This is a genomic window from Croceitalea sp. MTPC5, from assembly GCF_036985505.1.
In the GTDB taxonomy this organism is placed as follows: Bacteria; Bacteroidota; Bacteroidia; order Flavobacteriales; family Flavobacteriaceae; genus Croceitalea.
Genome location: NZ_BTGQ01000003.1, coordinates 575,356 through 628,601, shown reverse-complemented (window position 1 = coordinate 628,601; position 53,246 = coordinate 575,356). Strand labels below are relative to the sequence as shown.

Sequence of the window (53,246 nt, the reverse complement as noted above, 5' to 3'; positions counted from 1 at the left end):
AGAACCCCCTACGGGCCCTCGTTCCCCTCTTTTATCCTTCGCTTATCTCCCAAAGCGGGTGCAAATATAAAACTCTTTTTTACATTCGCACAAGACTAAAACACTAATTTTTCTGTTATTTTTTTTATAAAAAAATAGCCCCTTGATTATCAGTGACTAACACGATAAAAAAATGAAAAAATTATGAAAAAAGATTCCAAACCAAACCAAATCGAATCACAAAGTCACGATAGGGATAATCTGGAGCGGCGTAATAATTGTATTCTTGGGTCCAAATGGTATTCAGATGTTCGGCCTTCAAATAGATTCTTGTCTGCCGTACTTTTGCATTGATAAAAAAATCAATCAAAGGGAACGCACCAAACGCTTCATTGTTTTGGGTATAGAACTCCCCCAATAGCGGATGGTACCCGTTCATATTATAGCTTGTAAAGTATTTAAAGGTCACCCCAGTTTGTAAATACATCGCTTTTTTAAATACATCACTAGAAAAATACAAGGTATTGCGTGTTACGAAATCGGGCACGTTCAGCACTTGATCTTCTTGGGTTACATTCTGATACATTATCGTGTTGTTCAACGCCCACTTCTTGTACCGAAATTCCTTATTGCATTTAACTTTTAAATGGTTAATGGTCGTGTTATCTTGAAAAGGTCTTACAAAGGCATTTTCAAGGCCCGTTTCAATAGCCTCTTCGGTTATGGAACCATCAATACCAAAATAGGTATAGTTGTCAATTGCCGAATACTTTGCTTCCAAATTGCCAAAAAACTTTGAATCTAATCCAAAAGTGACGGTTTGAACCTGCTGTTTTTCAAACAAGCCCGTATTTTGCCAATTAAAATTTTCATATTCACTCTGATAAAGCAAAAAGTTAAAGTTTGGCGCCCGTGACGAACCATGTATTGCCGCCCATGCACTATTGTTCTCATTGATGCGGTATGTTGCCGATCCATCAAACAGGGTACCGGTCAAATCACCTGATAAATTGTAGCGCAGACTACCATCTAAAACCAGTTTGCCAAAAGTATTTTTATAATCGGCACCTAAGGCAATCTCATTACCAGCCAATCTGTTTTGAATGGTTTGGTCTGCGGTGATTACTTGGCTATTAAAAAAGTATTGGTAATTGTAAAAATTTAAATTACCTGATAAGCTCCCTAATAGTTTGTTCGAAAAATTTGCAGAGACCTGATGGTACGTAGTCTTAAGTGTTGCCCTATCTAATATAGGGGTTACAAAAGCCTCACCAAAAGTATCGTTGGCACTGCTCTGGTTAAACTGGTAGAATTTGGACTCATAGCTAAATTTATGGCCTATTGCCAATAAGGTAGATCTTGTTTGCAAAGAATCTTTACGGGGCCGCACCACATTATACTGATGGTCAAGAAAGTACCTTTTGCCCAGAATACGATTATCGGCATTGGTATAGATTACGTCTATTCTTGAGCGATCTAAAAACTCATCAACCCCTGATTCAAATTGCAACTCCCTTTCTAAAAGCCCACCATTCTCTTCGGTTTCAATATCTTGAGAGACATAGTGCCCCCGCACCCAATACCTATTATTACGGGTACGATAATTAAAACTGGTGCGAAAACTACCTGATTCCGCTTGATCGAACTGGTATTTCCCCAAAGATCGGAATCCTTTATAGGCCAGTGCGATATTCAATCTTGGTGTCATATTAAAAGTGAGTAAGGCATCTAACAACTGCCCTTGTTCCAGTGTGGTTTTAAAAAACAACTCCGTCATAGGGGTCGGCACATTATAATAAAAAACATCTTCCTCCTCGAAATACCCAAAATGCCTACCCACGGCGCCAAGTCTGGGATAAAGCGACGTATTTTCAAAATTGACCCCCAATGAATTATAAGGCTGACCGATATTGGAAAAGGGCATTAATTCAAAATCATCACGTCGTAAAAAATTGTAGCGGTATTCTTTTTTGATGGTCAACGTGGTATCGACGAAGGTAGTGTCCCTAGCTGAGTTAATAATTCTGTAATCGGCAATAGTTACGGTTCTTTCTTCTTTACCGTTCTTTTTTTTACCGCTAGGGAGACCACCAACGGAATCAATTTTTTTTTGAAGTGAAGCGTTTGTTCTAGATGGTATGGAATCGTTTTGGGCGCGGACCGTACAAAAGGTCAATAGCAAAAAGACAATAAAGATGTATCGCATTAATAGGTACTTAACCAAGCAAAGGTATTTATTTTTGTTCGTAACAAAATGTGAAAGTTTTTTACCTCAGTATTGAATATTTTTCATTTGCACCCAATTCTTAAACCTTGGCATATTGGATATACCATGATTTTTTTGTTTCTACTGAAAATTGAATTCAACCGATACATCGAGCATTCAACGTTAAAACAAAAATTCTCTTAAAAAAATGTAAAAAAAATGCATATTTTAACGCCCTGATAGCAAAAAAGATTCAAATGAAAAGAAGATTACTATTGCTTTGTTTTTTGACGGCAACTTTTTCCTTTGCACAATTTAACGAGGCTGCACCTTGGATGAAAGAGCTGCGCAAAACCAAAGCAACGACAAGCACTTCAAGAGTAGAAAATGCTAAAGAAGTGTACACATTCAATGAAATTAGAACCGCTTTTTACCAGTATTGGGAGGGCAAAGAGGAAGAACGCAATAAAAAAGGAAGTGGATACAAACCTTTTTTACGTTGGGAAAACTATTGGTCACATTTCGTGAAACCGGATGGCACCTTGCCCACGGGAGCTGAACTCTGGCAAAGTTGGGAGAACGTGCAACAAAGTGCGGGACCTGTCAATCCTAATAGCGACTGGACGACCCTAGGGCCTGTTATCAACGGGGAACTAAACACTGCCTTGCCTGGAATTGGAAGAATCAATGCTGTCGCCGTTGACCCAAACAACGTAGATGTTTGGTATGTGGGTGCACCCGCCGGGGGACTTTGGCGGTCTGCCGATGCTGGGGCTACCTGGACGAATCTTTTTGATGAATTCCCTCAAATTGGGGTGTCGGGTATTGCCATAAACCCTGATGACAGCAATACCATCTTGATCGCGACTGGTGATGATGATGCTTCTGATTCGTTTAGCGCTGGAGTGTTTCGTTCGATTGACGGTGGGGCTACTTGGGCAGAAACCAGCATTAACCCAAGTAACCAAGATGAATTTGATACTTTGAACGAGATTACCTACGACCCCACAGATTCTAATGTGGTCTGGGTAGCAGGTACTGATGGCCTACAAAGATCTTTGGATGGCGGACTCACCTGGACGGTGATGCTTGCAGAGAGGATTACCGATTTTCAATTAAAACCGGGGGATTCCAATACCATCTATGCCGTAGATAGTAATACAGTGTATCGCACAATAGACGGAGGCGCAACGTTCGAAACCATCAATGACGGTGTTATTCCTGATAATGGAGGAAGAATGGTCATAGGGGTAACTCCTGCGGCACCCGAAACCGTTTATATTTGCGTTGCTGATGTTATTAGTCGAGGTTCTTCATTTTTAGGATTGTTCAAATCCACGGATAGCGGAGACACTTTTGCACAAACTGCGGAAACTGACGATATTTTTGGAAGTAGCCAAGCCTGGTTTGATTTCGCTATAGCGGTATCACCAACAAATCCCGATGAAGTTTATGTCGGCGTCCTTGATATCTGGAAATCAACTGATGGTGGTGATGATTTCACAAGACTTAATTTCTGGTTTTCACAAACCCCTTCATATACGCACGCAGATATACATACCCTCAAATTTTTCAATGGTCGTTTATTTTGCGGGAGTGATGGTGGTATCTTTTCATCATTGGATGGCGGAACGAACTTTACGGATCATACCGATGGCCTTGCCATAACCCAGTTTTACCGTATTGGTCTCGCTAAAAACAATGCCAGTAAGATCGTTGGGGGCACCCAAGACAATTCAGGATTTGTTTTCAATAATAACGAATGGAATGTATATACTGGTGGCGATGGCATGGATTATGAGATCGATCCCACCAATAGCAATATAGCCTATGGGTTTGTGCAATTTGGCAATCCGCTTTTTATTACCAATAATCTCGGGCTAACGGTTACTACTGTTTCTTCTCCGGATACTGGTTCAGGACCCTTGTCGGGCAATTGGATTACTCCTTTGGCAATTGATAGCGAAGGAACCGTTTATTCAGCCTATACCGCTGTTTTTAAATTGGTAGGCACGGAGTGGGAACAGGTATCAGACTTATTTACACAAGGCAATAATATCGATGATCTTGAAATCGATCCCAACAACCCCATGATCATGTATGCCGCCGATCAGGGTAATCTGTACCGCAGTGAAAATGGCGGGGAAGATTTTGTATTAATCAATCCTGTTGATGAGACTTTCGATACCCAAATTTCAGATATTGCCATTAACCAAAACGATAGTAATATTGTGTATTTGACCACTTCAAACCGAGTGGGTATATCCCAGGCTGGCCAACCAACAAATAGGGGAGTTTACAGAGTGACGGTCGATGGCAATAGTTTGGTAAGTCGCGAAAATATTACATTCGACCTGCCCCAAGACCAAGCCTATTTTTGTATTGCCCATCAAGATCGGGATAGTAACAATCCCATATATGTTGGAACAAATCTGGGAATATACCGTTTGGATGATACCCTTACCGAATGGGAGCAGTATTCCACTGGGTTACCTAACACATCAGTTTCGGATTTGGAAATCAGCCCTGATGATGGTGTTATTGTGGCGAGTACATATGGACGTGGGGCATGGCAATCACCATTACCTCCAGTAGCAACGCCTGACAATGATATTAAGGTCGTTGAAGTGATTACAAACGCGGGCTCCGTCACATGTGACGCAGTCATTACAACGGTAACCGTAGAGAATAGGGGTTTGAATGACATCACACAGATTGATATCATCTACAGCATTAACGGAGGGACAGAGGAGAATTTCATATTCAATACTCCGGTACTTAGCGGAGCTACTGCTACTTTTGATTTGCCAGCGTTAAATCCTACACCAGGTGAACTTTCCGTAGTAAGCGTTACCGCTTCAATTCCTGATGATGCCTTCCCCGAAAATAATACCCAAGAGGCTAGTCTTTTTGCAGCCAACATACCAGCAATGGGTGATCAACTCTTTGATATGGAGACTGAGTCTACCTCATTATTTGCGAACAATGTGGCTGGAACCATACCATTAGAGGGTGCAAGTTTGTGGGAACGTGGAGTACCAACAGGTACAGTATTGAACTCAGTAGCTTCTGGAACACAGGTATACGGTACCAATTTAGCTGGTGACCATACCAATAATACCACGGCCGTATTGTTCAGCGGTTGTTACGATTTATCTAGTATTATCGCCCCGAAATTAAGTTTTCAAATGGCCTTTGATTTAGAAGAGAATTTCGACATCGTCTATGTAATTTACTCCACTGACAATTTTGCAACTTCAAATGTTCTAGGTAGTGTTGACAGCCAACCCAATTGGTACAATAGTGACAGGACTAATGCCTCTTCGGGTGCCGATAATGATTGTCAAAACTGCCCTGGAGCACAATGGAACGGCACTAATGCAACCCTGACTAAGTACACTTATGATTTCGCAATAAATGCAGGTCTCGGCGAAACGGACTTGACAAACGAAACAAATATTCAATTTGGAATCATATTCGTTTCCGATCAAAGTGTAGTGCAAGAAGGTGTCATAGTTGATGATTTTATTATGGAAGGTTTTGAAGACGATGAAGACGATGATAACGATGGTGTTTTAGACGTCAATGACAACTGCCCCTTGGTAGCAAACGCAAATCAAGAAGATAATGATGGTGATCTTGAAGGGGATGTGTGTGACAATGATGACGATAACGATGGTATTTTAGACGCCGAAGATAATTGTCCCTTCACTGCAAATCCAGACCAAGCTGATGGTGACGGTGATGGTATCGGCGATGTTTGTGATGATGATTTGGATAATGACGGTGTACCAAACGACGTTGACCTTTGCGATGACACTCCTACAGGTTCGGTAATAGATGTTGATGGATGTGCTATTTTCTCATTGCCAGCAAATAATTTTAGTTTAAGAACCATTGGGGAGTCCTGTATTTCTACGGATAACGGCAGTGTTGAAATTTCGGCGGTGGAAACTTTAAACTATACTGCCACATTAACGGATGTAAATGCCATGGATACAGCAGCCGCATTTACGGATACCACAACGTTCACAGATCTTGTGGCCGGGCAATATACCTTGTGTATTACAGTTGAAGGTCAAGTGGGTTATCAACGTTGTTTTGACATAACCATCACAGAACCCGAACCTTTGGATGTAGATTCAAAGGTGAGTTCCCTGAATAATGAAGTTACCCTGAATTTACGTGGTGGTAAGGAATACTTGATTGAATTGAATGGAGAAGCCTTTATTACAACCGAAAACGAAATCACCTTGCCCTTAAGTAAAGTTGAAAACACGCTTTCGGTCCGTACGGATAAGGAATGTCAAGGCACTTATGAGGAGACTATTGTGCTTAGCTCGAAGATATTTATCTATCCAAATCCCGTTTCATCTGGTGAATTGAATATCTTTTTGGGATCTAGTGAATTCCAGCAGGTTGAAACAGCATTATTCACGGCACAAGGTAGACAAGTATTTTATAAAGCCTACAAACCAGACAATGGTTATGTACGTATGGACATTACCAATCTACCCCAAGGTGTATATCTTTTAAATATCAAAACAGACAACGCTTTGATGAACTATAAAATTTTAAGAAAATGAAACTAAATAACTTCTTATACCTTAGCATTTTAAGCTGTGCTTTAATTTCAACGGGTTGCAGTAGCAGCTCTAGTGATGACGACAATCCACCACCACCGACAGGGGGCGGTGACGATGATCCGGTAGTGGTTCTGGCACCAAGTGCAGCCACCCTTGTTTTTCCTGAAGACGTAACCGAATGTAATACCGGCGTTGTCGACCCAAATGATGAAACCAAAAGTACCGTTACCTTTGAATGGAATATTTCTGAAAACACGGATCGCTATACAGTAACCTTAACCAATTTGAACACCAACTCATCCACGTTTGTCAATTCAAACACCAATGAAGTTGATATTTTAATTGATAGGGGGACACCATACTCTTGGTTTGTAACCTCTAGGGCAAATGGAACTTCTGAAAGTGCCGACAGTCAAGTATTTAGATTCTTCAATGAAGGGCCTGGAGTCGAAAACTATGCCCCTTTTCCTGCAGAAGCAGTTGCCCCCTCACGTGGTGCTACTATTGCAACCACAACGATGGTAACTTTAGAATGGACAGCAAGCGATATTGACGATGATATCGTAAGTTTTGAAGTGTTTTTTGGAACCGAGGCCGACCCGGTTACTTCGATAGGCAGTGGCGAAACCACCAGTTTAGAAGCTGTTCCCGTTACCTCAGGAACCACTTATTTCTGGACAGTGGTCACTACCGACAGTACAGGAAATACCTCTACTTCTGAGATATTCCAATTTAAGGTAGGCTAATACCAATTACTTGGGTATGCTTTTCGCACAGTATAAATACCCAGATGAAGCAGGTACAGATGAAGCTGGCCGGGGCTGCTTGGCAGGCCCGGTCACTGCTGCTTGCATTATGCTTCCTGAAAAGTTCGAAAATGGTATACTGAACGATTCCAAACAACTTTCAGAACGCGATAGATACGATTTGGCCCCCTTGTTGCGAAAAGAGGCGCTTGACTATGGAGTGTGCCATATTTATGAGGAAAAAATTGATGAAATCAATATTTTGAATGCTTCCATATTAGCGATGCACGGAGCTTTAGAACAAATGGAAAAGTCTCCTTCGCTCATTCTGGTAGATGGCAATCGATTTAAGCCCTTTAAACAGATTCCACACAAATGTATCATTAAGGGTGATTCAAAATATAGCAGTATCGCGGCCGCTTCCGTTCTTGCCAAAACCTATCGAGATACCCATATGATACAATTACACCAAGAATTCCCTATGTACAATTGGGCTAAAAATAAAGGCTATCCTACAAAAGAACACCGCCACGCCATTAGAAAGTATGGGCTGACCAAATACCATAGAAAAAGCTTCAAACAATTACCCGAACAAATGCGTCTTGAATTTTAATAAAGACTGTAACTTTGTTTTTGTAGTACTTGAGTACCACATAACACTTTCTAATTTGGCCATGAAACTAAGAATACTCTTTCTTTTTATACTCTTTGGCTGTTGCAAAGAACAACAAGTTCAAACTGATGCAACCCTAACCTATCTGCCCACTAAAGCAGCTGCCATTCTTAAAATTTCCAATTTATCGAACTTCAAAAGTGAATTAAAAAACAATGCCTTTCTTGAGTTAAGCCAAAAAACCAATTTGTACCAAGCTATACATACCAAGTTGCAAGGGCTGCGTCATCTTACCACTGATGCCAATTGTACAATAGCTTTCTACGAACTCGGTAAAGACAATTTCGATTTTCTACTACTTATCGACGATAACCGCGATTCGTTTGCCCTTGGCGATGGCCAACAAGTAAATGTTGAGCATTTATCGTACGAAGGTACCTCAATAACAAAATATGAACTGGGAGATGACATACTATTTGGTATAGACCTATCTGGCAAGCTATTATTTAGTTCTTCACAGATTTTACTTGAAAATTCTATCAGGGGTGGATTTCAAAACAAGCCTTCACCGGCTTTATCAAAGCTTTTTAATACATCGGATAAGACTAAATCAGCAACACTCTTTATTGATTTAGACCATGGTGCAGCCTTACTTGAAAACAATCTAAAAGCGATTTCCACCATTGATACAGAAAAAATAGCTGATTGGGTTTCCGTTGACTTCTCTTCCAATCAGAACAGTATTTTGTTAAATGGGGTTTCCATAGCGAACGATACTTTGCGCAACGCCATCAATCTTTTCAAGGGTACCACCCCAGTTAGCAATAGTATTGCGGCCTTGAGCCCAAAAGCCACGGAAGCCCTTATCAGTTTTTCATTTAATGACTATAATCAATTCGCGAAAAATCAAAAATACTATCTGGATAAGGTCAAAGAACCGGACACTATTTTCAGTACCATTGAAGAACTGGGCATCATCTATCTTAACAATAAAAAAGCAGTAGTCTTGAATTCATTCGGGGCGGAAAGCCTATCGGAAAATATTACGGCCCTAAAAACTGAGGTATTTAATTATCAAGGAAGCGAAATTCTTCAATTGAACACTACCGATTTGGTTGAAAAGGCTTTTAAACCATTGCTCACCGATTTTAAATCAACTTATTGCACGATCATCGCCAACGCCTTTGTGTTTGCTGAAGATAGGGAAACCCTTCAAACGATTATTGCGAATATCAAGAGTGCCGCCACTTTCGACAGGACAGCGCTTTACCAAACGGCAAAAGCTTCATTGGCCAACGAGGCGTCTATTGAGATGATAGCCAACGAAAAAGGTATACAATACTTTATGGAACAAGACTTTTTAAAACAGCTATCCACCGACTTTAAAAAGATAGATTTCAGCAACTACACGTTCGCCTCACAATTGGTAGCAGATCAAAACTTTTATCATACCAGTATTTTAATTTCAAATATCAAGAAAGAAATCGCAGTCAATAGTGTAGCCCCCCTCTTCACAGTAGAGCTCGACAGCGATTTAGCTTTGAACCCACGGTTTGTCAAAAACCACAGAACCAACCAAAAAGAAATTCTGGTACAAGACAAAGACAACTACCTTTACCTTATCTCCAGTGAAGGTAAGATACGTTGGAAAAAGCAATTGGAAGGACCAATACGAGGTAAAGTACATCAAGTGGACCTCTATAAAAATGGCAAACTGCAATTGGCTTTTTGCACTAGCAACCAATTTCTCGTTCTTGACCGTAATGGTGATGAAGTAGCCCCGTTTGATAAAAAATTTGAATCAGGCAATCTTAATGGTCTGGCGGTATTTGATTATGAAAACACCAGAAATTACCGTTTTGTGGTGACCCAGGGTCGAAAAGTGTTCATGTTCGACGGTAAAGGAAAAATTGTGGAAGGTTTTACGTATACGGAAGCATCAAGCCCTATTATCAAAGCTCCGGAACATTTTCGTATTTCAAAAAAGGATTATCTCGTTTTTTTACTGGAAGACAACGCCATGACGATAAGACATAGGGCCGGGCAAGAACGCATAAAAGTGAATGCCAAAATTGATTTTTCAGACAACAACGTATTTCTATATAAGAACAAGTTTTCAATCACCGACAAAAAAGGGGTGTTGCATCAAATTGATACGAAGGGTAAACTTACTACCACCAATTTCAATTTGAACCAAGTACACGGTATGTTTGCCACGAGCAAGACCTTGGTTTTGATGAATGAAAATATTTTAAGCATAAAGGGGAAAAAGATTGAATTGGAGTTAGGGGTATACACTGCACCGAAAATCTTTTATATCTACGATAAAATCTATGTTAGTGTGACCGATATTCAAAGTCAACAAATCTACCTTTTCGATAGTCAAGCCAAGGCAATCCCAAATTTTCCCGTTTATGGTAGTTCTTTAATTGACCTTACTGACATGGACGGGGACAAAAGATTGGACTTGGTCGCCAAAGACCAAGAGAATTCAATAATCGTATACAAGATGAATTAACTGAATTTTATACGATCATTACTGCCACTTGTACAATTCTTCATTTTAATTGGCTCCTTTCTCGTACCTTTTCTTTGCATAAACAGAAACGGTATTAAAATGAAAAAATTGATTTTTCTTTCACTTGCTTGCGTCTTTACAAGCTTTATGGTATTTAGCCAATCGAATTGTAGCACTTTTTACCCGATGGAAGAAGGGGCTTCCTATTCGTATGCCCTGTACAACAAGAAAAACAAATTGGAAGGCACAACTGATTATAAGGTCTCAGAAGTCAATTCTTCTGGTGAAAATACCTACGCCACCCTGCAATTGAACTTTAGGGATGCAAAAGGCAAGAATGCTTTCGAATCAAATTACAATATCACCTGTACTGGTGAGGGCATCAAAATCGATTACAAGAGCTTGTTTCCGAGTCAGATGCAACAACAGTATACCGATATGGGTCTAGAAATGGATATTACGGGCACTGATGTCGAGCTACCGAATCAACTATCGGTAGGGCAAGACCTGAAAGATGCCAATGTCAATGTCAAAATGAAAATGAGTGGAATGAACATGAACATCGATGTCAATACGATAGATAGAAAAGTAATCGGAAAGGAATCGGTAACCACTGCTGCCGGAACTTTTGATTGTTTTGTCATTACTGCGAGGACCAAATCAAAGATGATGATGGCCAATCAAGAAATGAGCGATAAACTATGGCTGTCAGAAGGCGTAGGCATGGTCAAACAAGAAACCTATAATAAAAACGGAAAACTCTTAAGTCGTATGGAGCTTTCCCAATTTGCAAAGTAGTTTATCAGAAAAGACTAATCCTATATATGGGCACTTTGGTGCACCAATTTGGCTTCGAAGAGGTTTTCGAAATGGTATAACAATTTTTGTTTCACGGCCTGTAAATCAACTTTTGGGCTGCCCAATTCGACATTCAACGAGGTCACGGCCTTATCTTTAATACCACAAGGTATCATCATATCAAAATAGCCTAAATCCGTATTCACATTCAGCGCAAACCCATGCATAGTGACCCATCTACTGGCCCGAACGCCCATAGCACATATTTTGCGAGCGAACGGCGTACCCACATCTAACCAAACCCCGGTTTCCCCATCAGACCGTTCAGCTTTTAATCCATACTCGGCCAAGGTCAAAATGACCGCTTCTTCTAAAAATCGCAGGTATTTATGAATGTCGGTAAAAAAATTATCCAAATCTAAAATAGGGTACCCTACGATTTGACCGGGACCATGATAGGTGATATCGCCACCACGGTTTATCTTATAGAACGTAGCTCCTTTTTCGTCAAGTTCGGCCTTATTGACCAAAAGGTTATTAATGTCCCCACTTTTACCCAAAGTATAGACATGTGGGTGCTCTACAAACAAAAAGTAATTGGGAGTCTCTAAATTGCTCGCCTCCCTCCTATTCTTAATTTTGAGGTCAACGATCTTTTTGAAAAGTTGCTCTTGATAATCCCAAGTTTGCTTGTAATCGTTTAGTCCTAAATCTTGAACCCAAATTTCTTTGTTCATCTTTCAAAGATACAATGCAAGAACCAGTCTTCAAGTTCAACCTCAAGTATGATTGCCTCAGGATTCTTCATTATACCAAAAAAATTGCCTGATAAATCATCCATTTGCCATCTATAGAAAAAGTAGCGCCCTTCAACATTGATGCTTTTCAATCGCTTTGGAAAAGGATACTTAAAACCGAATGCAGCACTCGAAAGAAATATTGCATCATTTGTCAAACTATCTAAGCCTCTTTGAAAAACTTTTGATTGGTGATGGTATCATCCCTTTGAAACAAGGTTACCAAAAAAAGTATGTTTTACTTTGATACTGGGCTCTGAAGTAATTCTTAAGGTTCGTCCATTGTTCAGATGAAAATTGGGTAATATTGTCTTTCTTTTCTTCCAAAAAATCTTTAGATACCATGGTATAACCTCATAGCCATTTTGTTTACAAGCTATACATGGTACCGACCATGGCCACTACTTTAGTCTTTTCTTTTACAGGTCAATTTGTATTGTTCAAGATGACAAGTGCCGCAATCACGCCAGGCACCCAGCCACAAAAGGTTAAAAGCAGTACGATTAAGAAGGAACCACAACCTTTTCCAATTACCGAAAGGGGTGGAAAAATAATGGCCAATAAAACTCTCCAGAAACTCATTTTTTGATTTTTTGATTGATAATGCTTTTCAGCACATTGATGTATTTTATATGTAGTCTATACTTGTTTTTTGTTACAGATAATCCCGTATTTTTAATGCATGAAGCAATTCATGGTATTCCTTTTTTTTGGAAGTTGTTTTGTAGGTCATGCCCAATATCATTTTAGGGGTCAGGTACCAGTTCATCCCCATCATAAGGTAGTTTATCTTTCTATCGTCGACAACTACCGGAAATCTGAGCGTATTTATGCAGACCAAATTATTCAAAAAGCCGCAGTAGATACTTTAGGAAACTTTGTATTTGAAGGAAACCATCTCGCCACCGAGAATAACATATACAGAATACATATTGACAACTGCAACGAAAACCTAAATGGGACCAATCATTTTTTAAAACAATGCAATTCCATTCAGAGCGTCTTATTCGTCGCAAACAACAACGATTCCATAAACCTTCCTTTATTACGTAATAACCAAGCATTATGTGAAATCAATTCCACAAATAGTAAATCAGGATACCTATTGGCAGTTGAAAGCCTGAAAGAAGAGATGATTCTTGATTTTATGGACTACACTAGCAAAGCCGGTGAATCGCTCAACTACAAAAAGTGGTTTAAAACACTTCAAGATTTTGGTCGCAACTGCGAAGAACCTCTGGTCGAACTTTATGTTTACAATCTATTATCAAATCGGGCCAATGAAACGCATGATTATTATTTGACCGACTTGACCAGCAACCCTTATTACGACAATCTTGGCAAAAGACTAATAAAAGAATACCCCAACACCCCCCTTACCTTACAATATCAAAAAGAACTTAAAGGGGATAAAAGCTCATTTGCAGCCGTAAAAAACACTACATATATATTTGATTTCAAATTGGTACTGTCTATTTCAATGCTGCTTATTATTCTAGTCGGGTTGTTTCTCTTCAGAAGAAAAAGACACCTTCAAAATAACCATCCTATTCAAGATCTTACAGCACAAGAAACCACCATCATGCATAAAATCGCTGAAGGAAAATCAAACAAGGAAATCGCATCAGAACTCTATATAAGTGTCAGTACGGTCAAAACGCATATTAATAATTTGTACAAAAAACTAGGGGTATCATCCCGGGGTGATATCAAAGCCATGCGTTAAAACCAAAATCCACCCAGGTCTAGAACAAATTTCAACCCCCTAAATTTCTGCAAGCATGGGGTTTTCAATGATTTTTGAATTTAAAACTTAAAGATCATGAAAACCGTTATCACTTTATTTTTTAGTGTCATTTGCCACTTGGCCACAGCACAGCATCAAGAAATTACCACCGAAAAGGGGCAAAAATTTTTAGTGGGCCCCGTAACATTGGAAAATCTTCAAAAAGAACCTTATGAATCATGGTTTCGCACCAATTACAGCAGTTACGAGGTAGATAGCAATATCTCGAGTATACTTCAAACAAAAATGCAAGGTCATCAACTCAAATTATTTTTAGGCACTTGGTGTGGCGACAGTAAAAGGGAGGTGCCCCGAATGATCAAGCTTCTGGAAAAGGCAAAATTCCCGATGGAACAACTAGAACTGATTACTTTAGATAAACGGGGCGATAGGTACAAAAAAAGTCCCGGAGGTGAAGAAAAAGGTTGGAACATCATCAAAATACCGACACTTATTGTTCTTAAAGATGGTAAGGAAATCAATCGCATTGTAGAAAGTCCGGTTGACAGCCTTGAGGAAGACCTTCTTTCTATTTTTACCGGTCAAGACTATATTCCCCATTATTCTTCAAACTGATACGAGCACTATTAGGGGTATTAAAGCGCAAAAGTGTAATTTTGCGCTTTAATTTTTTTTGAACATGCAACTATCGGAACAAGAAATCGTACGTAGATCAAAATTGACAAAGCTTCGCGAAATGGGCATTGATCCCTATCCCGCAGCTTTATACCCAGTTGATGCCACTTCAAAAAGTATTAAACACGATTTTGAAGAAGGTAAGAAAGTAGTGATTTCAGGCCGATTAATGTCAAGAAGAATACAAGGTAAAGCCTCTTTTGCCGAGCTTCAAGATAGTGAGGGGCGAATTCAAGTATACTTCAATAGGGATGAAATCTGCCCAGGTGAAGATAAGGCACTATACAATGAGGTTTATAAAAAACTATTGGATATTGGCGATATCATTGGGGTTGAGGGAACCCTTTTTACGACACAAGTAGGTGAAAAAACGGTTATGGTCAAGGGGTTTTCGCTTTTGAGCAAGGCATTGCGCCCACTACCCTTGCCAAAGGTCGATGCCGAAGGCAATACTTATGATGAATTCAATGATCCTGAACTTCGCTATCGACAGCGCTATGTTGATTTGGTCGTAAACCCAAAAGTAAAGGACACCTTTATCAAGCGAACGAAAATCACGAATAGTATTCGTGAGTTTTACAATGAAAGAGGCTATTTAGAAGTGGAAACCCCAATTTTACAGCCGATACCCGGCGGTGCGGCCGCACGCCCATTTTTGACCCATCACAACGCCCTAAACATTCCATTATACTTGCGAATTGCAAATGAGCTGTACCTAAAAAGACTGATTGTTGGTGGTTTTGACGGTGTGTACGAGTTTTCTAAAGACTTCAGAAATGAGGGTATGGATCGCACCCATAACCCTGAGTTTACGGTAATGGAACTCTATGTGGCCTATAAAGACTACAACTGGATGATGGATACTACGGAACAATTGTTGGAAAAAGTTGCGCTCGACGCCAACGGTAGTACAAAACTTGTCGTAGGGGATAATGAAATAGAGTTTAAGGCACCTTACGCCAGGGTTCCTATTTTAGAGGCTATTGAAGCGCATACTGGTATTGACGTCACCGGAATGGACGAAGGGGAGTTACGCAATGTCGCCAAAGGCTTGAATATCGAAGTGGATGAAACCATGGGTGTCGGAAAATTGATCGATGAGATCTTTGGTGAAAAATGCGAACACCACTACATTCAGCCCACGTTCATTACGGATTACCCTAAAGAAATGAGTCCGCTGACCAAAGCACATCGAAGCAAACCCGGACTAACGGAACGTTTTGAGCTGATGGTCAACGGTAAGGAATTGGCGAACTGCTATTCGGAGCTCAACGATCCCATTGACCAAAGAGAACGTTTTGAGGAGCAATTAAAACTTTCTGAAAAGGGAGATGATGAGGCAATGTTCATCGATCAAGACTTTTTACGTGCCTTGGAGTATGGTATGCCCCCTACTGCCGGTATCGGAATTGGCATCGACCGATTGGTGATGTTATTGACCAACAATTCCTCAATTCAAGAAGTATTGTTCTTTCCGCAAATGCGTCCCGAGCGGCGAGTTGCCGCAGAGGTTTTATCTACCGAAGACGCAAAAGCTGTTTTTGAAATTTTGAAAAAGGTAGAAAAAATGTCATTATCCGATTTAAAAGAACAATCAGGTTTATCCAATAAAAAATGGGATAAATCGATAAAAGAATTGACCAAAAACAATTTAGCCAAAGTGCTCAAAACCGATGAAGGGCTTTTTGTAGAACTCGATTAGTATTTTTTACGTATGTAAAAAAAATCATGATTCCCATTTCTTTTAGGGAAACAAATCCAATGCATAATGAAAAAAATATTCTTCGCAATCATAGTCATTGCCTTATTTTGTAGCCATACCATGTTCCTAAAGTTGGACTCCTATTTTTTAGAGCCTCACACCCCGGTAACGTTGCAACTTTTCAATGGTACTTTTGAAGAAAGTGAAAACGTTATAGATCGTAATCGAATGCTAGATGTGAGCATTTTAAATAATAGTGTTAGAACAAAGGTTAGCGAATCTCAATGGACGGAAAAAGATAGTATTACCCTTTTAAACTTTAAAACCGGAGATGCCGGAACGTATGTTGCGGGAGTATCCACCAAAGCCAGATCTCTTGAAATGGAAGCTGACGCCTTCAATGACTACTTGGAACATGAAGGTATTTATGATATGTTGGAATGGCGAAAAAATAATAATGCTTTGGCTTCCAAGGCGATTGAAAAATATTCCAAACACGTTAAAACTATTTTCCAAGTTGGGGCTGTTAAAACTAAGGATTGGCAAACTGTTTTAGGTTATCCCATTGAATTTGTTCCCTTAAAAAATCCGTATAACCTGAATACCGGTGATAGTTTGGAGGTAAAGCTATTATTAAATGGAGAGCCTTTAGCCAATCAATTGGTTTACGCCGATTATAAAGCACATAGCAATAGCCACTCCCATAATGTCAATGAAGATGAAAAAGAACATGGACATTCACATGATAATTTAAAATCGCATACGCATAAAGATAAGTCCGCACCACATTCCCATAAACCAAAAGAAAGTGAAGAACCACATACGCATGCATCAGGTCAAAAACTTAGAACAAATGCAGAGGGTATAGCCAAAGCCCATCTTTCAGCTGATGGTATTTGGTATTTTCAAACCATCCATCTTGTAAATACTGAAGAAGAAGGCTTAACACACGAATCCAATTGGTCTACCCTAACTTTTGAGGTAACCCATGCCCACGGCGAGGATACGCACACGCATGAGCATGGGCACGGGCATGAGCACGGAACGAACTATACAATGTATGCCTTGCTAATAGGAAGTTTGTTTTTAATCGGAGTCTTATTTTTTTGGTTCAACAGAAAAAACAATAAAAATGAGGAGTAAAAAATATGTGCTTAGCACATTACTTCTTTTATTTCCATTGCTTCTTGCCGCACACGGAGTAAGTGCCAGTGATCAAGAACTACTGAACAACGGAGGGCTTCTATCCTATATCTACGTTGGGGCAAAACACATGATTACGGGCTATGACCATTTACTCTTCTTGGCCGGTGTTATCTTTTATTTAAAAGGATTTAAGGATATCGTTCGTTTCATAACCGTTTTTACCATAGGGCATAGTATTACACTTATAGGCGCAACATATTTGGGCATTAAAGCCAATGAACATTTAGTGGATGCCGTAATCGCCCTTAGCGTACTGTACAAAGGATTTGAAAATTTGGGAGGATTTGAAAAATATATAAAAGTCAAGTCGCCCAATCTTTTGCTGATGGTGTTGATTTTTGGATTAATTCATGGTTTCGGGCTTTCAACCCGTCTACAATCTTTTGATGTAGGTACATCGCAGTTTTTATCCAAAATAGTCTGCTTTAATATTGGGGTAGAACTTGGGCAGGTATTGGCACTTATCCCTATCGTTTTTATAATAAGTTTTTGGAAATCTAAAAGAAGTTACAAGGCTTTTTATAAAGCGGCCAATGTTTACTTGATCATCGCTGGCACGGGTCTTTTCTTATATCAGCTGTATGGTTATTTCAATGGCCATTAAAAGCTTTAGTGCATTGGCCATCTTTTCCTAAAATTACCATTTGTTCTCTTTTTATTACATAAATCCGTGTCAACATCAGGTTAATTTTGCTTTTATAATTTTAAAAAATCAAAATGAAAAGAGCATTAATTATAGGAGGTAGCAGCGGTATTGGTAAAGCAACTGCGCAGAACTTGTTGAATGAAGGTATTGAAGTACACGTAGTTGGCACCAACATTTCTAAACTGGAGAATTTTAAAAGTGATGCTAACGATAACTTAACGACCCACAAAGTAGACATTACGGACAAAGCACAAGTAAATGCTTTACAGAATACAATTGGGAATTGGGACAATTTGGATTACCTGGTCAATGCCTCAGGAATTTTTGGGCCAAAACCTTTTTTAGAACATACTTTAGCCGATTACGATTCTTATCTGGATTTGAATCGGGGCTTCTTTTTCATCACACAAGCCGCCGCCAAAAAAATGGCGGAAACGAATGGGGGCGCTATAGTCAACGTTGGGTCTATGTGGGCCAAACAAGCGGTAAAAGCAACCCCATCTTCAGCTTACTCCATGCAAAAAGCAGGGCTACACAGTCTTACCCAACATTTGGCCATGGAACTGGCCGACCATAAAATACGTGTCAACGCCGTTTCACCCGCAGTTGTCGAAACACCGGTGTACGAAAGTGTTTTCGGGGGTAAACAAGAAGCAAATGATGCCTTGCAAAACTTTCATGCTTTTCATCCGATTGGGCGAAATGGCAGCGCCCAAGATGTGGCCAATGCTATTTCTTTCTTACTTTCGGATAAAGCCTCTTGGGTAACCGGCGCTATTTGGGATACTGATGGCGGTGTAATGTCAGGCAGAAATTAGAGATAAACGAAATATAATGCATTCTAAGTACAGCATCATCGGCGCAGGACTTTCAGGTTTGATAACCGCAAACGAACTCTTGGCCAATGGTGAAGATGACTTTATTATCTTAGAGGGGCGAGACCGAACGGGTGGTAGGATCCTCACCCAAAACCATATCGATTTTGGGGCCACATGGTTTCAGTCGCATCACGAAAATGTGAATCAACTGCTCTATACCTTAAAGATTCAAAAGTTCGAGCAATATAGTAAAGGGCAGAGTGTTTTGGTATACAGCACCATGGCACCTGCCCATTATTTCGAAACGCAACAACAATCATCCGCAGCGAAACGGATAGTTGGGGGGAGCAGTGCCTTAATCCACAAACTAACAGAACCTATAAAAGATAAAATCTTTTTGAATACAAAGGTTACCTCAATCCGTGAAGCAGGTAATCGCGTTCATCTTGAGGCCGATACCGGTGATTTTACGACAGATTTTGTAGTGGTTACCGTTCCGCCAAAATTAGCCGCTACCATAACATACTCTCCTGAACTGCCTCAAAATCTTAGTGCGTTGATGAAGCGAACACATACCTGGATGAGCAATGCCATAAAAGTCGGCCTTGGTTTTAAGACTCCCTTTTGGCGTGAAAAGAACCTATCTGGTACGGTTATAGGTCAAATAGGGCCGGTCATAGAATTGTACGATCATTGCGATAATGAAAATGCTGTTTTCACATTGATGGGTTTTGTCAATGAAGGACTTCGTGATGTTGATCCCAAAACGAGAAAAGAACGTATTTTATCCTATTTAGAAACACATTTAGGTAATGAAGTTAGGGAGTATACCTTTTATAAAGAAAAAGATTGGTCTGCAGACCAGTTTACCATAGCTGATGACTTAAGATCGGTTTATTTGAGTCCGCAATACGGCGACAAACTATATGGAAACTTTCAAATGAACGGTAAGCTATTCTTTTCAGGAACGGAAACCTCACCAATCCATGGTGGCTATCTTGACGGTGCAATTTACAGTGGTTTAAGGGCGGCAAGACTTTTACTGAAATCTAAAGTTGAAAATCATACATAAGAGCAGTTGACAATGTCAAAAGTAGCGCAATATCATCTTCATAAATTTAAACCCCAGAAACTTCAGTTTGAAATTTATGACCTCAAAAGTTACCTTCAAAAAAATAGGGATAAAGCAACTGTTCCCCACTCGCATAGCTACTATCAACTTATCTGGTTTTTTAACTCAAAAGGGACGCACCTAGTCGATTTCAAAACATATAAGGTCACCGTCAATACCATTATATTGATAGCTAAAGACCAAGTACATGCATTTGATAAACTCAACGAAACAGAAGGTCTGCTCATTCATTTCAACGATAGTTTTTTCATGCATACCGAAGTGGATATTTTTTTAAAGTACAGTATCTTCAAAACCCATGAAAATTCTTGCTATACCTTAGAGGAAAATGCTGCGGAGACCGGTAAGACCTATGTCGAACTGATAAAAAAAGAACTATTGAACCGAAATGAATTTGGCTTTGAAGATACGGTTCGATTTCTCTTAAAATGTTTTTTGATCCGCTTAGAACGCATACATCGAAAAAGGCAGCCTGACAAAATCAACGCCAATACTGCGAACCGATTGCGGTTTTACCAATTTAAAGAGCTTATAGAAGTAAATTATAAAAAGGGGATGTCCGTAAACGAGTATGCCAGTTTACTGGCCATTTCTTCAAAGACCTTGAATACGATTACAAAATCGATAGCGGATAAATCCCCCTCTGAACTCATTACTGAGCGAATTGTCTTAGAATCAAAACGTCTTGTAAAGTTCACAACGCTACAAATTAGTGAGATTGCTTTTAAGTTGGGCTTTGAAGACCCCTCTTATTTCATTAAGTATTTTAAGAGGCACCTTAAAATGGCCCCGTTAAAATTTAGGAACGGTAGTTAGAAAGCACACTAAAAATGTTCATTTTTAAGTTTTCATATTCCTTCAAAATACGCTAGTTTAGAATCTGAATGGAGCTTAGTAAAAAAATAGGCCTGATTTGTGGGCCGATTTTGTTTTTGATTCTCATAAACCTTCCTTTTCAGTTGATTTCTGAAATGGGGGACGCCGTAATCGCCGTAGCCATATGGATGTTGGTCTGGTGGATTTCTGAGGCGGTCTCAATTTCAGTCACTGCCTTATTACCACTCTTGCTGTTTCCTTTACTTAAAATATTACCCATAGCAGATGTTGGCGCTAACTATGGTAGCCCGATAGTATTCTTGTTCTTTGGTGGATTTGTGATGGCCTTAGCGCTTGAAAAAGTGAATTTACACAAACGTATCGCATTGAATATCATTAGACTAACAGGCACGACACCCAATAAAGTGGTGTTGGGTTTTATGATTGCAACCGCCGCTTTGAGTATGTGGATCAGTAATACCGCGAGCACGGTGGTAATGTTACCTATTGCATTGAGCGTTATCAACTTGTTGATCAATGATGAAGATGGGTTTACCAAGAACGATAAAAATTTTGCGCTCAGCGTTATGCTTGGTATTGCCTTTTCTGCGAATGCAGGTGGCATCGCAACCGTTATTGGCACACCACCAAATTCAGTACTCATCGGTCTATTGGAGAACGAGTATAATATTCAAATTTCGTTTTTGAAATGGATGGCTTTAGGCCTACCCTTTTCAGTCGTAATGATCTCAATTACCTACCTTGTCTTGGTAAAATTGATGTTCCCCAATAGAAATTTAAAATTCAATGCCTCAAAAGAGGTAATTCAAGTAGAACTACAGAAACTCGGACCTACTTCAGGAAAAGAAAAAATGGTATTGGGCATCTTTGCGGTTACCGTGTTCTTATGGATTTTCAGGACCCTTATCAACCAGCTATTTCCGTCTTTGGGCCTTTCTGATACGATGATCAGTATTTTTGCGGCCATTTCATTATTTGCCCTACCCTATAATCTCAAAAAGGGTGATTTCATTATTCACTGGAAGGATACTTCAAAATTGGCTTGGGGTATTCTCATACTTTTTGGCGGTGGGTTGGCACTAGCAAAAGGTATGTCTGTCAGTGGCATTGTAGACATCGTGGCAACTAGTATTGCAAACAGTGAAATAAGCATCCTTTTTACCGCTTCATTATTGATTTTGTTGATGCTCTTTATGACTGAATTAATGAGCAACGTTGCACTGGTGGCTGTTTTGGCCCCTGTGGTAGCCGGTATCGCTATTGGGCTTGAAATACCTATTTTATATCTTTTAATACCCGTAACCATGGCCAGCAGTTGTGCCTTTATGCTTCCAATGGCTACACCACCGAATGCCATTGTTTTTGCAAGTGGTTATGTAAAAGTACCTCAAATGGCCAGGGCAGGGGTCTTACTGAACCTCATAGCCGTCGTGTTATTGATTTTGGTGTTTCAATTTGTGATTCCCATATTATTCTAAAATAAAAAGCCCTTAACAAAGGGCTTTATAATAATGTTAGCGCAATAACTGCTACTGGTTATCTTCAAATCTCAGCTTTGATAAACCTTCATCATCCGTTTCAGAAAAATCAATCGGTTGCACGGTTCCATTTTTCAATTGAACATCTGTCAAGACCAGCTGTTGTTTTGAAATGGTTCGTAGGCCATTCATATCCGTAAAATCGTTATTGGACAAATACAGCTTTTTCAACTTTTTCAATCTCTCCATTCCATCCGGTATGGCACCGATCAAATCGTTATTGGCCAAAGCCAAGGTATTTAACTTTGGCAGTTCACTAATCGTCGGTGGTAACTCGCCTGCTAATTTATTGTTGCTCAGGTCAAGCTGTTGTAAATTTCGTAATTTATTGATAGTCGATGGAATCGTACCAACAAGTTGGTTGTTTCCAAGGTTTATCTTTTTTAAATGATCAAACTTCCCAAATAGTCTTGGTATCCTTCCCTTAAGGGCATTATTCGATAGATCTAAGGTCTCTAAATACCTAAGATTACCTATTGTTATTGGTATTCGACCTTGAAGATTATTATTAGACAAATCCAGACCGATGACTTTACCATCCTTTAAAGTAACTCCATGCCATGTAGCTATGGGTTTGGTCTGATCCCATTGGTTGGTCCATAGATGCCCTTTCGTCTTGGCCTTTATCTCAAGTAAGGCTATGACCTCTCGTTTACTAACCTCATCTTGGGCAATGAGTAAGTTGGCACATAATAAGGTGAGCCCTAAAAAGAAGGTAGTCAATTTTGAAGTTTTCATAATCGTAAAGTTTGATTCGGTTACGTACTATTTAATTTTGAAAAAACAATCGTTTAGATACAATTAAATGTGGTGTAATGGTTATTCTAGCTGCTCAAAATAGTTAAAATGAAAATCAGACTTCTACTACTTGCCTATATTTTCGATGAAATACCATCAAAAAAGCTTCGGTGTTTACCGAAGCTTTTTCAACTATTGCCATATATGTGACTAAAACCTATTTTATGTAGGGATCAAAACCCTCTGGCAAATAGTCAGCTGTATCGAAACCCAATTCCACGGTTTCATCTTCCAAAAAATTAATGGACTTTACGGCGACCTTATTTTCATAAGGATCAAAATTTTCAGGTAGATACTTGGCCGTATCAAAATCCAATTTCACCTCTTGTTCCAATTTTATAAATTCAATGGATTTAATATCGAAATTTTGAGTACTTCTGTTTTCTGTATTGGCGCTCAATAGCGGCAAAAACAATAATGCTATAAAAGCGATGGATATAAAATTCTTGTATTTCATTGCGGTCATTTTATTATTAAGGCAAAGGTAAAACTGTTGATTTCAAGCTTTATTATGTCTTTTGGTTTTGTTAACAGGTCCAATCTTTTTTGTAAGAAAAGTATTGTCAATATGTAATGCGTCCTATTGCGGAAATAGAAACCCTAGAACGATTTTTTTATCAAATACACATAGTTTGGAATAGCTTTTTAACGAATACACTTCATCGAATTTTTTGTTATTTATTTGTTAAGAGATTTATGCAATCCTTCAAAAGTGGTGGAATTAAAAATCCCGGTGATGCACCGGGATTTAAAACTAACTAACTCAAAAATTTGATAAAATGAAAACATTCCATCTAGTTTGACCTTGCATAGGGGTCAAAGCCTTCGGGTAAATACTGGGAAGTATCAAAGCCCAATTCAATTTCATCATCTTCCATGAAATTCATACTGCTGCTTACAAAACCGTCGGCATATGCATCAAAGCCTTCTGGTAAATATTTTGAAATCTCAATATCGAAACCATATTCCAATTCAACATCCATAAACTGAATATCCTCGATGTTGAAATAACTTTTATAAGGATCGAAACCTCTGGGAAGGTAATCTGAAGTATCAAAACCTAAATCAACTTCTTCCTCTTCTTCCATAAAATTTACGGAACCCATATCGATTATCTCGGTGTAGGGGTCAAAACCTTCAGGTAAATAAGATGCCGTATCAACATCCAACTCAAGCTCATTCCCCACTTCAAGAAATGCTACGGATTTTAAATCGAAATAGCTCTCATAGGGATTAAAGTCCTCAGGCAAATAATCGGCGGTATCAAACCCTAAATCCAATTCTTCCTCAACTTCAAGAAACTCTATTTCCCTTATATCGAAATCAGCAGGTTCGATAGCCTCAAAATCCGTAAAATAGAATGGAATACTTTCTTTAACTTCAGCGTTAATGTTCAACGCCGTGAAATTGTTCTCAATGGTACGCGTAGTTTGCAAATTTGAAACATTTACCGTACTTACTTGTTCTTCTACTACAGGTGCACTACTCATGAAGAAACACCCATAAATTACTAATAACTTGTTCATTTTTTGATTGATTTGATGATTGATGTAATATGCTTATAAGACTTTGTAAATTTTAAATTGTTACAGTGTTTTTCAATTTTTAACAAAAAGAATACATTTCATCATGTCAAGTATACTGGGCGATTCAAGCCGAAGTATTAGTAAAACGCAATATTCCCAGAGGTTTCAATATTTGCGAAAAAAAATTTGGGTTATGACGTTTTTAACACTTTGTTCATAGAATTTTTAAGTTCTTTGGCAACATTCATAAAACCAAAACAATCAAAATGAACCTAAAACTAATTTGCAAAGGGTTATTTCTGCTTATTATGGTAGGAAGTTTTCAAACAACTGAGGCCCAACTTTTCAAAAAGAAAAAGAAAAAAGGTACCTCGACCGTAGCTCAAAAACCAAAAAAGGGAGCTATTCAACCTTACGAAAAGGTAATCACCAAAGATGCTGAAACCGATGAAGGACTGTTCACCCTTCACAAGGTCGATGACAAACATTTTTATGAAATATCAGACTCCCTTTTTAATAGGGAAATGTTAATGGTGACACGAATCTCAAAAACAGCGACCGGAATAGGTTTCGGAGGCGGTAAAATCAATACCCAGGTGTTACGATGGGAAAAAAAACCGAAAAAGGTCTTACTGCGCGTAGTCTCATATGGTAACGTTGCCGCAGATTCGCTACCGATACACGAAGCTGTGGTAAACTCAAACTTCGAACCGGTATTGTTTGCCTTTGATATTAAGGCCATAAATAAAAAGGATTCTTTAAATACGACCACTGTAATCGAAGTGAACCCTTTGTTCACCAAAGATGTGAATGCTTTGGGAATGCCTGAATTTTACAGAACGCGATACAAAGTAAGTAGATTGGATAGTGATAGAAGCTATATCGAAAGTATAAAAAGCTATCCGCTTAACATAGAAGCGAGGCATGTAAAGACCTACGCTGCTAAATCGGCACCGAGTAATCGAAGCCTCGGTTCAATTTCCATTGAAATCAATAACTCAATGATATTGTTGCCCAAAGAGCCCATGAAACGTCGCTACTTTGACGAACGGGTAGGCTGGTTTGCCAGAGGGCAAGTAGACTATGGATTGGATGCCCAAGAAAGCAAAAGGATAACCTATTTGGACCGATGGAGGCTTGAAGTAAAAGATGAGGATCTAGAAAAATTCAAGGCAGGCGAGCTCGTAGAACCTAAGAAACCCATTGTTTATTACGTTGACCGAGCCACACCAAAAAAATGGTTGCCTTACATTAAACAGGGTATTGAAGATTGGCAAGTTGCGTTTGAGGCCGCGGGTTTTAAAAATGCCATTATCGCAAAAGAACCTCCAACCCCTGAAGAAGACCCTGAATGGTCCCCTGAAGATGTGCGTTATTCCGTGGTACGGTATTTAGCATCTCCAATCCCAAATGCAAACGGCCCCCATGTAAGTGACCCCCGTAGTGGTGAGATATTGGAATCAGATATCAACTGGTACCATAATGTAATGAGTTTATTGCGCAATTGGTTCTTTGTACAAACCGCAGCAATCAATCCTGATGCGCGAAGTGTTGCATTTAAAGATGAGATTATGGGTAGGTTAATTAGATTTGTGTCTGCACATGAGGTAGGTCACACCTTAGGTTTGCCACATAACATGGGGAGTAGCGTTGCGTACCCCGTTGATTCACTTCGTTCAAAATCATTCACCCAAAAGTATGGTACCGCACCTTCTATAATGGACTATGCCCGTTTTAACTATGTGGCCCAACCAGGCGATGAGGGAGTTGCACTGATGCCCAACATTGGTATTTACGATAAGCATGCCATCAATTGGGGCTACCGACCTATTTTAGGCAAATCGGCTAAAGAAGAAAAGCCCATTTTAAATGAATGGATCATGAAACATGCAGATGACCCAATGTATCGTTTCGGGCATCAGCAAATAGGTGATATCCATGACCCGAGCTCGCAAACGGAAGATTTAGGTGATGATGCCATAAAAGCGAGTGAATACGGTATTGAAAACCTAAAAAGAATTGTACCCAACCTAATGGAATGGACTACCGAAGACGGAGAAGATTATGATAACCTAGAGACCATGTATGGTCAGGTAGTAGGCCAATTCCGTCGTTACATGGGGCATGTATCCAATAATATTGGTGGCGTATACGAATACCATAAGACCGCTGATCAAGAAGGTGCGGTCTATACACATGTACCGAAAGCACATCAAAAAAACTGCCTGATGTTCTTACACGAACAATTATTCGAAACCCCCGAGTGGTTATTGGATCAAGAAATCTTCAATAAAGTGCAATACTCCGGTTCTGTAGAACGCATCCGTTCCATGCAAGAACGCACTTTGAATACCATATTGCATTTGGGCAAAATGGCCCGTATCATTGAGAATGAGACCCTAAACGGAGATGATGCTTACAAATTGGTCGATATGATGTTGGATTTAAGAAAAGGTATTTGGTCAGAAACCCGCTCTGGAAAAAAAATAGATACGTATCGCAGAAACTTACAGAAAGCCCATATTGATCGACTACACTATCTGATGACAGCTGAAAGTCAGGGAAAGCTTTCTGATTTTGGTGGTTACCGTAAGTCTACCGCAATCAATACCAGTCAATCGGATATTCGTTCGGTAGCACGTGCCGAACTCAACAATCTGAAACGTGATATCAGAACCGGAATTTCGAGAACTTCGGATACCATGAGCAGGTACCACTTACAAGATGCTTTAGAGAGGATTGACATGATATTAGATCCAAAATAATGTAACTGCTTCAAAATACCATATTTGGTATTTCATTCAAAAAAGGGCAAACCACTGGTTTGTCCTTTTTTTTTGAACCACAGCTATTTGCACTTCGCCTATACTTTTTGGGGTTTTACAACATATTGAAGAAATGTACTACAATACTTTGTAAATTGAGAATCCCAAATCTTTCAATTATGAAATCCTACAAAATAAAAAGCCTGATATGGTTATGCTGTTTTATTGCAACTGCCGTTTTCTATTATAATTTTGAACAACAGCTTACTTTCGAAAATCAAATTACAAATGCTTCAGTAGTCGATATGGAATTCGAGGATACTGTTGAAGATGAGCGACAAGATTCAAAAAAATCGGGTACAGTAAACGATTAGCGACCTGCTTTTATTTCCTTTGTTAAAAGCTTCACAAACTTTCTTACGGCATTAAACCCTACTTCAAAATGAAGGTCTTATGGGTAAATCATAAAACATAAATATCATGAAGAAAGTAGTTTTAGCCCTAGCGATTTTGGTAGGTTTTACCTCTTTGGCACAACGTGGGGTGCAAAAAGGACCAAAAGAAAGGCTAGCAAAAGATTTAACGGTAGAACAATTGGCCACCTTACAAACAAAAAAAATGGCCTTGGCACTTGATTTGACGGAAGAACAAATGCAGCAGGTAATGGAATTCAACAAAACCAATGCTGAATTTCGAAAAACAAGAATGGAAGAACGTGAAGCAAAAAGAGAATCAGGAGATTTCAAAAGACCTACTGCCGAGGAACGTTTTGCCCTTGAAAACGCAAAATTAGACCGACAATTGGCCCAACAAGGGAAATTGAAACAGATATTGAACGATGAACAATATCAGCTATGGAAAAAAATGAGCTTAAGAAGATATGCTCACGGCAAAAAAAGAATGCAGAAAGAAGTTAGTAGAAGATAGTTTTTTTGTTGATTTTAAAACCCCCTTTTCAGGATCATTCCTGAAAAGGGGGTTTTACTCTTCAAACAGTGAACGTTGCCAGGTCATCTTCGATTTTCATAGACACTGCTATGACCATACAACAGTAAATCCAGTGAGGAAACAGACGCTTCCATTACACAATCACCATTCGCGCCTATTCCCAAAAAGCCACTTTATGTGTTTTTGCTTCATTTTTTTAGGTGCTTTCGTTTTAAATTGATTGCATTATGTCTTGGTCATAAAACTGCTAAGCCCGAATTTGATTTGGGTCATGAAATCAGTAGGGAAAAACAAGATTGCCTTCCTTGTAGCCTAGAAGTTAACAAAAGATGAAACCCATGAATCTTTTGTCTTTTTGAATTATCGTTTATTTCAACGATATTAAATTATATCGTTTATTTAGACGATATTTTAATATATCGGTAAAAAATACGATATTTATCAAATGATTACCACCGCCATACTTACCGGGGATATCGTCAATTCTCGAGAAACCTCACCCAAAATTTGGCTTCCATACCTCAAAGAAGGATTGAATGCTTACGGAAAAGAACCTCATCATTGGGAGGTTTACAGAGGAGATAGTTTTCAATTGGAAACCATACCGGAACGCGCCTTGGAAGCTGCCTATTTTATAAAAGCCATTCTAAAACAGAAAAAAGGGGTTGATGTACGCATAGCCATAGGCCTAGGTGAAAAAGATTACCATTCTGAAAAGATTACCGAATCAAACGGTAGTGCTTTTGTACGTTCAGGAGAATGTTTTCAAAATCTAAAAAAGACCAACTTGGCCTTAAGATCAAGTACTCTAGAATTTGACGAAATATTGAATTTATCATTAAAACTTATGGCTTTGACCGCAGACAATTGGTTACCAGCAACCGCGCGGGTAGTGAAAACGACCTTGGCAAATCCTGAAGCTAGCCAAAAAGAGTTGGTTCCTATTTTAGAAAAATCGCAAAGTACCATAAGTGAGGCATTGCTTCGCGCCGGTTATGACGAATTACAGCAATTATTGGTATTTTACAAAACCAAGGTGACCCAATTATGACTGCAATTGCCTTAAAACTGATTTTGGTCCATTTTATAGCCGATTTTGCGTTACAGCCTTCCCATTGGGTGGCTCATAAATTCAAGCATAAGGGCAAATCAAAATACCTATACTACCATATTGGTGTCCACCTCGTATTGCTTCTAGTACTATTGCAATTCAATTATTTATGGATGGTTGGCATCACCATTGTCACACACTATGTAATAGATCTTGCAAAATTGGTATTGACCACCAAAAAAAATGCAAGATGGCTCTTTGTGATCGATCAGCTATTGCACGTATTGGTTATAGCGTTACTGGTCTATTTTTACCAACCCTTCACCATAAATTGGGATGGTTTATTGAGTCCGCGAATGCTGTTATTAGTTAGCCTGATTGTCTTTACCACCTATGTTTCGGCGATTTTAATCAAAATGATGCTAGCACCCTATATACAAGAACTGGCCCATGATGAAGTTGAAAACGGTGAAGGTGGTTCCCTAAAAAATGCAGGACGTTATATTGGTATGTTAGAGCGTTTGTTCGTCTTCGGGTTCATTTTACTACAACAATGGGCTGCCATAGGGTTATTGATAGCGGCCAAATCAGTATTTCGGTTTGGTGACCTCAATAAAGGTAAAAATCGCAAACTCACCGAATATGTGCTTATCGGAACGCTCTTAAGTTTTGGCCTTGCCATTTTGGCCGGTATGGCCTACAATTATCTAATCACGGTATTATAAATTCATGAAAGCAATTTTTGACACCTATATTCCCAGTGGATTCTCCAATGTAAGTCCGTACCTCTTTACTGAAGATCCAGAACGGTTAATTACCTTTTTAAAGCACGCTTTTTATGCTGATGAACTAAACCGCATCAATAGCGACACGGGCGTTATACAAAACTGCATCTTGAAAATAGGTGACGCCTGTTTTATGATAAGTCAAGCCAGCGAACAGTTTGAAGGTATGCGAACAGCATTTTATCTTTATGTGAACGATGTGGATACAGTATTTCAGAATGCCCTTAAGCACGGTGGGGAAGTTGTTTTTGAACCTGCTGATATGGACTACGGGGACCGTCAAGGCGGAGTAAAAGATCCCGAAGGAAATTACTGGTGGATTTCTAAGCGTTTGGTTGAAAAAGGATATCATGAGTAAACGCAACTTAAGGATACTGCGTTTTTATATTATCGGGTGGACTTTTTCCATGGTTTTCTTAGCCATCATTCGTGGTGTGGGCACCGAAGAACTGGGTGAACTTCAATTTGATTTTGAGTCAAGTATGCTTATCAGTATTACCCTTGGCCCTATCTTCGGTATCATCTCTGGCCTTGCCGCAATTTGGGTAGAGAAAAACCTATATCGAAAACTGACCATTGGCAAGCTTTTGATCATGCGTTCGCTATATGCCATTGGTTTTATACTTCTGATGATTTTTACCGCCTATTGGGTCTATAAAATCTATTTTGGAACGGACATCAGTATCATCACCTTTGCCATAGACGAGGGCAGCGGAGCCATTTACTTCTATATTCTGGCCACTGATTTTTTCATGACCATATTACGACAAGTTACCTTGATGCTTGGTGAGGGCAACCTTACCAAAATGGTACGTGGAAAATTCTATACGCCACGAGAGGAAGAGCGAATTTTCATGTTTTTAGACCTACAATCCTCTACCACCTTGGCAGAACGTTTAGGACACGTGAAGTATAGCATGCTCATACAAGATTGTTTCAATGACCTGGGTGTTGCGGTAGAACAGAACCATGCTGAAATCTACCAATACGTAGGTGATGAAGCGGTATTGACATGGCCGCTGAAAGAAGGGTTACGTAAGCAGAATTGCATATGGGCCTATTATAATTTTTCAGAACTATTGAAAAAGAAAAGAGGGTACTACGAAAAAAAGTATGGCTGTCTTCCTTTTTTTAAAGCTGGGCTGCATTCTGGAATCGTGACCGTGACCGAAGTAGGCAAATATAAAAAGGAAATCGCCTATCATGGCGACACCATCAATACTGCAGCCCGTATTCAAGGACAGTGCAATTTCTTAAAATCTGAAGTTCTACTATCAGAAGATTTAAAAAATAGTGTAGGCACCGTCAACTTTTCTTTTTCTGAAAAAGGACAGGTATCCTTAAAAGGAAAAGTAAAGGCAGTTACCATCTATTCAATTTCCAAATGAAGAAAGTTGGATTGTCTAGCTTTATTGCTAGCTGTAGTTGCATATTTTCAATAGCCGATTAGTTTAAAATAATGTTATTTGTTTTTTTAGTCCATGGAGAAGTTTGAACCCTATATATTATTAATTATTTCTGGTCAGGGCTTTTTATTAAGTTCGGCATTATTGGCCGGTATCTTCAAAAAAAGGTATGCCAATTTCTTTTTAGGGCTGATTACCGCTGTAATTACCATTGAAATTTTTACCATATGGGTAATGCGGATGAATTTGAACAATTCACCTTCAACATTTCCAATCTGGTTGTTGGGCTCTTATCTTATCATACCCCCAGCCCTTTGGTTTTTCATGAAGTCTAATCTGAACCCAACATTTCAATTGAAACGAATACAGCTATGGTTATTTGTGCCCGCGTTGATTGAGATTGTTGTAGAGGGCTTTAGTTATTTTTCAAATTGGCATCAAAGCTCCAATTACCATCCTTTTGATAACCCATTTTGGTTCTTCTTCACTGAGATACTTCCCGTTGTAGCAATGGGCGTTGTTATTATTTTTTTAAGTATTGATTTGTATCGGTTACAAAACAATGTCAAGCAATCACTTAACGGGTTATATAAACTATATGCTTTTTTGGGTTTCTTTAGCTTAACAACCTTCTTTTGGGCCTTAGAAGCTTTTTATATTGTACCTGTATTTAAGATAATAGAGGTCATCTTGGTTCTTTTTGTTTTCATTTTGGGCTATCTAGGTTATTTTAAGCCTTCGTTTTTAGACATTCCCAAATTGGCTAAACAAGGCTTGGTCAACCAAAATTTTCCACAATTTAATGACGAAAAAGAGTTGGGCCGATTACGGAGTCTTTTCGATCATAATAAAATACATACCCAACAAAAATTATCCTTAAAACAAGTCGCCGATAGTTTAAAACTGCCCGAACGTTATGTTTCAGCACTTATTAATCTTCATCATAATACCAATTTCAACTCTTTCGTAAACGGCTATAGGGTGAGCGAAGCAATCTCACGTATTCAAGATCCTGGCCAAAGAAAAAAGAATCTTCTCGGAATTGCGATGGATTCTGGGTTTAACAGTAAATCATCATTCAACCAAATCTTCAAGGAAGTTACAGGTAAAAACCCTTCTGATTATTTAAAAAAATAAGTCCAATATCATGATTTCGGACGTCCTAAATCCGATTTTTGGGCGATTGAACTTCGAATTTTTACGTGTTTTAACCAAAACAAACATCATGAAAAATACACTCGCATTTTCAATAACCTATCTCTTTGCACTACTAAACCTGCTTGGCCAAGAAAACTTTTCATCCAACCCTTTGGATGCTAAATTTGTCACTACTGATTTTGATAATTTTTGGAAGGCCTTAGACCAATTGGAAATCGTAACTGGCAACCCTTTTGAAGAATATCTTGAAAAGGCCTCACCTGGTTTACGTCCTTTTAGGGAGTATCTTACCCCTGAAGAAATGCTAAAAAGTGTTCAGCAACGAAAAACGGATTATTTAAAATGTAGAACCATTCTCGCAGACCTACCTTCATATAAAAAACGAATACAGGCTATTTATGCCGCTTTAAAATATTGGTATGCTGATACCACTTTTCCGCCAGTATATTTTGTAGTAGGGGTATTTAGCTCTGGGGGTACGGTTTCAGAAAACGGATTGCTTATTGGAACCGAGCTTCTTGAAGACCTCAACAGTATCGATGCCCTTATTGCCCACGAACTCATTCATTTTCAGCAAACCGTTGAAGGGCCCAATACGTTATTGCAACAGACCCTAAAAGAAGGTACCGCTGATTTTATCGGGGAATTGACTTCTGGTATTCTCTTGAACGCGTCACTAAAAGAGTATGGTAATGCCCACGAGTCAGAGCTCTGTAAGACTTTTGTTAAGACCATGAATACGAATAATTTTGGCGATTGGCTTTACGAACGCAACACTACGGATGGAAAACCAAAAGATATGGGCTATTGGATAGGCTATAAAATTGTGGAAGCTTATTTCAATAGACAAGAAGACAAAAAAAAGGCAATTCAAGACATTTTAAACATTAAAGACCCTGTTGTTTTTTTGAAAGAGAGCGGTTACCTAAAAAGGTATTTAGAAGGTAAAGAGTAACTTTACGGGTATCAATAAACGAAAAGTCCATCCATTAATGAAATTCAAAATTAGTTTGACAGCATTGCTATTGCTAGGGTATCTGGCAAGCAATGGTCAAAACATTTACAGAACCGCATGTCAAGGCAATATGGCCCGTTTAGACAGTCTATTAGGGCGTACCGAGATCAACACCCAAGATAATCGCGGTCGGTCGCTATTACACTGGGCAGTTGCCTGCAACCAAGAAGAAGTCTTTCAACAGCTCATCAAAAAGGGAATCACCTTTAACCTAGAAGATGATGACGGTACAACACCTTTGTATATGGCCGTTCGATTTCAACGTATGGAATTCTTTAATACGTTGAAAGATCTAGAGAAAGATAGCACCTGGAAGCGTAAATATGGGGCACTATTGTTTGAAAAAGCCATCTTGAACAAAGACCCCATTTTCGTAGAAAAGCTTATTAAAGCAGGTGTGCCCATCAACCTAAAAAACAAAAGGGGAAGTACTCCTTTAGAAATTGCACTAAGAACAAATACAACAGAAATAGTGGCCCTACTAAAGGCAAATGGTGCTGATGAAAGTATGGTTCGTACTATTGTATTAAAAGGAACTTATATGGGGCAAAAGCCGCCGGAAAAAGTAGCTAAGGTTTTCGCCCCCAATGTGATTTCTACCGAAGAATCAGAGTTTGGTTCCGTATTCAACAAAGCTGGAACCGAATTTTATTATGGTGTCGATGTCAATGGCAAGAACGAAATACGATATGCTGAGTTACGAAATAATCAATGGACCACCCCTAAAACCATACTTTCCCATGAACAATATGGCTACAACGACCCGTTTTTATCCCCTGATGAGAATCGATTATACTTTATTTCCAACCAAGCCCTTGATGGTAAAGGGGAATCAAAGGATATTGATATTTGGTACGCGAACCGAACAGCAAGTGGCTGGTCTGAGCCTATCAATGCAGGTACCAACATCAATACAGCAGGGGAAGAATATTATATTTCGTTTACCAATCAGGGTACGATGTACTTTTCTACCGACGCCTACACCGATGAAAATAGCCGAAACCATGATGTTTACTATTCGACATTTGTCAATGGTAAATTTCAAAAAGCAGTTCGCTTGGGTGATGCCATTAACACCGACGCTTATGAGGCCGATGTATTTGTCGCCCCTGATGAAGATTATTTGATTTTTTGTGCTACCCGATACGATGGTCTCGGCAGGGGCGATCTCTATATCAGTTTTAAAAATGATGACGGCTCTTGGTCGCAAGCGGTAAATATGGGTGACAAAGTCAATACGGAATATCATGAATTGTGTCCCTTTGTGACCGAAGATGGCAAGTATCTTTTCTATACGAGTAAGCAAGATATTTATTGGGTTAGTACCGCAGTCTTTAAAGACTTGAAAGACTGATTACATTGTGGAAACAACGTTGTTAAGTATTTCACAAATGCGGTAGTTGACCTAGAATAACATACTTTTCATCGGTTGTGAAGGCCATGACCATCATTTTCAGGGTAGTTATTACAGTGACCACTATTGGTCAACGTTCATTTAAATTCTAATACTATGAAAGCAAAGCAGATGTTATCCATCCTTACCATACTGACCATCTGTTTATTTGCAAATGCCCAAGAAAAACCACATTGTATTTATGAAGATTGCGGTTTTGATCCCGGACAAATCGTTTACCTCTTTGGTGACCACGTGCAATTGCGCGAAGCACCTATGACCGAAAGCAAGGTGCTCAAAACCTTGGCTATCGGGGGTCGTGTAATCGTGCATGAAAAGCATGAAAACTCATGGCGCTATAAAGGTGTGGACCATCATTTTTATAAGGTGGATTACAAGGGGATAAAAGGTTACGTTCTGGGTGGGCTACTCGCTCTTGAAAGAAAGACCATCAACAACGTAGTACACCTTTTCGGAAGGGCCAAAAACAACGATGAAGATTACCTACTCATTCGCACCCTGCAAGAAGACGGTTCCTTTAAAGAAAAGTCGACCAGGTTGCATAACGGTCAATTTTATTTGACCGATCTAGGCACCAAAGGATTGCCCAATATCGAGGGCGCCCTATTGGTCGATTACTTAGCTGAAGCCTGCGGTGCCGAAGGCGGTGGCATCTACCTATTTCAACAAGAAGGTGAGCTGCATCAGGTTGCACGCATCTCACAGGTCTCAGACGCCGGAGCCTACTATTTTTGGGAAGAATTCATATTTCCTGAAGATACGCACGGCGTAGCAGGCAAAATTCGATACAAAAAGGAGGTTGGCGAAAGCTATGACGAGAATGCCCTATGGAAAAAGAAAAGCATAGAGACCAAAGAATTGGTCTGGGCAAACAAGGGTTTAAAACTTGCTAAACAGTGATTGAATTACAACGGTCAATCTTGGGTATTGAAATACTGAAAACCGGGGGTACGTCACTACCCCCGGTTTTGGTATTGACAATGATTTAGTGTAACAAAACAAGTTAAGATGCATCTTTCTGATTGTTAGGCGGCATGTCATGAATAAAAATATCTTCTCTTGTTTGTTGGTCATCACTACTTTTAATCTCATTGTCAAGGCCCAGAATGAACCTTTTGAGTTCGAATATAAAGGCGTAACACTCGACGGGGTACTTAACCGCACTTCACAATCCAATACCAAAGGGTTGGTACTTATCATTCACGGTTCTGGAAAGACCGATGCCGTAGCGAAAGACTATTATAAAGACATTCGCAAAACCCTTAGTAACTCTGGATATAGTACTTTAATGTGGGATAAAATGGGCTGCGGTAAAAGTGGGGGTGCTTTTGATTATTACCAATCCATAGAAGATAGCGCAGCAGAAGCCATTGCTGCAATCAACACCCTAAAAAAACAAAATATCCCTGGTTCCCATGCCGTTGGATTGTGGGGTATCAGCCGTGCCGGATGGGTCAATCCAACAATCATCAATGCGTACGGAGACATCAAATTTTGGATATCGGTCTCAGGGGTCTACGCCCGTGAAAACTTCAACTACCTTTTAGAGCAGAATTTATTACTTGAAGATCTTCCAAAAGATTCCATTGATCTTATCTTGCATGAATGGGCCCAAGGAAACCGAATCGTACATTCCGGAGGGTCTTTTGAAGCTGCCCAAGCCGCTACCATACATCTACGCCAGAACGGTTTTATGCAACGTTTCAATGATGGGCGCCAAATCACTAAAAAGCAATACAAAGACTTCCAAAAAAGATTTATGGACGTGTCGTTCGATACAACTACGGGACAACAAATCTATGTTGCTAATTTTGAGGCCTTACTTTCACAAGTCAACTGCCCAGTACTAGCCATTTTTGGTGAAAAAGATAAAAATGTAGACTGGCGAAGAACAAAGACCCTATATGAAAAGACATTGGGAGCCAACACCAATTTGACCATCAAAACCTTCCCGAATGCCAATCATAACCTATTCAAGGCAAAAACTGGTGGTTTTTATGAGCTCGAAGATGAAAAATCACCCTACGAACACCCTGAGGGATATCTAGCAACAATATCCGATTGGTTAAAAGAGCTGAATTAACATAGGGGTGGTTCCTTTAATATCAAGGTAGCCCAATCTTTGGGTTTTATCACGTAAGTTTTCCCAACCAATTTAAGACATCTTCCAACAAAGTTCCTAAAATGGCACATCCGTGGTATTTAGAATCGAGCGAATCAGGTATGGAAAATGCAATAAACGACGGATTTATTGTAGGAATAACCATCATTTTTTTAAATTTAACGAAACAACACCATTAACCTCAACCAGACCCATACCGTTCCCGATATCCACACTCCCATCCGTATTCAAGAATATGGTATAGGTATCTTTATGGATATACCTACAAAATCCGCACTTAAAAAAGCCCTAAAAAAAGGGTATTTGACCATAAATGGAGTTATAGCGACCACAGCTACCATCTTATATGGTGGGGAGCAGTTATGTTTATCCATCCCGGAAGAAGAGGGTGGCACAACAAAATTGATCTTGCCGATAACCATATTGTATGAAGATGAACATCTGGCCGCAATTCATAAACCTGCTGGCATATTGGTAAGCGGCAACCGCCTTAAAACCATTGCCAACGCCCTACCCCAAGGCCTTCGGCAAAGCACATTACCTGATGCTACCACACCGCAACCCGTGCATCGGTTAGACTATGCCACTACAGGGGTTTTATTGATTGGAAAAACCCGTAGTAGTATTCGTGCGCTGAATAGACTATTTGAGCAAAAAGCGATTACAAAAACCTATTATGCGGTGACCATTAAAGCCATTATGCCCAATGGTGAAATCATTTCAGCAATTGACGGAAAACCTTCACGATCTACCTATGAAGTTGAAAAAACGGTACCTTCAGAACGGTTTGGCTTTCTTAACTTGGTATTGCTAAAACCCCAAACGGGCAGAAGACACCAATTGCGAAAGCACCTGCAAAGTATTGGAAATCCCATTTTAGGTGATGCCACTTACAGTCTCGAAAATTTAATTTTAAAGGGCAAGGGACTGTATTTACACGCACATTCCTTGAAATTTACACATCCATTTACAAATAAGGAAATGTTCATACAAGACGACCTTCCGCAAAAGTTCAAGCGTATTTTCCATACTTTATAATTTCTCCCAAAGGCTTTAAAAAACTTCTTATACCAACGTATCTATAAATAGAATAGAAAGCTGTTGTCAGGTTAAAGACATACGACCGCTATACTGCCGAATATAAGACGTGAGACCCTATTATTCATATATAAGAAAAACAATTCGTTGTTGTTAAGTGCAAAATGAAAATGGAAGGTAGTACCTTATCTTAAAAAGCAATCCCCTGAACCGATTTTTATAGGATAGACCCCTATTGACACTCAACTATCCATCTCTGGAAAAAGTTTTACCGCACAACGGTGAAAAACAATCCAAAGTATCTTTTTTTAATCGGCCCTGAAGGTTTTTTTGGTTCGGTTTTTGATTAAAAGAAGAAAACTATCAATGTACCGACCCTATTTACTGCTGTTTTTATTTTGTGGATTATTCTTACTTCCACTACAAGCTCAAAAAGACAAAACGAATACTATAGAAAAAGTCATCACCAAGCACGGACAGGCTTTTGTAAGAGATAAGGGGATCAATTCCGTATCCATTGGGATTTTCAAAGCTGGAAAACGCTATTCACAACATTTTGGAGAACTTGAAAAAGGGAAGGGCAATACCCCAACCGATGAAACCATCTATGAAATAGGATCGGTCACCAAGACCATGACAGGATATCTGGTAGCCAAGGCGGTTTTAGAACAAAAGATTAGTTTATCGGACGACGTTCGCAGGTATCTTGACGGTGATTTCCCAAACTTGGTATACAATGACAAACCCATTACCATTCAACAGCTAATGACACACACCAGTGGCCTACCTATGTTTTTACCAACGACTATGAACGGACTTTTTGAACAAGGGGGTGAAAATGTACCTACCACCTATTTTGACTTAGAAAAGAGCTATAACAAAGACCAATTTTTCAAAGACTTGAAAGAAGTAGACCTTACTTATGAGCCTGGTACGGTCTACTCCTATTCCAATGCAGGTGCAGAGTTAATTGGACATGTTTTGGAAACGGTCTATCAAAAGGATATCGATATTTTATTGCGAGAAGGTTTTTTAGACGAGTATGGAATGGCGAATACGGCAATCAAGATTGATGAGATACGAAAACATAATCTGACTCAAGGGTATTGGATGAACAATACCACACCCTCCCCCAATCAACTTAACACCCTTTGGGCAACAGGCGGTGGAGCAAAAATGAACATGCTGGATATGTTAAGTTACATGGCATTGCAGCTGAACGGGAAGAATCCCGTTGTAGTCGAATCACATCGTGTGTTATATGAAGGTGAAAAACTATTAAGGGTTGGTTATTTTTGGCGGGTATGGAAAGATAAGTATGGTACATCTTACAATCACCATGGTGGTACCAGTGGTATGCAAAACTGGTTATTCATTTTCCCAAAATATGATTTGGGCATTTCCATCATAGCCAACCAGAGTGGTTTTAAAACCCCGAATAAATTAAGCTCCACGGCAAAAAAGCTACTTAAAGCCATTGTGAAGGACTAAAAACGGACACTTATTTCTTGGCTCGTATAATCAAGTATTGTCTAATTCTGAGCCTTTTCCCCTAAATCAATAACTACCTTCTGTCGTATATCCCTTGAAGAGGCAGCGACCTTGATAGCATAAGCCCCATTTTCAAGACTCCAATCCTTCTTTTCTTCATTCCAGTAACGCAATTCCGGCACAGGTATTTGCAGCATAATACTATCTGTTGCACCAGGCTCTAGGATTTTTGTTTTCGAAAAAGCCCTCAATTCTTGTCGAGGTCTATCGATTGCGGTGTTCAACTTTTCAGCATAGAGCTGCACCACTTCTTTACCGGCCGTTTCACCAATATTGGTTATGGCAAAAGATATATTTATGGTGTCCTTTTCCACACTTGCTTCCATTTCCCCGTATTGAAAATCGGTATAGGATAGTCCATACCCAAAAGGATAGGAAACGTCCATTTGCTGTTTGTCAAAATGGCGGTACCCAACGTAAATACCTTCATCATAATTCGTATAGTCCTCATCACGAATCCACTCCGCTTTTGGCTTTTCATCGGGTGGAAAAACCAAGTTTTTCATCATTCCGGAAACCGACATCATTTCCGGATTTTTAGGAAAATTCGCATGGGAGGCATGGTCTGCCAAATGCACTGGAAAGGTCATGGGCAGTTTACCACTGGGGTTGACCGTACCACTTAAAATATCGGCAACGGAATTACCGCCTTCTTGACCACCTTGCCACGCAAGTAAAATAGCATCTGGCAGGTCTTTCCAAGAGGCAGTCTCGATGACACCTCCAATATTAAGCACGACCACCATTTTTTTACCTACTGCATGAAAGGCATCGGTCAGTTGCGCAATCATCCCTTTTTCATGATCCGTGAGCAAAAAATCATCCTTTTCGACTCGGTCACCACCTTCACCGGCATTTCTGCCCAAGGTCAACACACCAACATCGGCACTCGAAACAATCTCATCGATTTGTTCTTTTGAATAACTCATTTCCGGTGGGGTAAATGGACTAAAAATTGCCTCCATCCCTTCTGGTTTTTTAAAATCTTCTTTGTTGGTGGATTTATGGGCCTGAAAAGCCTTTTGACCGGCTTCATTAATAGCAAAACCGGCATTTGCCAAGCCTTCGGCCAATGAAACGGTATAGGCTTCGTTGACATCACCAGACCCTGTACCACCCGCAATAAACTCGTATGAGGTGACCCCCAAAAGGGCAATGTTCTTATTATTTGATAAGGGTAGCGTATTTTCATTCTTTAACAGCACCATACCCTCGGCTGCCAACTTTCTTGTGATAGCAGCATGAGCGGCTAGATCTGGATCATTACCAAAAATATACCCCTTCATTTTTTTTGAATTGAACACCAATCTTAGAATACGGCCCGCCGCAACATCAATGGCTTCTTTAGATAAGGTACCGTTTTCTACAGCCTCTTTTAATGCTTTCCATTGCCGATTGGTACCAGGTTCCAATAAGTCATTCCCTGCCGTGATTTGAGCAGGTGGGTTTTTCCCTCCGAACCAATCGGTCATGACCAAGCCTTCAAACTTCCATTCATCACGTAGTATATTGGTTAATAAATGAGAGCTCTCAGAGGTATAGGTGCCGTTCACTTTGTTATATGAAGACATGATGGTCCAAGGCTGTGCTTTTTTGACAATATGTTCAAAACCCTTTAAATAGATTTCACGCAAAGCGCGTTCTGAAACGATTACGTTATTAACGAACCGCTCCGTTTCTTGGTTATTGGCCACGAAGTGTTTGACCGAAGTACCTACCCCATTTGATTCAATACCATTGATAATGGCCGCACCCATATAACCGGACAACAGCGGATCTTCTGAAAAATATTCAAAATTCCGCCCGCATAAGGGATGCCGATGTATGTTCGCACCGGGACCAAGAATTACATCAATTCCATATTCCTTTGCTTCCGTTCCCATGGCATTACCCACATCATAAATAAGCTTTTCGTTCCAAGAGGAAGCCAGTAAGGTAGCTATAGGAAAAGCGGTGCAATAGTACGTTCTTTCCTCCCCTTCACGGGTAGGCAATATCCGCAGACCTGCCGGACCATCTGAGAGGTATATGGTGGGCAACCCCAATCTTGGTGTTGGTACAATGGTACCTACAGCCCCGGGAATTCCGGTACCAGGTTCAGTTCTACCCATAGCGGATGCTAGGCCGGAGCCCTTGAGCAAGTGTATCTTTTCTTCTAAGGTCATCTGTGAAAGGGCATCGGCAACACGCTCATCAATAGGTTGTCGATCATCTTCGTAAACGTCTAATTTACCGTTACCGTTTCGGTCTAAAAAAGTATGGCCCTCGCCAACTACTTCCGTAAAAGTGGTGACCTCGGCATAGTCTTCTTCAAAACTTAAAAAGGTCTTGTTAAAATAGCGGACACCGAAAAATCCGGCCACGATCAATAAAAGAACCAACACACCTAAAATCTTCAAACCTAGAAGCAATTTTTTCTTCATAACGCAATAATTGTGTCTTTATGCCACGAATATAAAATATATTTGTGACTAATTGACACAAATTAGTATTTTCGTATTATGGAGTTAGCAAATTTTCTAGCATACGGAAAACAACAATTTCTACCCAATTTGTCCATTGACCTTGTCATCATCGGTTTTCAAAAGGATGAATTAAAATGTTTGTTATTGAAGATTGGATCGAAATGGGTATTGCCCGGTGGTCATATCAAAATCGACGAATCTGTAGATACCGCCGTAGGCAGAATTTTAGAAGAGCGTACTGCTTTAAAGAATCCCCACTTTAAATTTTTGGCGGTTTTTGGTGATAAAGACCGAAATTTCGAGGAGGAATTCAAAAGCTTTTTTGCAGCAAAAGGGCTTCCGTGGCAAGAGGGTCATTGGCTTACCGATCGTTTTGTGACCTTGGCGTATTACTCTTTGGTTGACATCGACCGCATCGACCCCAAACCAGGTGAGTTTGATGAGGCCGTAGCATGGTTCAGTTTTGATGCATTGCCTGATATCGCCCTTGACCATGATGTCATTGTAGCCAAAGCGCGAAATAGATTAAGAGAAGATATTCAAAGGGAACAGCTTACCTATAAACTATTGCCCACTGAATTCACCATGCCTGAACTACATCGGTTACATGAAAAGATTCTGAGCGAAAAATTGGATCGTAGCCGGTTTCAAAAGAAAATGCTGGGATCCGGATTATTTGAACGCTTACCAAAACGCAAGAAAGATGGTCCGGGTAGTAATCCCTACCAATATCGTTTAGCACAAAAAAACTAAGCGTCGTATTGGTGTTTATTTTAATGCTTTGATTTACCTTAGGGTCATGAACCTGAATCAAATTACAATACCCTCACTTGATGTAGAAAGGGCGATTCCATTTTATGAGGCTTTAGGGTTAACCATGATCGTGCAGGCGCTGCCGCAATATGTACGTTTTGTTTGCCCTGATGGTACTACCTCTTTTTCCATCCATTTGGTTGAGGAGCTTCCTAAAGGTGATGGTATTTACCTGTATTTTGAATCTACGCAACTCGATGCAAAAGTAAAAGAACTGGTTTCAAAAGGAATACGATTTGACGAGTTACCAAATGACAAACCTTGGCTCTGGCGTGAGGCACGTCTAAAAGATCCAGACGGCAATCAAATCATCCTCTACTTTGCTGGCGAGAACCGCTTGAATCCTCCCTGGCGGGTAAATTAAAAGGACATTTAAGCAATGGATAGTCGTTTAGAATCGAATAAGGCAAACATGTTTATATGGCTATGATGGAATGCAACCCTAAGCTTTCACATAAAAGCACACTAGCATATAAGATTCCTTGATCAATGCCAAGCTATCCCCCTAGAACTGGTAAAAAGGGAACTTGTGCCTATCTTCGCTGAACAAAGCTTTTTTTTGACACCGCCCAAACACATTCTACCCACCATCGTTATTGCCCAGTTCTGCTGTACCTCATTGTGGTTTGCCAGTAATGGGGTATTGGGTGAACTTGTTGCAAACTTTGACCTTCGTGCCAATGCACTGGGCAATCTAACCGCTGCGGTACAATTTGGATTTATTACAGGCACTTTAGTCTTTGCCCTATGGACGGTTACGGACCGCTTTTCACCTTCAAAAGTCTTTTTGACCAGTGCTATTTTCGGGGCACTGGGCAACGCCGGAATGCTATGGCAAGACAATACCTTGTTCACCTTGGTGCTTTTTCGATTTTTGACCGGTTTTTTTCTAGCAGGCATTTATCCTGTTGGAATGAAAATAGCAGCTGATTATTTTGACCAAGGATTAGGCCGGTCTTTAGGCCTTTTGGTCGGTGCCTTGGTGTTGGGTACGGCCTTTCCGCATTTATTGAAAGGCGTGGGCACCTATTTCCCTTGGCAATCTGTCGTTATGACCACATCTGGCTTGGCGTTTTTCGGGGGATTGTCCATCGCGCTGTTGGTTCCCAACGGACCGTATCGAAAGCAAGGTCAACAGGTAGATTTAAAGGCCTTTTTTAAGGTGTTTCAAAACACGGACTTTCGGGCAGCTGCCTTTGGTTATTTCGGACATATGTGGGAACTGTACGCCTTTTGGGCCTTTGTACCGCTTATGCTGATGAAATATCAAGAAGTACATAACATCATCTTAAACATTCCGCTACTAACTTTTGGCATCATCGCCATTGGCGGCTTGGCCTGTGTGCTTGGCGGTTACCTTTCCCAAAGAATTGGAGTCAAAAAAACCGCAGGTATCGCACTGTTCTTATCAGGTTGTTGTTGTTTGGTATCTCCCTTGGCATTCATGCTACCAACAGAAGACCTTTTTGTTGGTTTCCTATTTTTTTGGGGTATGGTGGTTATTGCAGACTCTCCCCTCTTCTCCACTTTGGTGGCCCAAAGTGCGACTGCCGAACTTAAAGGAACAGCACTTACCATTGTAAACTGTATCGGGTTTACTATTACCATTGTTAGCATTCAACTCATGACCGTACTTCAAAATGGGCATTTGGGCGACTGGATCTATATTTTGTTGGGTGCTGGGCCACTATTTGGGTTGTATGCCCTGCTGCGCAAAAAGAAGAAGAAATAAAGGCTGAGATTACCAAACTGTAGCTTATAAACGATGATGTTTTTTGTGGCAAAACCCCAACATTTTTGAGGTTTTTATCTATTGCAGATGGTGCTCTTAACCGCTATCTTAGGCCATCAGATTGACTTCCCCTTTAAATTAAAACTTAATATCATTATAACGAGTAAATGCTCTTATAGTTGGGGTGTCTAAACTAAAAATTTCTCATCATGAATGTATTATTTTTACATATTAGCGATATCCATCTCAAAGATCATGATAATTCAATTTCCAAAAAAGTAGACAAACTTTTCGATTCATTTAAAAACAAATTAAATGAAGTTGACCACTTAGTCTTTATCAGCAGTGGCGACATTGCCTTCTCTGGGAATGAAAAGCAATATCAAATTGCACAAGAGATATTTGATGATTTGAAAAAAAAAGTTACCTCTTATTCAAATCACAAGCCAGAATTAATAGTAGTTCCAGGAAACCACGATTGTAACTTTAATAATGAGAAAGAAGGTATTCGAAAACTTGCAATCAAAGATTTTAGTGATAACGGTTTTACGGATTTTGATTCCTACAAAATAGACGTTTGTTGTGAACCGCAATTGGCATTTGAGAATTTTGCACGGAAGAATTCTGGTCATCTAATTAAAGACACCAATCACAAGTTATTGAAACAGTATAATCTAAATTTTGGGGAAACAAGCATAAAAATTCTTGGGTATAATAGTGCTTGGTTTTCTCAACTACATGAAACTCCCGGTAATATGAAATTCCCTGTAGAACATTTTAAAAATGATTGGGAATTAGGTAGTGATGATTTAGTACTTAGTCTCATACATCATCCATTAAATTGGCAGACTCCTGAAAATGCCAGAGAATTTAAAACGCATCTTGAGGCCACCTCTGACATAGTACTTTCTGGTCATGAACATGCTGGGTCAAAGGGACAATATAGTAATCTGGAAGGTAACAATACAATTTACATTGAATCACCTGTTCTTCAAGATAGTTCTGACCCTCGTAAATCCGGTTATAATTTAATTTACGTTGACTTTAATAATCAGAAGTTCAAAATTGAGGTAATGTCTTGGGATTTGGGAAAATACAAACTACAGGACACAGCGGATTGGCAATCGCTTATTAGAGGACAAGACTTAAAAAAAAGAACAATCAACATAAATGAGAAATTTCTCAAAATACTTACCGACCCAGGAGCATCATTTGAACATGAAAAAAAGGGTGATGAAATTTCCCTTGAAGACTTGTTTATATATCCCAATGTCTCATCTACGATTGATTTAAAATATATCAAAAAAAAGATTGATGTCTTTTCCTCAAAAGTCCTATTTGATAAATTCTTAAGTAAATCTCAAAGGTTACTTATTCTTGGAGAGGAGGTTTCAGGAAAATCAACTTTATGCAAATTCCTTTTCCATGGTTTATATAAAGCAGGAAAAACCCCAATACTTATGAATGGTGGAGAAATAAATGCAATTGACAAGGAGGGAATCAAGCGAATCGTGAATAAAACATTTGTAAATCAATACCATAAAAACGAGCTGGACACTTTCGAACAATTGGATAGAAATCATACTGTCTTATTGATAGATGATTTTCACAAGTTTAAAACAAAAGGAAGGGCAAAAGAAAGGTTGATTAACAATTTAGTGGAGATTTATCCAAATATCATAATCACTGGTGATAAACTGATGGAACTTGAGGACTATACTAAGGAAGGTGGTGGTGTTCTTTATGAAGAGTTTGAAAATTATTCGATTCAAGAAATGGGTCCAGATTTACGCTACGAACTAATCAATAAATGGAATAATCTTGGATCCGATTTTTTTACGGAACCGAATGAATTATTGAATAAAAATGACTATTGCGTCAGTTTTGTCAACAATATCGTAAAAAACAATTTGATTCCTTCATATCCAATATTTATTCTTTCCATGCTACAATCACTTTCGGGAAAAGAGGGTAAGACTGAATATAGTATGCATGGTTACTACTATCAATTGCTCATATCCAGGGCATTATCCAGGAATGTGGAATCAAGTAAGCTGGGAGCCTATCACAACTTCATGGCAGAGTTTTGCTATTTTCTATTTGACAATGAAGTTAGGCTTAGACCACTAGCATTAGTTGATTTTGCGAAAATTTTTAAAAAATTCTGTGATGACTTTGACATAACCACCCTTTCTATCAATACCATGATTAATAATTTGCGTAATGCAAAATTAATCACCGAAATAAATGGTTACTTCAAGATATCATATCCCTATGTCTACTATTATTTCGTAGCCAAATATATCTCTGATCATGTTCATGAAAAATTTGCAGTTCAGAAAATTGAAAAATTATGTGAAAGAGTATTTCGTGAAGAATACTCCAATATTGTAATGTTTTTGGTCCATCTAGAAAAAAGTTCTTTTATCCTTGATCTCCTTTTAAATAATTCTCGAATTCTATTCAAAGATGTACCTATTGCAAAGCTAGAAAACGATATTGGATTCATCAACAAGCTTGTTAATCAGTTACCTCAAGAGGTCCTAGATAGCTACTCTGTTGATGATATAAGAAAAGAAGATCGGAAAGAGGAAGAAGAAGTAGAAGACGTAGAGCGCGAATTCAAAGAAAGTGAGTTAGCCTCAAAATATAAGTTAGATGATGATATTTCTGAATTAGATGTCATTGCCAGAATTACAAGGTCACTCAAAACAATTGAAATATTAGGCCAATTAACTAAAAAACATTGGGCAGAGATAAAAGGCCCAAAAAAATTAGAACTCACAGAAGAAACGTATTTACTTGGTCTAAGAACTTTAAAATTTTACTTTACTCTTTTAGAAGATAATATTCCACTTTTAGCAGAGCATATAAAAAGTCTTATTGACTCTAAAAAATTAAAGGAAAAAATCAATAAAAAAGGACTCAAAGGTCTCTCCAATGATTACATTTTTAGACTTAGCTCCACCTCTACTTTGGCTATTGTCAAGAGAATATCAAATGCAATTGGTCTTGAAGATTTATCCTCTACCTTTGACAAAGTACTTGAAAATCATAATTACAAATCGACCGAATTAATAAATCTTTGTATAAAACTTGATCATTTCAAGGGTATTCCCGAAAATGAATTGGAAGACTTCAAAGATAGGAATGGTACAAACTATTTATGTATTAATGTTCTTCAAAATATGATAAAAGGATATTTATATATGTACTATGTAAATCACGAATTAAAACAAAGTCTTTGTGAGAAATTTGGTATTACAATGTCAGAACAAAGGTATATTGACGCTACTTCAAAAGTCAGAAAATCTGAAAAATAGATTTATTTTATTTACTTAATCCATTTGAAAAGTAAAGTGAACTATAAAAAGTCAAAAAACCTTCCCCACAGCCTCAATCGTCTGCTCCAAATCAGCATAACTGATGGCATCGTTTAAAAAGTAACTTTCAAAAGCCGATGGCGGCAAATAAATTCCTTGGTCCAGCATGCCATGAAAATACTTTTTAAAAGTATCGTTATTTCCCTTGGCAGAACTTTTAAAATCCACGACAGATTCTTCACAGAAATGCACTGAAATCATACTGCCAAATCGGTTGATCTGATGGGGCATGCCCTTCTCCGTCAATACTTCTTCAATCCCCTTGTGCAAAAAGGCGGTTTTATCCGCTAAACTGGTAAAGGTTTCCGGTTTGTTATTCAGTTCCGTCAGCATGGCCAGACCGGCACTCATTGCCAAGGGGTTTCCGCTAAGCGTTCCAGCTTGGTAAACTGGTCCTTCGGGGGCTAAATGACCCATAATCTCCGCTCTTGCGGCAAAGGCACCTACGGGCAGTCCACCCCCAATCACCTTACCAAACATGACGATATCAGCATCAATATTCAATGCTTCTTGCGCACCGCCTTTACCCAGTCGAAAACCGGTCATCACCTCATCAAAAAGCAGTAATATCCCCTCTCGGGTGCATAACTCACGTAAGCCTTTTATAAATTCCTCGGTAGGGACAATACAGCCCATATTGCCTGCTACCGGCTCTAAAATAATGGCGGCAATCTCATCTTTGTTGGCCGCAATTAAGGTTTTTACTCCTTCCAAATCGTTATAATCGGCCAGTAAGGTGTCTTGTGCGGTGCCCTGGGTCACCCCGGGGCTATTGGGACTACCAAAAGTAACGGCCCCACTACCCGCTTGGATCAAAAACGAATCGGAATGGCCATGATAGCAACCGGCAAACTTGATAATTTTGTCTTTACCGGTATACCCGCGTGCCAAACGTACCGCACTCATACAGGCCTCAGTACCCGAGTTTACAAAACGTATCTTATCAATATTGGGCACCATACTAACTGCCAGCTTGGCCAGTTCTGTCTCGATTTCGGTCGGTATACCAAAAGAAGTTCCTTTTTTAGCCTTTTCAATGACCGCATCTAAAACAGGCTGATGGGCATGCCCTAAAATCAAAGGCCCCCAAGAAGCGATGTAATCTATATACCGGTTACCATCTTCGTCATATAAATAAGCCCCTTTGGCCTCTTTAATAAATATAGGTTCGCCACCTATGGCTTGAAAGGCCCTAACGGGGGAGTTGACCCCGCCCGGAATGTATTTTTTCGCCTCTGCAAACAAGGCGCTACTTCTTTGGTATCGCATATCTTTCTTAACTATATGTTCAAGTGAAATCTCGACAGCATTTTATCGTGTCTTTGCCTTTCTCAGGTTGATTGTCTGACCTATCGACAAATTCGTATTCTTTAAACTGTTCAATCGCATGATTTCATCAACGGAGATTCCGTATTTTCTTGAGATCCCATAAAGGGTATCGCCTTTGACGACCTTATGCGTAAATACGGTATATTGTTTTGGTTTTCGAAGGGTTTCCAAACCATTCTCAACCACTTCTTCGTCGTATTTATCCAATTCGTAGCGCTCTATAAGGGCAATCAGCTTCTGCGGATACTTTTTATCCGTTGCATAACCTGCCTTGCGCAATCCATAGGCCCATTTCTTATAATCATCCCTACGGTAATTGAACAAAAAACGATACCGAGAGCGTGAGGCCAAAAAGATGCTATGGTCTCGAAACGAAAACATAGGGTGGTTGTATTTTCTAAAACATTCCCCTTTGGCATCATCGTCATGAAAGTCATATTCCCCTTGCCATCCCTTATGGCATTTGATTCCGAAATGATTGTTCGTTTTTTGGGTCAGTTCACCCTTGCCCGAACCACTTTCCAATATGCCCTGCGCCAACGTTATACTGGCAGGTATGCCAAAAGCACGCATTTCATATTGCGCGATCTGCGAAAATTCAGCGATATACCCTCGGGTCGAGGCAATCGGAAACTTCTTGAAATAGCCAGGGTCGGCAGGCAGGGGATACAGTTCCGAAGTATTGAACTTGGTATCCTCAATACCTGAATTGGGTTGGTAAACGCTTGTTTTTTTGGTCGTGGAATTGACTTTTTTACTGCTCGTCGTACGTTTTTTGGCACCACACCCCACTAAGACAAAAGCGCTTAAAACAACTACTACAATAGGTTTGATCATAGGTTCAACAAGGGTAAATTTTTCTTTTTCAATAGCTGGTTCATGCCTGTTATACCTTGCAATCCGCCGGTATGTATTGCCAAAATGCTCGTGCCGCGATCAAAGAAATCCTTCGAGATCAAATCCAACAGGCCATAAAACAGCTTTCCCGTGTAAATAGGCTCCAACTGAATTGCCGTTTTTTCCTTGAAATCATTGCTGAAATGAACGAGTTCGGCATTTACTTTGGCATAACCCCCAAAATGATAATCCAAAATCAATTTCCAATTATCCTTTCGCGCAAATTTACGAATATCATTTAATAGAAAATCCCCCTTTAGTGCTGAAAAGCCTAAAACATGCTGGTGCCGACTGCTTGAATTGACCAAGCCCGCAAGTGTTCCCCCAGTTCCGACACAACAACAAATAACGTCAAAACCTTCATCTTGATCATTCAAAATTTCTTCACATCCTTTTATGGCCAATGAATTCGTTCCCCCTTCCGGCAATAGGTAAAAGTCACCGTATTGCTTTTGAAGCCCTGCCTCAAATTCTTTGGTATTACGCAAACGATATACTTCGCGGGGAACAAAATAAAACCGCATACCGTGTTCTTTTGCCAATCGCAAGGTGGGGTTCTGGCTCCATTTGTTTTTTAATTCTTCACCCCGAATCACACCTATGGTTTCAAAACCATGTAATTTACCCGCATATGCCGTTGCGGCGATGTGATTTGAATAGGCACCACCAAAGGTGAGCAGCTGGGTCTGTTCTTGGGCCCTGGCCCGTATCAAATTGTATTTTAACTTTCGATATTTGTTTCCTGAAATAAGGGGGTGGATAGTGTCTTCACGCTTTATGGACAGTGAAACGCCTTTTGTTTCTAAAAGAGGTAGTCTTATTTCTTCATTGGAAACTTTCAAAGACGGTTTATCTGAATAGGTATTTCAAAAAACCATAGGCATTCCTGCTTTGCGGATACCCTAAGTTTTCTTCATTGGCATATGCCTCACGCTCAAACGAAATGTTCTGATAGGCACGATAACTATCTAAATACAGAACGGTTCTAAAAAGCCATTCCAGCACGTACCACAGGTAGAAAAAAACCACTAGTAGTTCTAGTTGTTGTTTTAAGTGTATACGCTCATGATTGATCAGCACGTCATCTTCCTTATAGGTATCTTCCTTAACGATTATAAAAGGCCACAGGGTGAGACCCACATAGTTTTTGCGAAAAAAATGTTTAAAGACTAAAACCATCTTTTACCAAATTGATATACTTGTCAAAACCGTGGGGATAGACAAATATAATAGTTTCGAATAGGAACAACGGAGTAAGCGCGTTTTTATTCAGATTTTTCAGACAAAAACCATATTAACTCGTTAAATCGCACTAAAACAGGCTATTTTCAAGACTGGAAATGGCTAATTTTGAATCGTAATGGGTTAACGGAACATGAAAAAAATAATACCACTGGAGGAAGGCGATTATTACCTCTCAAAAGAAGGGTATAAAGTTCTTACGGAGCGGTATCACTTAAAAAGGGGATACTGTTGCGAAAGTGGCTGCAGACATTGCCCGTATGGTTACGATAAAAAAACAAACACCCAACGATAAACAGGTTTTCGGCATAGTATTTGATGCTTTTTTGCCGATTGTTAGTGTCGTTTAAACTCAAAACTTGGTATTATGAAAAAGATTAAATTATTGGTACTTCCCTTGCTATTTTTAACCCTGTTGAGCTCATGTGTTTCCGTTCGTGTTTTGGCCGACTATGATAAAGAAGCAGATTTCAACACCTACAAAACCTATGCATTTTACAAAACGGGAATCGATAGGGCACAAATTTCCGATCTAGACAAAAAACGTATTCTTACTGCCATTGACGCAGAGATGAGCGCACGCGGTTTTGTCAAATCGGAAAACCCCGATTTGCTCGTGAGTATTTTCACTAAAGAGCGGGAGCAAGTAGATGTTTACAACAACAACTTTGGTTGGGGCGGCTTTGGTGGTTTTGGCGGTTTCGGCTTTGGTGGTTTCTACAACCCATGGTTCTGGGGACCAGGTTTTGGCTGGGGCGGTGGTTTCGGGCCTAATGTGTCTACCCGTACCGAAGGATCTTTATACATTGATTTAATCGATACCAAGAACAAGGAATTGGTTTGGCAAGGGCGCGGTGTAGGCACCTTGAACAACACCAAGAATATTGAGAAGAAAGAAGAAAGAATTCGGGAATTCGTATCTGAAATCCTTCAAGCATATCCGCCAGCCATTGCTGCGAACTAGATTTGCCTTGAAAATGCTTTCTACCGAAGGCGAAGCAGTTATCCCCTTAGTTTAAGTGTTCATCATAGGGTGATAGTTGCCTCGCTTTCATTTTGATTTTGCCATTAAAGTAACGGAAAGGCAATCTCATCTTTCACCTCTTTAAGCACAAAAGCACTTTTGACCGCCCCTATATTAGGTAAGGCGGCAATTTTTGTTTTGGCAAAGTCATAATACGCGTCGAGGTTCTTAACAATGACCTTCAATAGAAAGTCAAACTCACCACCCACTATAAAACACTCGACCACTTCAGGAAACTCT

46 protein-coding genes (1 of these 46 running past the window's edge) are annotated in these 53,246 nt (G+C 39.5%); 34 read left to right on the top strand and 12 right to left on the bottom strand.

What is annotated here, in order from left to right; genetic code table 11:
* Nucleotides 1-181: 181 nt before the first annotated feature.
* Entirely contained in the window at nt 182-2,185 is a 2,004-nt protein-coding gene (locus AACM45_RS12680) for a putative porin (protein WP_339143115.1), read from the bottom strand.
* Nucleotides 2,186-2,442: 257 nt separating this feature from the next.
* On the opposite strand from AACM45_RS12680, the gene AACM45_RS12675 reads away from it, so the two are divergent.
* From AACM45_RS12675 to AACM45_RS12655, 5 genes are all read left to right on the top strand, one after another.
* Nucleotides 2,443-6,771 carry a thrombospondin type 3 repeat-containing protein gene (locus AACM45_RS12675; RefSeq protein WP_339143114.1) on the top strand — a complete coding sequence of 1,443 codons (4,329 nt, stop codon included), beginning with the start codon at nt 2,443-2,445 and terminating at the stop codon, nt 6,769-6,771.
* Nucleotides 6,768-7,517, top strand: a complete 750-nt coding sequence (locus AACM45_RS12670) for a hypothetical protein (RefSeq protein ID WP_339143113.1) — start codon at nt 6,768-6,770, stop codon at nt 7,515-7,517. Before AACM45_RS12675 ends, AACM45_RS12670 begins: the two co-directional genes overlap by 4 nt.
* A gap of 16 nt (nt 7,518-7,533) precedes the next feature.
* Nucleotides 7,534-8,130 (top strand): ribonuclease HII, encoded by a 597-nt coding sequence (locus tag AACM45_RS12665; protein ID WP_339143112.1) that lies wholly within the window; start codon nt 7,534-7,536, stop codon nt 8,128-8,130.
* A 61-nt stretch (nt 8,131-8,191) separates the two neighbouring features.
* Entirely contained in the window at nt 8,192-10,648 is a 2,457-nt protein-coding gene (locus AACM45_RS12660) for a ribonuclease HII (protein WP_339143111.1), read from the top strand.
* 99 nt (nt 10,649-10,747) lie between these two features.
* Nucleotides 10,748-11,446, top strand: a complete 699-nt coding sequence (locus tag AACM45_RS12655; RefSeq protein ID WP_339143110.1) for a TapB family protein — start codon at nt 10,748-10,750, stop codon at nt 11,444-11,446.
* Nucleotides 11,447-11,466: 20 nt separating this feature from the next.
* On the opposite strand, the gene lipB is transcribed toward AACM45_RS12655, so the two are convergent.
* Nucleotides 11,467-12,183, bottom strand: a complete 717-nt coding sequence (gene lipB / locus AACM45_RS12650; protein ID WP_339143109.1) for a lipoyl(octanoyl) transferase LipB — start codon at nt 12,181-12,183, stop codon at nt 11,467-11,469.
* Between the two features lie 486 nt (nt 12,184-12,669).
* The gene (locus AACM45_RS12645) at nt 12,670-12,825 is read right to left on the bottom strand and encodes a YqaE/Pmp3 family membrane protein (RefSeq protein ID WP_339143106.1); all 156 of its coding nucleotides are present in this window, start codon (nt 12,823-12,825) and stop codon (nt 12,670-12,672) included.
* Nucleotides 12,826-12,925: 100 nt separating this feature from the next.
* Between AACM45_RS12645 and AACM45_RS12640 the strand changes: the two genes are divergently transcribed.
* The 9 genes from AACM45_RS12640 to AACM45_RS12600 all read left to right on the top strand — a co-directional run bounded on the left by AACM45_RS12640 (nt 12,926) and on the right by AACM45_RS12600 (nt 22,484).
* Nucleotides 12,926-13,969 carry a response regulator transcription factor gene (locus AACM45_RS12640; RefSeq protein ID WP_339143104.1) on the top strand — a complete coding sequence of 348 codons (1,044 nt, stop codon included), beginning with the start codon at nt 12,926-12,928 and terminating at the stop codon, nt 13,967-13,969.
* Between the two features lie 96 nt (nt 13,970-14,065).
* Nucleotides 14,066-14,605, top strand: coding sequence for a TlpA family protein disulfide reductase (locus AACM45_RS12635; RefSeq protein WP_339143103.1), 540 nt, complete (start codon nt 14,066-14,068; stop codon nt 14,603-14,605).
* A gap of 64 nt (nt 14,606-14,669) precedes the next feature.
* A complete protein-coding gene (gene lysS / locus AACM45_RS12630; RefSeq protein ID WP_339143101.1) occupies nt 14,670-16,367 on the top strand; it encodes a lysine--tRNA ligase in 1,698 nt (565 codons plus the stop codon).
* A gap of 66 nt (nt 16,368-16,433) precedes the next feature.
* A complete protein-coding gene (locus AACM45_RS12625) occupies nt 16,434-17,510 on the top strand; it encodes a DUF4198 domain-containing protein (protein WP_339143100.1) in 1,077 nt (358 codons plus the stop codon).
* On the top strand, nt 17,500-18,177 hold the full coding sequence (locus AACM45_RS12620; protein ID WP_339143099.1) for a HupE/UreJ family protein: 678 nt from the start codon (nt 17,500-17,502) through the stop codon (nt 18,175-18,177). The genes AACM45_RS12625 and AACM45_RS12620 overlap by 11 nt, the downstream gene beginning before the upstream one ends.
* Nucleotides 18,178-18,290: 113 nt before the next feature.
* Nucleotides 18,291-19,037, top strand: a complete 747-nt coding sequence (locus AACM45_RS12615; RefSeq protein WP_339143098.1) for an SDR family NAD(P)-dependent oxidoreductase — start codon at nt 18,291-18,293, stop codon at nt 19,035-19,037.
* A gap of 16 nt (nt 19,038-19,053) precedes the next feature.
* Entirely contained in the window at nt 19,054-20,109 is a 1,056-nt protein-coding gene (locus AACM45_RS12610; RefSeq protein WP_339143097.1) for a flavin monoamine oxidase family protein, read from the top strand.
* Between the two features lie 12 nt (nt 20,110-20,121).
* The gene (locus AACM45_RS12605) at nt 20,122-20,985 is read left to right on the top strand and encodes an AraC family transcriptional regulator (protein WP_339143096.1); all 864 of its coding nucleotides are present in this window, start codon (nt 20,122-20,124) and stop codon (nt 20,983-20,985) included.
* 68 nt (nt 20,986-21,053) lie between these two features.
* Nucleotides 21,054-22,484: an SLC13 family permease gene (locus AACM45_RS12600; protein WP_339143095.1), complete on the top strand. Its 1,431-nt coding sequence runs from the start codon at nt 21,054-21,056 to the stop codon at nt 22,482-22,484.
* Nucleotides 22,485-22,535: 51 nt separating this feature from the next.
* Here AACM45_RS12600 and AACM45_RS12595 read toward each other — a convergent pair whose 3' ends face one another.
* The 3 genes from AACM45_RS12595 to AACM45_RS12585 all read right to left on the bottom strand — a co-directional run bounded on the left by AACM45_RS12595 (nt 22,536) and on the right by AACM45_RS12585 (nt 24,868).
* Nucleotides 22,536-23,282 carry a leucine-rich repeat domain-containing protein gene (locus AACM45_RS12595; protein WP_339143094.1) on the bottom strand — a complete coding sequence of 249 codons (747 nt, stop codon included), beginning with the start codon at nt 23,280-23,282 and terminating at the stop codon, nt 22,536-22,538.
* Nucleotides 23,283-23,499: 217 nt separating this feature from the next.
* The gene (locus tag AACM45_RS12590) at nt 23,500-23,799 is read right to left on the bottom strand and encodes a hypothetical protein (protein ID WP_339143093.1); all 300 of its coding nucleotides are present in this window, start codon (nt 23,797-23,799) and stop codon (nt 23,500-23,502) included.
* A gap of 337 nt (nt 23,800-24,136) precedes the next feature.
* Nucleotides 24,137-24,868, bottom strand: a complete 732-nt coding sequence (locus tag AACM45_RS12585) for a hypothetical protein (protein WP_339143092.1) — start codon at nt 24,866-24,868, stop codon at nt 24,137-24,139.
* Between the two features lie 266 nt (nt 24,869-25,134).
* Between AACM45_RS12585 and AACM45_RS12580 the strand changes: the two genes are divergently transcribed.
* The 14 genes from AACM45_RS12580 (at nt 25,135) to AACM45_RS12515 (ending at nt 40,061) form a co-directional block, all read left to right on the top strand.
* Nucleotides 25,135-27,633 carry a zinc-dependent metalloprotease gene (locus tag AACM45_RS12580; protein WP_339143091.1) on the top strand — a complete coding sequence of 833 codons (2,499 nt, stop codon included), beginning with the start codon at nt 25,135-25,137 and terminating at the stop codon, nt 27,631-27,633.
* 179 nt (nt 27,634-27,812) lie between these two features.
* Entirely contained in the window at nt 27,813-28,007 is a 195-nt protein-coding gene (locus AACM45_RS12575; RefSeq protein ID WP_339143089.1) for a hypothetical protein, read from the top strand.
* A 106-nt stretch (nt 28,008-28,113) separates the two neighbouring features.
* Nucleotides 28,114-28,560, top strand: coding sequence for a hypothetical protein (locus tag AACM45_RS12570; RefSeq protein WP_339143088.1), 447 nt, complete (start codon nt 28,114-28,116; stop codon nt 28,558-28,560).
* Nucleotides 28,561-29,026: 466 nt separating this feature from the next.
* Nucleotides 29,027-29,632, top strand: coding sequence for a transcriptional regulator (locus AACM45_RS12565; protein ID WP_339143087.1), 606 nt, complete (start codon nt 29,027-29,029; stop codon nt 29,630-29,632).
* Nucleotides 29,629-30,357: a DUF3307 domain-containing protein gene (locus AACM45_RS12560; protein ID WP_339143086.1), complete on the top strand. Its 729-nt coding sequence runs from the start codon at nt 29,629-29,631 to the stop codon at nt 30,355-30,357. The genes AACM45_RS12565 and AACM45_RS12560 overlap by 4 nt, the downstream gene beginning before the upstream one ends.
* Nucleotides 30,358-30,361: 4 nt before the next feature.
* The gene (locus AACM45_RS12555) at nt 30,362-30,775 is read left to right on the top strand and encodes a VOC family protein (protein WP_339143085.1); all 414 of its coding nucleotides are present in this window, start codon (nt 30,362-30,364) and stop codon (nt 30,773-30,775) included.
* A complete protein-coding gene (locus tag AACM45_RS12550; RefSeq protein ID WP_339143084.1) occupies nt 30,768-31,805 on the top strand; it encodes an adenylate/guanylate cyclase domain-containing protein in 1,038 nt (345 codons plus the stop codon). Before AACM45_RS12555 ends, AACM45_RS12550 begins: the two co-directional genes overlap by 8 nt.
* Before the next feature lie 93 nt (nt 31,806-31,898).
* Nucleotides 31,899-32,960, top strand: coding sequence for a helix-turn-helix domain-containing protein (locus AACM45_RS12545; RefSeq protein ID WP_339143083.1), 1,062 nt, complete (start codon nt 31,899-31,901; stop codon nt 32,958-32,960).
* A gap of 88 nt (nt 32,961-33,048) precedes the next feature.
* Entirely contained in the window at nt 33,049-33,936 is an 888-nt protein-coding gene (locus AACM45_RS12540; RefSeq protein ID WP_339143082.1) for a gliding motility protein GldB-related protein, read from the top strand.
* Between the two features lie 37 nt (nt 33,937-33,973).
* Entirely contained in the window at nt 33,974-35,350 is a 1,377-nt protein-coding gene (locus AACM45_RS12535) for an ankyrin repeat domain-containing protein (protein WP_339143081.1), read from the top strand.
* A 156-nt stretch (nt 35,351-35,506) separates the two neighbouring features.
* Nucleotides 35,507-36,310 carry an SH3 domain-containing protein gene (locus AACM45_RS12530; RefSeq protein ID WP_339143080.1) on the top strand — a complete coding sequence of 268 codons (804 nt, stop codon included), beginning with the start codon at nt 35,507-35,509 and terminating at the stop codon, nt 36,308-36,310.
* A 139-nt stretch (nt 36,311-36,449) separates the two neighbouring features.
* A complete protein-coding gene (locus AACM45_RS12525; protein ID WP_339143079.1) occupies nt 36,450-37,493 on the top strand; it encodes an alpha/beta hydrolase family protein in 1,044 nt (347 codons plus the stop codon).
* Nucleotides 37,494-37,784: 291 nt separating this feature from the next.
* Nucleotides 37,785-38,570 (top strand): RluA family pseudouridine synthase, encoded by a 786-nt coding sequence (locus AACM45_RS12520; RefSeq protein WP_339143078.1) that lies wholly within the window; start codon nt 37,785-37,787, stop codon nt 38,568-38,570.
* Nucleotides 38,571-38,936: 366 nt separating this feature from the next.
* A complete protein-coding gene (locus tag AACM45_RS12515) occupies nt 38,937-40,061 on the top strand; it encodes a serine hydrolase domain-containing protein (protein WP_339143077.1) in 1,125 nt (374 codons plus the stop codon).
* A gap of 41 nt (nt 40,062-40,102) precedes the next feature.
* Here the strand turns inward: AACM45_RS12515 and AACM45_RS12510 are convergent, their stop codons facing one another.
* Nucleotides 40,103-42,544: a beta-glucosidase family protein gene (locus AACM45_RS12510; RefSeq protein WP_339143076.1), complete on the bottom strand. Its 2,442-nt coding sequence runs from the start codon at nt 42,542-42,544 to the stop codon at nt 40,103-40,105.
* A gap of 78 nt (nt 42,545-42,622) precedes the next feature.
* Here AACM45_RS12510 and AACM45_RS12505 point away from each other — a divergent pair, with 78 nt between their 5' ends.
* The 4 genes from AACM45_RS12505 to AACM45_RS12490 all read left to right on the top strand — a co-directional run bounded on the left by AACM45_RS12505 (nt 42,623) and on the right by AACM45_RS12490 (nt 48,454).
* The gene (locus AACM45_RS12505; RefSeq protein WP_339143075.1) at nt 42,623-43,339 is read left to right on the top strand and encodes an NUDIX hydrolase; all 717 of its coding nucleotides are present in this window, start codon (nt 42,623-42,625) and stop codon (nt 43,337-43,339) included.
* 46 nt (nt 43,340-43,385) lie between these two features.
* A complete protein-coding gene (locus AACM45_RS12500) occupies nt 43,386-43,763 on the top strand; it encodes a VOC family protein (RefSeq protein WP_339143074.1) in 378 nt (125 codons plus the stop codon).
* 195 nt (nt 43,764-43,958) lie between these two features.
* Nucleotides 43,959-45,131 (top strand): MFS transporter, encoded by a 1,173-nt coding sequence (locus tag AACM45_RS12495; protein ID WP_339143128.1) that lies wholly within the window; start codon nt 43,959-43,961, stop codon nt 45,129-45,131.
* A gap of 209 nt (nt 45,132-45,340) precedes the next feature.
* Nucleotides 45,341-48,454: a metallophosphoesterase gene (locus AACM45_RS12490; RefSeq protein WP_339143073.1), complete on the top strand. Its 3,114-nt coding sequence runs from the start codon at nt 45,341-45,343 to the stop codon at nt 48,452-48,454.
* A 51-nt stretch (nt 48,455-48,505) separates the two neighbouring features.
* On the opposite strand, the gene hemL is transcribed toward AACM45_RS12490, so the two are convergent.
* Genes hemL through AACM45_RS12470 form a run of 4 tightly spaced genes read right to left on the bottom strand, consistent with a single transcriptional unit; the run spans nt 48,506 to nt 51,919 of the window.
* Complete coding sequence (gene hemL, locus AACM45_RS12485; protein ID WP_339143072.1) at nt 48,506-49,783, bottom strand: glutamate-1-semialdehyde 2,1-aminomutase; 1,278 nt, start codon at nt 49,781-49,783, stop codon at nt 48,506-48,508.
* A 42-nt stretch (nt 49,784-49,825) separates the two neighbouring features.
* Nucleotides 49,826-50,680 (bottom strand): glucosaminidase domain-containing protein, encoded by an 855-nt coding sequence (locus AACM45_RS12480; RefSeq protein ID WP_339143070.1) that lies wholly within the window; start codon nt 50,678-50,680, stop codon nt 49,826-49,828.
* Nucleotides 50,677-51,582: a 1-aminocyclopropane-1-carboxylate deaminase/D-cysteine desulfhydrase gene (locus AACM45_RS12475; RefSeq protein WP_339143069.1), complete on the bottom strand. Its 906-nt coding sequence runs from the start codon at nt 51,580-51,582 to the stop codon at nt 50,677-50,679. Before AACM45_RS12475 ends, AACM45_RS12480 begins: the two co-directional genes overlap by 4 nt.
* 7 nt (nt 51,583-51,589) lie before the next feature.
* On the bottom strand, nt 51,590-51,919 hold the full coding sequence (locus AACM45_RS12470; protein WP_339143068.1) for a hypothetical protein: 330 nt from the start codon (nt 51,917-51,919) through the stop codon (nt 51,590-51,592).
* Between the two features lie 196 nt (nt 51,920-52,115).
* Here AACM45_RS12470 and AACM45_RS12465 point away from each other — a divergent pair, with 196 nt between their 5' ends.
* A complete protein-coding gene (locus AACM45_RS12465; RefSeq protein ID WP_339143067.1) occupies nt 52,116-52,277 on the top strand; it encodes a DUF5522 domain-containing protein in 162 nt (53 codons plus the stop codon).
* Nucleotides 52,278-52,349: 72 nt separating this feature from the next.
* On the top strand, nt 52,350-52,946 hold the full coding sequence (locus AACM45_RS12460) for a DUF4136 domain-containing protein (RefSeq protein ID WP_339143066.1): 597 nt from the start codon (nt 52,350-52,352) through the stop codon (nt 52,944-52,946).
* Nucleotides 52,947-53,050: 104 nt separating this feature from the next.
* On the opposite strand, the gene AACM45_RS12455 is transcribed toward AACM45_RS12460, so the two are convergent.
* Nucleotides 53,051-53,246, bottom strand: partial view of an Lrp/AsnC family transcriptional regulator gene (locus AACM45_RS12455; RefSeq protein ID WP_339143065.1) — the final stretch only. Its footprint extends 272 nt past the window's final position; the window shows 196 of its 468 coding nt (coding positions 273-468); its start codon lies off the right edge, out of view — the gene reads right to left on this strand; it ends in the stop codon at nt 53,051-53,053.

Bases quoted from the DNA above. Each gene is read 5' to 3' on its own strand.
- AACM45_RS12590 (WP_339143093.1), bottom strand. From the start codon at position 23,799: ATGAAATACAAGAATTTTATATCCATCGCTTTTATAGCATTATTGTTT.
- AACM45_RS12665 (WP_339143112.1), top strand. From the start codon at position 7,534: ATGCTTTTCGCACAGTATAAATACCCAGATGAAGCAGGTACAGATGAA.
- AACM45_RS12680 (WP_339143115.1), bottom strand. From the start codon at position 2,185: ATGCGATACATCTTTATTGTCTTTTTGCTATTGACCTTTTGTACGGTC.
- AACM45_RS12635 (WP_339143103.1), top strand. From the start codon at position 14,066: ATGAAAACCGTTATCACTTTATTTTTTAGTGTCATTTGCCACTTGGCC.
- AACM45_RS12545 (WP_339143083.1), top strand. From the start codon at position 31,899: ATGGAGAAGTTTGAACCCTATATATTATTAATTATTTCTGGTCAGGGC.
- AACM45_RS12560 (WP_339143086.1), top strand. From the start codon at position 29,629: ATGACTGCAATTGCCTTAAAACTGATTTTGGTCCATTTTATAGCCGAT.
- AACM45_RS12655 (WP_339143110.1), top strand. From the start codon at position 10,748: ATGAAAAAATTGATTTTTCTTTCACTTGCTTGCGTCTTTACAAGCTTT.
- AACM45_RS12575 (WP_339143089.1), top strand. From the start codon at position 27,813: ATGAAATCCTACAAAATAAAAAGCCTGATATGGTTATGCTGTTTTATT.
- AACM45_RS12570 (WP_339143088.1), top strand. From the start codon at position 28,114: ATGAAGAAAGTAGTTTTAGCCCTAGCGATTTTGGTAGGTTTTACCTCT.
- AACM45_RS12480 (WP_339143070.1), bottom strand. From the start codon at position 50,680: ATGATCAAACCTATTGTAGTAGTTGTTTTAAGCGCTTTTGTCTTAGTG.
- lipB (WP_339143109.1), bottom strand. From the start codon at position 12,183: ATGAACAAAGAAATTTGGGTTCAAGATTTAGGACTAAACGATTACAAG.
- AACM45_RS12660 (WP_339143111.1), top strand. From the start codon at position 8,192: ATGAAACTAAGAATACTCTTTCTTTTTATACTCTTTGGCTGTTGCAAA.
- AACM45_RS12615 (WP_339143098.1), top strand. From the start codon at position 18,291: ATGAAAAGAGCATTAATTATAGGAGGTAGCAGCGGTATTGGTAAAGCA.
- AACM45_RS12515 (WP_339143077.1), top strand. From the start codon at position 38,937: ATGTACCGACCCTATTTACTGCTGTTTTTATTTTGTGGATTATTCTTA.
- AACM45_RS12595 (WP_339143094.1), bottom strand. From the start codon at position 23,282: ATGAAAACTTCAAAATTGACTACCTTCTTTTTAGGGCTCACCTTATTA.
- hemL (WP_339143072.1), bottom strand. From the start codon at position 49,783: ATGCGATACCAAAGAAGTAGCGCCTTGTTTGCAGAGGCGAAAAAATAC.
- AACM45_RS12465 (WP_339143067.1), top strand. From the start codon at position 52,116: ATGAAAAAAATAATACCACTGGAGGAAGGCGATTATTACCTCTCAAAA.
- AACM45_RS12550 (WP_339143084.1), top strand. From the start codon at position 30,768: ATGAGTAAACGCAACTTAAGGATACTGCGTTTTTATATTATCGGGTGG.
- AACM45_RS12520 (WP_339143078.1), top strand. From the start codon at position 37,785: ATGGATATACCTACAAAATCCGCACTTAAAAAAGCCCTAAAAAAAGGG.
- AACM45_RS12670 (WP_339143113.1), top strand. From the start codon at position 6,768: ATGAAACTAAATAACTTCTTATACCTTAGCATTTTAAGCTGTGCTTTA.
- AACM45_RS12585 (WP_339143092.1), bottom strand. From the start codon at position 24,868: ATGAACAAGTTATTAGTAATTTATGGGTGTTTCTTCATGAGTAGTGCA.
- AACM45_RS12625 (WP_339143100.1), top strand. From the start codon at position 16,434: ATGAAAAAAATATTCTTCGCAATCATAGTCATTGCCTTATTTTGTAGC.
- AACM45_RS12605 (WP_339143096.1), top strand. From the start codon at position 20,122: ATGTCAAAAGTAGCGCAATATCATCTTCATAAATTTAAACCCCAGAAA.
- AACM45_RS12510 (WP_339143076.1), bottom strand. From the start codon at position 42,544: ATGAAGAAAAAATTGCTTCTAGGTTTGAAGATTTTAGGTGTGTTGGTT.
- AACM45_RS12640 (WP_339143104.1), top strand. From the start codon at position 12,926: ATGAAGCAATTCATGGTATTCCTTTTTTTTGGAAGTTGTTTTGTAGGT.
- AACM45_RS12470 (WP_339143068.1), bottom strand. From the start codon at position 51,919: ATGGTTTTAGTCTTTAAACATTTTTTTCGCAAAAACTATGTGGGTCTC.
- AACM45_RS12580 (WP_339143091.1), top strand. From the start codon at position 25,135: ATGAACCTAAAACTAATTTGCAAAGGGTTATTTCTGCTTATTATGGTA.
- AACM45_RS12540 (WP_339143082.1), top strand. From the start codon at position 33,049: ATGAAAAATACACTCGCATTTTCAATAACCTATCTCTTTGCACTACTA.
- AACM45_RS12675 (WP_339143114.1), top strand. From the start codon at position 2,443: ATGAAAAGAAGATTACTATTGCTTTGTTTTTTGACGGCAACTTTTTCC.
- AACM45_RS12490 (WP_339143073.1), top strand. From the start codon at position 45,341: ATGAATGTATTATTTTTACATATTAGCGATATCCATCTCAAAGATCAT.
- AACM45_RS12525 (WP_339143079.1), top strand. From the start codon at position 36,450: ATGAATAAAAATATCTTCTCTTGTTTGTTGGTCATCACTACTTTTAAT.
- AACM45_RS12530 (WP_339143080.1), top strand. From the start codon at position 35,507: ATGAAAGCAAAGCAGATGTTATCCATCCTTACCATACTGACCATCTGT.
- AACM45_RS12565 (WP_339143087.1), top strand. From the start codon at position 29,027: ATGATTACCACCGCCATACTTACCGGGGATATCGTCAATTCTCGAGAA.
- AACM45_RS12610 (WP_339143097.1), top strand. From the start codon at position 19,054: ATGCATTCTAAGTACAGCATCATCGGCGCAGGACTTTCAGGTTTGATA.
- AACM45_RS12460 (WP_339143066.1), top strand. From the start codon at position 52,350: ATGAAAAAGATTAAATTATTGGTACTTCCCTTGCTATTTTTAACCCTG.
- lysS (WP_339143101.1), top strand. From the start codon at position 14,670: ATGCAACTATCGGAACAAGAAATCGTACGTAGATCAAAATTGACAAAG.
- AACM45_RS12645 (WP_339143106.1), bottom strand. From the start codon at position 12,825: ATGAGTTTCTGGAGAGTTTTATTGGCCATTATTTTTCCACCCCTTTCG.
- AACM45_RS12505 (WP_339143075.1), top strand. From the start codon at position 42,623: ATGGAGTTAGCAAATTTTCTAGCATACGGAAAACAACAATTTCTACCC.
- AACM45_RS12500 (WP_339143074.1), top strand. From the start codon at position 43,386: ATGAACCTGAATCAAATTACAATACCCTCACTTGATGTAGAAAGGGCG.
- AACM45_RS12555 (WP_339143085.1), top strand. From the start codon at position 30,362: ATGAAAGCAATTTTTGACACCTATATTCCCAGTGGATTCTCCAATGTA.
- AACM45_RS12600 (WP_339143095.1), top strand. From the start codon at position 21,054: ATGGAGCTTAGTAAAAAAATAGGCCTGATTTGTGGGCCGATTTTGTTT.
- AACM45_RS12620 (WP_339143099.1), top strand. From the start codon at position 17,500: ATGAGGAGTAAAAAATATGTGCTTAGCACATTACTTCTTTTATTTCCA.
- AACM45_RS12535 (WP_339143081.1), top strand. From the start codon at position 33,974: ATGAAATTCAAAATTAGTTTGACAGCATTGCTATTGCTAGGGTATCTG.